Genomic DNA, 57,671 nt, shown 5'->3' on the forward strand with positions numbered 1-57,671 from the left:
TGTTTCATTTTTGTTTTTCAAACTTGGTCACTCCCCAGAAAAGCATTATTAAACAATTGTAACATTTCTAGTGTCCATTATAAGGGGGTCGACCACTGGCACCCAAACAACTAATCTATATGAATTTTGTAGACGACGGGTTTGTTGCTTTGGACTTTGGTTGTGGTGATTTCTAGGCCGTGTTGGGTGCGTGTCCAGTTTAGTTGTTCTTCAAATCCTAATATTTCTACATCTTTAATAATTCCATGGAAGTGAGGAAGTCTAGATGCATCCTGTTCGGCAAGTGAGCGGATTACTACTTTCCCGTCTTCTGGTAATTTCAATACGGTTGCATATAAGTAGGAGCCGTTTACGGTAAAGCGAATGTCCTCCGATGTGAATACTTTGGAAGCACCATCCGTAAATTGCCCTTCTTGAACTTCTGTCGGACCTTCGCCAAACTTGCGCCACACTTTACTTCCGTAAATAGCCTCCCCATTCACTTTTAACCATTCTCCGATTTCTAACAGAATAGCTCTATCCTCTTCTGGAATGGTTCCATCTGCTTTCGGCCCAACATTCAATAGTAAACTACCATTTTTACTCACAATATCAACAAGATCACAAATGATCTCATTCGCTGTTTTATAATCATTATTCTCTGTATAACACCAAGAATTTTTCGCAACGGAAGTATCTGTTTGCCAAAAATAAGGCTTCTGTTCCGCAAATTGACCTCTTTCAATATCCACTACAGCAGTCCCAAACATAAAAGCATCATGCTTATAATTAATGGCTACTTCGATTCCCCACTCATCTGCTCGGTTATAGTAATATGCTGCGAATTTCTTTAAATATGGCTTTACTGCATGGTGTTGAATCCACCAATCAAAATACATGATTTTCGGACGATAGCGATCGACAATTTCACACGTACGAATCAACCAGTCCTCTAAAAACTCGCTAGAAGGAGCTGGACTGAACAAGTCATGGTGATCTGGTTCTGACATGGCAGGCCAGTAAAAATCACCTCTCTTAAGAGGTTCTTTTATATCACTATCAAACTCTTTTCCATGTCCCATAAAAAACCAGTGTTCCATGCGGTGTGAAGATGTACATAACGCTATATCTCTACTCTCCAAAGCTTCACCTAGTTCACCGATAACATCGCGCTTGGGCCCCATTTCATAAGCATTAAATGGAGAAAAATCGCTTTTATACATTTGAAACCCATCATGATGTTCGGCGACAGGCATGACATACTTTGCTCCTGCTGCTTTGAAAAGTTCTGCCCATTCATCAGCATCAAACTTTTCCGCTGTAAACATTGGAATAAAGTCCTTATAGCCAAATTCCTTATGATTACCATAAGTTTTTACGTGATGCTCAAATTCCCTTGAGCCCTGAATATACATATTTCTCGAGTACCACTCATTTCCAAATGCAGGAACAGAATACACTCCCCAGTGAATAAATATTCCGAACTTCGCCTTCCTATACCACTTTGCAAGTTCATAATTCGCAAGTGAATCCCAACTATCCTTAAATCTCCCCTTCTCTATTACACGCTCAATCTCTTTTAAGTATTCAGATACTTTTAGTTCAATCATGCATTTCCCTCCATTACCGTAATGTCAAGACTCCCTTTGTAAGGGGTTACATCTTTAGAAATATTGATTCTATACATCTCCTTCTCTGCTAAAGTCGATTACAGTATACATTCTTCTTTGGAGGTAAAAACTCCCCCTTTTTCTTTCATTTGCTTGTAAAATTTATCGGATTTCGTCACATATCGTAACCGAACAAATTTATCCATTATGATCCATTGCGAATGCAATTTCGGAATACAACATGTGTTCATATCGAATCAAATAGCAACATAGGATTTGAGACATAGGACATATCCCCTCTTATTTAGCAAAATTTTTCGTAAATTATGTTAAAATAATATCGTATTAATCAAACATAGGGGGAATCATCATGCCAAGTCCAAGAGAAACGAAAGGACCAATTGTAAAAACAGGACCAACTGCAGGGCAAAACCGCGCTAAAAACAAAGATGGTAGATGGCGCGCTAAACGTAGTGATGCCGGGAAACCACGCACTCAAAATACTACTTCGAAATAACATTCGCAATGGGAGATGGAGATAATAAAGAACGTAGATTTTGTCATTTACACGATTATCAAACGAGCATCTGCTTTTATTAATTTAGACTGGGTAGATCAGCCCTTCATGATTTATCCGGACGTATACAAAAAGGATAAGAGATTGCTAGCAGAAGCGATGAAGGAAATTATAGAAAATGAAATGATCGTAGATTTTGATATCGTTGAATTTAATGACAGCGGAATGGAACTCGACCTAAAACATGCATCGCTTAGTCCATACGCGAAAGATTTAGCGAAAAAGAGTGCAACTTCTATTAGACTGAAAGGTTTATTTGGAAAAATAACCGATACATATTACGAACTACAAGACCAATTGGATGATAATTATAACAAGTTTAATAATTATCCTGATCAAAAGCTTATCCAAATGGTAAAACTCAACAACTTCCGGTCTCCTTCTGAACGAGCCATTGTCGCTCGAATATTGCAGGAAAGAGGATACGGAAAACAATAATTGGGACATGGGGTCAGCTTCCTTGTCCCAACTGCCGTCATTTCAAAAACAAAAAAAAGCACAAGAACCCAAGATTCTTGTGCTTTGTTTATTGCTTTTTCATTCGATTTATCTCTAACTCGTGCTGAGCTGTTTTATGAAAGGTAAAAGTAATATCAGATTCGAGATGACTTAATACTTGCTTTACTTCGCTAAAACGCTGTATCATTTCTTCGCGAGTGCCACGCTGTCCAGATTGAATAATCTGCAGAGTAGTTTTAGTTTCCTCCCTAAAAGCATGGAGTTCTTTTTCTAGGTTGTCTACTTTCTTATCTATTTGATCCACATTTGCATCGATTGCATTTACTTTTCCTGACATTTCTTGCTGAGAAGAATCAATCTTCTCCACTTTTTTTGTCAGTTCACTTTGTGATATTTCCATATTTCCTAATCTACTTGAAATTTCACCTTGTGATGCTTTCATATTCCCTAATCTACCAGGAATTTCACCTTGTGATGCTTCCATATTCCCTAATCTACCTGAAATTTCACCTTGTGATGCTTCCATATTCCCTAATCTTCTAGCAAATTCACTTTGTGATGTTTCCATATTCCCTAATCTACCAGAAATTTCACTTTGTGATGTTTCAAGATTACCGACTCTTCTAGTTAGTTCATGTTGAGAAGTTTCAATGTTGTTTAGTTTTTCTAAAATCAAATCTAATTTTTGATTCACATGAAATCCCCCCAATCATCGATAATATTCTATCTATTATCTCAAATAATGACACGGTGAATCAACCCATTTAAGGTGCACTTTGAAAGAAAAAAGCACAAGAACGAAAAGCGGTTCTTGTGCTTTGTAGAGTTATTTTCACATGTTTCCTATTAGCTATAATTCATCCCGTTTCATTACTCTGTGACTACACCTTTTTTCAGAATAATATTAGCGTATAGAGCTTTCTCGCTGGTAGCGACAACCGCATATGCATTTTTAGCTCTTTCATAAAACTCATAGCGTTCGATATATCCAAATTCAACTGAATTGTCGATTTCCTGTTCCAGTATGGAGCGATATTCCTCCCAGATTGGTGGGAGTTCACGAGCATTATCAGTATCCACTGCCATCAATGTCGCTGTAAAATCTTCCTCTTCTTCCACTGGAAAGAATTTTAACATAGCCTCCAGTAGTTCTGGAACATGATGACCATCACAGCGAATTAATCGTTGAGCACAGCTAGCAGCTGGAAAGTTTCCGTCACTTATGACGATTTCATCGCCATGGCCCATCTCTAACATAATCTTAAATAATTCTGGTGATAAAATTGCTGGAATACCTTTTAACATGAATTCATCCCTTTTCTTTTAATAGAATACTATTCTTTTTCTTTTATTTATATAAGTATAGGAATGAGTGTGCAAGATATTTCCACCTGCCCCTATTTCCTTCACTTCATGCAAATCGATTTCGTCCGCTCTCCTATCAATACTTTTCGAACAGAAAGCACTTTTAGCTTCATTTGTACCTTGTTCTCGCTTCTCGATTTTACATGTTCCCCAAGCACTGACATTAGACCAGAACATTTTTTTTAGATTACCATTAAACATCATCGTTTTGTCGATTGCAGAGTATTGAAATCCCGTTAGCGCAATAACAGACCCCCAGCTTGCCATCGACCTTACATAGTGATGACCACACTCCTGCTCATTAATTGGATTTCGTTTCCATCTTCATCATCACCACACCATCATTTATTTCGGATGAAAGGATTCATCCCAACTAGGACATCCATTCGGGGTATCACTCCTAAGAACCCCATGTCACACATTACTTTAATAGTACCTTGTTATCGCATATTTGTAATCCCTTTCATCTGTTTTTTCGAACCTTTTCACAGTTTTCATACATTAAAAGGAAAGTTCAATCTCAATAATTTAAAAGGGAAAGTTCAATCGCAATAATTAAAAAGGACAAGGAGGCAATTTATAATTTTTTCACTTCCTCTTTCTCATTTCGTTACATAGTGCTTATGTGCTATACTCGTCTACCAATAAGTCGTTATAACTACGAAGCTAGGAATTTACTAACAGAAAGCCCATTTTTGCTCTACCCTTTTTCCTGTATTAAGTTGAATTGCTTTTATTTCTCCTTCGGAATAGTTATAATTGTCATGATATTTAGAGGGGATATAAATTTGAAAGGAATTGGGGACAGCATGAAAAAACTTTTAGCTTTATTATTGATGTCAGCTCTTTTGGTATTAACTGGATGTGGAAACTCAGACGACGCTAACAGTTCCGCAGACAAGGATACGAATAAATCTGACAAAACGGTTGAACAGAACGACAAAGATGGTGCAGATGAAGATAATTCTGAAGATGGTGCGAAGGAAGAAGATAAATCAGATGATACAGCAGAAAAACCTGATAATTCTGGTGAAAATGAGCTAACTGCTGCATTCAATGATTATGTGAATAGTGTTAGAACTTTAGCACCTGAAGAAGAAAGATTAATAGGTATTTATGACAGTGTAACAGGTGACAATTATTCTGATGATGAAACTCTATACGCTGCGTTAACGAATGAAATCATTCCGGGATACCTTGCCTTCATCGATGAAGTAGAAGCGGTAATGCCAAAAAACAGTGCAATTAGAGAAGTCCACGAAATATACATTGAAGCAATTAATGTTCAAAACGGTGCATTTACGTTGATGCTGTCCGCTTTAGAACAACAAGATTATGCGATTATTACGGAAGCAAATGAAAAATTGACAACTGCTCGTGGATTAATGAGAGACTATATGTATGCTGTTGAAGACTTAGCTGCAGAAGCTGGCGTAAGTTTACAATAGTTATTTTAAAATCCGACTTGTATTGGGATCTCCCTTACTAGTCGGATTTTTTTAGTTTTAAATGAACTGTATCTTGAAGTTCCTTCACTTCTTCTACACTCTTCTGTTTCACTCAAACTATTTCCGATTCAAATCAACTGAATATTTAAAGCACAGTATTACAATAAACGGGAAATAGAGGCTATGATATCTTTCAAAATATGATATAGCCTAATGATTTCTACAAAACTTGCAAGCAAATATTTCCCGAGAAATACCGAAGCATGTCATATGAGCAAAATGGTATTTTTATAAAGTGTGTAATTTGTAGAAAATTGCTTAGGTATTGTTATGAAAAAGGTTGGAAAATAATAACAAAGTTACTTATTGGATATCGCATTCATTGTACATCTCCCTACCATCTTATATACAATAGTACATATAACAAACAAGCAAGGAGTATCGTATGCTATTTAATATTTTTAAGAAGAAGAAGGAAGTACCGGCTGTTGAGCCAAAGATGAACAGAGAAAAAGAGAGAATTGCTGCTAGAAAAGGTGAATTAGGTGAATATAAGATTGATATACAATTAGATCAGTTACCAAAGGATTGTCGTTATTTAAGTGATTTGCTGGTAAAAAATCCAAAGGCTACGTCTGGTTACTCCCAAATAGACCATGTTGTGTTGACACCATTTGGTATCTTCTGTATCGAAACGAAGAATTATCAAGGTACAATTTACGGTGGAAAGGACCGGAAAACTTGGTTAGTGAACGGAAAATTTAAGATGATGAATCCCTTTGTGCAAAATTATGGGCACATACAGGCATTATCTTCATTCTTGGACAAAAAGTATCATACATTGTTTATTTCAATTGTTTCGTTTACAAAACGGTGCACTTTTAAAGTTGGCATGGATTATCGAAAAATAGCTTCTAATGAACTCATTGTATATGACATTGAATTGTCCGAGTTCATACATCGCAAGTTGTCTGTTTTACAAATACAACATAAACAACCGCTACTTGATGAAAGTGATATTGCATCGATATATACTACTTTTTCAAATGCCAATATTACAGATACCGAGATACGAAGAGAACATGAAAATGCATTAAAACAAGCAAGGCCGGCAACTAGCAAACAAGCTACATGTGTAATCTGTCAAAAGCCTGTTTCTGATAAAGTGAAATCATACTGCTTATCCAATGAAAAGTTTAATAGGAAAATCTATTGTTTTGAACACCAAAAAACAATTTAGACAGTATCAAAAACGCTTGAAGTTCAAAAATAAACTCCAAGCGTTTCCTTTTATCCCTCAATGTTCGTTGCAAGGTATGGAATATCATAATAAACTACTTGCACAGTTGAATGATTTCATCCACGACGTGCTCAATTGGTGCAGTGGCATCAATGATAATCCCGTTCTTCGGAATGTCTTCATTCGTTTGATGCAAGCGTAAAATGAGATCCCGTTCTGATTTCTTCGCTCCCCAATCATCTTCCGAACGCATGTCAATCCGCCGTTTCAATGTTTCTCTGTCCACATCGAGGATAAACACACCGTCGAATAGATCAATAAACTTCGAAAAATTTCTAGAACCACCGCAGAAAAATGTGAACGGCTCATCCTCGTTGGAAACCAATACTTTAACTTTTTCTACATCCCAAATGTGATTCTCGTGCGTACGGCCATCTGTCGGTTGACCTGTTTCCGGGTCACCTTGATAAGCTAATTCACGGTCACCATGAATGGCATGGTATCCGCGCCGTTGTAATTCATTACAAACTGATGTTTTCCCAGTACAGGAAACACCTTCGATTAAATAATTTTTCATTCCCATTGCAATTTCTCCAATCCAATAAAGCACCGTGAGTTTAGCATGTCAGAGTTGCAATATTTATCCTTCTTTTTCACCTACTTAAAGTTGCATTACGTTAGAGAGGAACTTTCTCTAGAATCTCCTCTTTAAATCTTGCCAACGCGGAGTCCGTGTCGACGGTATAGCCACATTCGAGGCCAACATAACCATCATACCCTGTATCTTTTATCGCTTTTAATATATTAATATAGTTTAACTCACCTGTACCTGGTTGCTTTCGTCCAGGGTTATCTGCAATATGATAGTGACTGATTCTGTCGCGATAATTGATTGCATTGCGAATCACATTCCCCTCTGTCACTTGCTGGTGATATACATCAAATACGAGTTTGATAGAAGGGCTGTCAACTCGATCGATAATTTCGACCGCTTCATCGGAGCGCTGTAAAAAATGGCCTGGATGATCGACTAAACCATTCAGAGGCTCCACTTCTAACGTTACATCTGCCTGCTCACACAAAATCGCACACTGTTTTAATGTTTCTACCATCGCATTGCGCTGTTCCTCTCGACTGATTCCTTCTATTACATTACCAGTCTGGGTAATAATTTTTTTGGTTCCAAGAATGTGACATGCATCGATTGTAGCTTGTAGGTGGTGAATATACTCATTTCTATAATTTGAATCTACTAGATTGAAAAAACGAGTACAAGTTGCAATGATCCCAACACCAATTCTATCTTGCTCCTGTGCAACCTTTATCAAATCTAGGTCCCACCAATTATAGTATTCTAAACCATGAAAGCCATGCTCTTTAATCTTCTCCAAATGATAGATAACATCTTTATCAGGATAAGCACCGATACAGAGGGAAAATTTCATATCGCAACTCCTTTGTTTTTTAAAAAATGGGTTGGGGTTTCTGACCCATGTCCCTTTGACCCCATGTCCCTTTTGAGAATATGGGACGAGGTTTCTGACTCGATGTCCCTTTGAAAATGGGACGAGGTTCCTGACCCCATGTCCCTTTATGAAATTGGGACGAGGTTCCTGACCCCATGTCCCTAAAACTTATCTACTTTATACCAATATGCTGGTAGTGGGAACCAACCATGGGGTGCGTCGATTTCCAAGTAGCGGCCATGTGGTGTGAGGAGAAGGGTTTGTGCTTCTTGCTTATTCAGCTCCAATGCTCCTTGTTGCGCGGATCTTTCCACTGTTACTCCATTCTCATCCACTCTTGCCGTAACTGGTTGGCCGTCCAAAATGGCGGAAAATTCCCCTTGTGCAAGCCCTGTCGTTTTATATTTTATTGTCAAATATGCCTCTAGCACGTTTGCAAAGTTTAATATATTGTACATATCGCATGTTTCAATCACGTAATTCTCTGCAAATCTTCCGAGACTGGCGTTCAAATCTAGATCATACTCTGGTGTAGTAATATGAACCCACTCCACATCGGCATATTGTATATAAGCCTTCACTACTTTGAGGATGTCTTCTTTATTCACACAAGCAAATTCTGATATTTCATTTCCTTTTTTATTCGTAAGTACGTAACCAATTAGTTTGTCTTCTTTCATAACTCCAAGTGCTACTTCATGAAAAGTTGCTAATATACGCTGCAAATTATCCTGATCCCGCACCACATATGCAGCACGTTCACTGTTTACTTTTACCACAAAGGAAGGAGCTCCCTCCACCTCAAATAATGGCTTGAATGTAATCCCATCAATTGGAATTTCCTTTAATGCATGACGTACATTGGAATTATTCACGCTGTACTTCACTTTTACCCCGCCAATCGTGAAACCAAAGTACTCGTAACGTTGGCGCTGACCACTTAACACAATCAAGTCATGTGTTCCTTGCAGTTCTTCCAGCCACATTTGCATGAGCGTCTTCATATGTCCTTCTCCCCGTGAACGAGGATGGACAGAAACAGTACCTAAATAACCGGCTTGAAGCGTAAAATCCAACACATTTAACTCCTGTGATAAAACAGCAACCTGTGCACGAATTCTATTTTTCTCATCTACCGCTACCTTCGTAATTGCTGTAGAATCAAACTCCTCCCCATACACCTTGGACATCACCGGCTCAAAATCAAACCCAAACGCAATATTCGCCAAATCCAAAAGATCCTCGCGCTCATCACGACGCGCTCCCCTATATTCCACCATACACATTACTCCTTAAAGGGGTATGCCCCCTACTCGATTCTTATTTTTTAAGATAATACTGTTACAACCTGTTTATGCCTCGCTCAATCCGTTGTAGAACCGCATCCGCTGAAGCTAGTTTTCCGTCTAGTTCATCGCTACCAACCATTCCACTGTTCCCTGATAAAATGGATCCGAGTACAGGTGCACCCAATGCGTGCGCAGGTCTTAGACAGAAAGCAAGCTCATAGCCAGCTTTTATCTCTTCATATTCAATCATTAACCCAAAGTCTTCTCGTAACCCACTCCAGAGTTCCTGTAGCAATACTTCGTCATCTAAATTGGCATCCCACATTTGCAATAATAAACCCACCGTTTGACTGAGATCTGCCCCTGGAGTTCCTTGTCCAACATATGACCAATCAATCAAGACAGTTTTCTCGTTGAACTTTCCTAAGTTAGGTGGCCAAATATCATGGTGTAATAATGTTTGTGGTAAAGCTTCCAATTTTGGATAAATCATATCTGCAGCTTTACTTAACCGCATCAACAGCTTTTTTCTCTCTGGAGTAAAAATTTTTCCTATTAAACTTGCTTGTGGATGGGTTTCAATGGCGTGACAGTTTTGTGCAATTCTGTCCACCCATAAACCATCATACATTGCTTGTGCTCTATGCTTGAGAAATGGCATATTGCGAATCTCATCAACCCTTTCCCACCAGATGGCATGGAATTCTGAAATGTCTCGAATCATTCTGCCCATCTCTTCCAATGACCATGTGACATTGAAAGTATGATTACCTAGGTCCTCCATCCAAATCCAATACTTACCTACTTCCGGCTGTATGGAAACGCGAAAACCCTTAGGTATATAGAGCCTCTTGTTAATGTCCTTAAACAAATGATGTGTATAGCACTCTGCTTCCCTGCGAGCATAGCCTTGATCCAAAGCTTGACTATCAATCTCTCGTGATTCTTTTAGAATAAGAGAATGTGGAACAGTTTCAAATGGCGGTTCAGAGAAAGTCAGCTTAAATCTGTGTATCGAGCCCCCACCATATGACTTTCCATCCACAGGCTCACACGTAAAATCAATTACCCGTACTCCTTCATATCCATGTTGCTGTAATAAGCTAGTCAGGTAATCACTATTAATCTCCTCGATTGTGGAGATATTCTCTAACACAGAGTCATACATGAATACTCCTCCTATACTTTTCTTAAAGCTTCCTAGTTGGAAAATCACGGTGACAACGCTTACACGTATTGTAGCAATAATTAACTATTTTTGTTAGTACCAATTTTAGTTTGTTTAGTGGGTCGTCGTTCCTGACCCCTTGTCCCTCACCCTACATCCCTCCTGCGTCTATTTTCCTATACTTCGACGGGTATTAAATATATTGTTTATCAGGTATATTTGGGATGGCGCCCTATTTTGGATGCTGTTTCATGGTGGAAGGCATAAAGTTGGATTTCACCACAGACTTTCACGATTGTCTTAGAGAAAGGAGGGCCGTTTTTAATTTACGTTGTCAACTTTTTGGATAGGGGGAATTGTGAGTGGGAAAAAAGTTTAGTCTCTTTATTGTTGCACTACTAGCACTAAATTTATTAATTTCACCTGTAAGTGCGGAAGACCTACTTAAAACGGATGCAATTTTCGGTACTCCTGAGATTGACGCAGAAAAAGATGATATTTGGGATGGTGCCAATGTCATCAAAACAGAAAGATATGTGGAAGGCTCTGATGCAGCATGGGCAGAAGTACGAACAATGTGGGATGAAGAGAATCTATATGTCTATGCAGAAGTACATGACGGTTCCTTAAGTGTAAAAAGCGAAAATGACTGGGAGCAAGATTCGGTCGAAGTATTTTTAGATCAAAACAATGCGAAAACAGCTGCGTTTGAGGATGATGATGGTCAATACCGTGTCAATTATGAAAATAAACAAAGCTATGGCGGAGTTGCTTCAGCAGATAATTTTACAACAGCTACGAAGACAACTGATTTTGGTTATGTCGTAGAAGCTGCTATAAAACTAGCGTCTGCAGCAAGTGAAGGAACAGTCTTCGGCTTTGATTTCCAAATTAATGATGATAAAGATGACGACGGCGTACGAGATGCTGTTATCATTTGGAATGACTCCTCTGGCCAATCTTTCCAAAATACATCTGGCTTTGGTGAGTTAACATTAGTGAAGGAAGCTGCTGGTGATGAAACACCTGCTGCTGGAGAAGAAGGCGAAAAACTTCCAAACACTTCAACAGCAATGTACAACATCCTTGCACTTGGACTAGTATCCATCACATTAGGTGGATTTGTCCTATTTAAAATGAAGAAAAGAACTGCATAAACATATGGTGGACATGGAATCAAATAAATTCCATGTCCTTTTTATGTGCTCGGGTCTTGGGGTCAGGTCCCTCGTCCCAGATTTCTCGGGACATGGGGTCAGCTTCCTGGGACATGGGGTCTGGGACATGGGGTCAGCTTCCTTGTCCCAAATTTCTTAAATGGGACAAGGTTCCTGACCCCATGTCCCTTGACCCCATGTCCCTTGCTTCATTCGGGAGTTTGGTGGAGAATAGGAGCAGTTATTTCTTTTATTAGGGGTGGGAGTATGAACGATGTTTGGATTTTAGTTGCAGATGATGAGAAGGAAATTGCTGATTTAATAGCGATTCATTTAGAAAAGGAAGGCTATTCTGTCGTTCAAGCTGTTAATGGTGAGGAAGCTATCCAAATTATTAATAACCAACGCATTGATTTGGTTATTTTAGATATTATGATGCCTAAGATGGATGGCTATGAAGTAACTCAGCATATTCGCCAGCATCACAATATGCCGATTATCTTTTTAAGTGCCAAAACATCTGATTTTGATAAGGTTCATGGATTAGCCATTGGTGCGGATGATTACATGACAAAGCCATTTGCGCCCATTGAATTAGTAGCACGGGTAAATGCCCAATTACGCCGTTCGCTAAAATGGTCACAACCAAAAGCAGATAACAAAGCAGCGTTAGAATTTGGCGGCCTTACGATTTTACCAGAGCAAAGAAGTGTCACACTTTATGGTGAAAACATTGACCTTACTCCGAAAGAATTTGATATTTTATTGTTGTTAGCTCGTAATCCGAAAAAAGTTTTTAGTGTGGAAAATATACACGAGCATGTATGGGGAGAAACTTTTTTTGAAAGTGCGAATACCGTGATGGTCCATATTCGTACACTGAGAAAGAAACTGAAAGAAGATAAACGCAAAAACAAATGGATTAAAACCGTTTGGGGAGTCGGCTATGCATTCCAAGACTAATCTATTTCAAAGTTTCCGTTTCAAGATGCTATTGCTTTTTGCATTAAGCTTGGCTATTGCTGGAACAATCACATTTATCATATTTTCTGTTTTACGCTATTATTATCGTTCCACTGTTCAATTAGGTGATCCTTTAGCATATGTCCGATATTACATAGGGATATTTGGGGATGTAAACGCATTTCTGATTATATTTATTCCACTGGCCATTTTTATTTTCTTTATGTTAACAAAGCCCTATTCTATTTATTTTCGGAAGATATCAGAGGGTATTCAACATCTAGCTAGCGGCAACTTTTCACATGAAGTGCAAATATCAGCAAAAGATGAGTTTGCTCATATTGCCCATGATATTAACTTAGCCAGTCAAAAATTAGAAGAAGCAGTTCAAAGAGGAGATTTTTCCGAAAGCAGTAAAGATCAATTGGTTGTAAACTTAGCACATGATTTACGAACTCCACTTACCTCCATTTTAGGTTATTTAGATTTGATACTGAAAGATGGAGATTTAACAAAAGAACAAGTTCGGCATTATTTATCCATTTCTTATACAAAGTCGCAACGCTTGGAAAAACTGATTGATGAACTTTTTGAAATCACTCGGATGAATTATGGCATGCTACCATTAAGAAAAAGGAACATTCAACTAACGGATTTACTTCATCAACTAATAGAAGAACTTTACCCTATTTTTGAGAAAAACAATTTACAAGTTCGCACTAATTTATCAAGTTCACTTCCGATAAATGCAGATGGTGAATTGCTAGCTCGTGTTTTTGAGAATCTTTTATCAAATGCGAGTCGCTATGGATCTGATGGTGAATTCATTGATATTAATGGTTTTATGGATGAAGGAGATATTGTAATCCAAATCATAAATTATGGAAGTCACATTCCCAGTGAAGAACTTCCACATCTGTTTGATATGTTTTTTACAGGGGATAAATCACGAACACAGCAAGGTAATAGCACTGGACTCGGTTTATTTATTGCCAAAAATATTATAGAACAGCATAATGGAACAATTTTTGTTGAAAGTGATGTTATCCATACGATGTTTACAGTAAGTTTACCGCAAGAATAAAAGATTTAAGAAAAATTTAAACTTTACCCCACTCTTAATTTAAGTTTTCTTGGCTATCCTTGAATCATGTTCTCAAGGAGGAGTAAACAAATGAAGAAGTGGGGCTTTTTATTTGTCATTGTAGCTTGTGTGGTAATCGCCTTGTCCAATATCACACCAAAATTTAAAGAAGACTTAAATATAAAAATAATTGAAGATAAAGTTGCTTTTGAACAAACAAAAGTAATTGAAGTTCATAAAGAACAGATTTATCAAGGTAACTTAGTACTCGTTAATCCAGAACACCCTGTTCATGAAGATAGTATGAAAACCGATATTGTAAATGTATATGAACAACCTCATTTATATAGCGGATTTGGGTTAATTGATTCGAGTATTTTGATGTCAGAGGAGCTTATTCAATCATTTTCACAAATGATAATGGGGGCAAAAGAAGATGGAGTTTCCAATTTTATCATAAACAGTGGATTTCGTGGATTTGCAGAACAAGACCAACTGTACCAGCAAATGGGTGCTGATTTTGCGCTTCCAGCTGGCTACAGCGAGCATAACTTAGGTCTTTCCTTAGATGTTGGCTCTACAACCACAAAGATGGAATGGGCTGAAGAAGGAAAGTGGATAGAGAAAAACGCTTGGAAATACGGCTTCATCTTACGTTATCCAAAGAATAAAACACATATAACTGGTATTGAATACGAACCTTGGCATATTCGCTATGTTGGTCTACCTCACAGCGCCATTATGCAGAACGAAGACATGGTATTAGAAGAATATCTCGAATATCTGAAAGATAAAAAACAACTAACTGTTACCGTGAACGGAACGAAATACAATATACGGTACTATCCAATAACAAAAAGTACGACCATCCAAGTTCCTATAAACGATGAATATCAAATCTCAGGCAACAACATCGACGGAATCATCGTTACTAGCAATTAAACGGGACATGGGGTCACGGGACATGGGGTCAGGTTCCTTGTCCCAGAGGATCATGGGGTCTTAAAAGTGGGACATGTTTCCTGACCCCTTGTCCCAAAATTCTAACAATATGGGACATGTTTCCTGACCCCTCGTCCCCTTTCTGATATAATATACCTATTCATCTATTATTATATTATTTTCAGGAGTATAGAATATGAAGAAAGTTACATACGGGATTGTTATTTTAGTTGTTTTAGCTGTTGCTGGCTATTTCGTTTATTCTCACTTATCCTTTAAGAAAAATGTTGCAGATTATATTCGCCATACAGTGGCAGATACATTAGTGGAGTATCCAGAAGACATTGAGGTGAAAATTACTTCCCTTCAATATAAAAGTAAAAATAAAGCGTCCGGAATTAAGAACTATTCAGTGGATGCTACTATCTCTTGGGATGGTGACACTACAGGCGAACTTGACACAACTTGGGAAGCAAAAAAAGGCGACATCTTTAACCTTATCGTTAGTTGTGATGGGTGTGTCCCTGAAACGCCACTCGATACAGAGGAAAGAATGGCGAAGTGGACATATATTTACTCGCTTACCGAACCTGAGCGAATGTATCTGTATGGCACTATTTCAAGAGACGAAGCAGATAAAAGGATAGCTCAAGCTAAAAAAGATAAACAGCAGTTTTGGGATCTTGCCAGTGATGCTTTTAAGAAAGATGACGAGGATAAACCCTCAAAAGAGCACGAGCCGAACAACGATGAGGAAGAGCAAAACAATAAGCCAGAGAAAAACAATACCGATCAACCAACTACAGAATTACCTTTTAAAAATTTTACCGAGAGAGAATTTTTCAACCCAATCATTTCTTTTTATATGGAAGGAACGTCCGATCGTTATCGTGTGCAGCTTTTTTCCGATAATGAGAATGTGACTGTAACAGAATTCCCATGGGCTGGTGCAAACGAAGGCGATATTGTGCGCGAAGGAAACTTCAAACTAGTCGTTGAAAACGTGGCTGGGAAGAAGCGTGAATATACATTAAACTCTGAGCCGATGACTATTAATGAAAATAAGAACCATGTATTTATAACAGCTGGTACTCCGTCCATTTTAGTAGTGTCGGAAACAATGTCCTCTAACTCTGTTGGTGCTAGCCTATATTATATTCACGATGGAAAGTTGATGCAGGTAAAAGACGCTGATGGCAATGCAGGATATGGCTTTTTAGAAGGGGCATTTAAACAGGTCGGAAGTAGTACCTATCAAATGGTGAACTACTACAACTTTGAAGGCATCTGGCACTTCCAAGACATACAAATCGACTTCGAAACCGGAATTGCGAGAGAAACAAAAAGCGAAGAACTAGATTTCGAAACGGGCCAAGCTAAATATAATGAATGGAAAAACGATATGTGAAAAATGGGACATGGGGTCAGGAACCATGTCCCGTTTTGCTTTTTGGGACAAGGAGACTGACCCCGTGTCCCACGTGTCCCTCTTATATTTTGGGACAAGGAAACTGACCCCATGTCCCGGAATTTATTTAATTTTCAACACTACGGCACTTTCTTCCTCAAGACCTTCAAACAATATCCCTGTATCCATTAATACGGATCCCAAGATAAATTCCTGATCCCTATTTTCTGTAAGCCATGTGACTGTGTACTGTTTGTCCCGCTCCAAGTTCGTTAACTTGATAATTCGTTCATTACTAGAGTTATCCATACGAAATACAAACAACAGGTGCTCATCTTCAGTAGGTAGGCTATATTGAAACGCTGGCCACCTCTCCCCTTTCCCTTCACGTAGTGGTTGCTCCGTTAGTCGGTACAAGTCCGCTCCTTGAACAAACTTTTTCACATGCCGATTGTAAAAAGCAGTGTGTTCCGCAAAACGTTTTTCTACCCACTCTGGTAGCTCCGGAAACCTTTGTGAGAAACCAAAACCACCGAGCATGGAAATGCGACTATAGTAATCTAGTTGATGTTCCTGTAGATTTGGATCCCTCGGGTTAAAATTCTGTTTTTCGTGACGTGGCTCTTCAAACCATTCGGAATAACCCCAATGGAGACAAACATTTGGTGCCAGCATCGTTGTCGCACCCCAGAAAATTTGCAAATCATGTTCTGGCCAATCAGGGTCACTTAAAAATGTCGTATGTGTTTCCTTTAACATACCTACATCAATGCGCAGTCCACCGGAGCTACAACTTTCTAAAATGACCTGAGGATGTTTGTCTCTTATTTTACGCAAAACATGATAATAACCGATGTAATGCTCGTACAAACCATCCCCACAATCATGTCCATGGTCACTACGATTACATCCCGCACCTGGATCGAGGTTAAAATCTAGTTTTATCCAATCACAATTGTAATCGGTAATTAAGGAATCAAGGGTGGAAAATGCCCATTCTTGAGCATCTGGATTTCCAAAACATACATACCCTAACGATTCATTATCACGAGTGGCGACAAATTCAGGATTGGTTTTTGCTAGATTTGCTTTTTTACCAAGTCCTTCAATTTCACACCACAATCCGAACTTAAGTCCTTTTTCATGTACATAATCAGATAGGTGGCGAATACCACTTGGAAATCGTTTTACATTAACCAAATCCCAGTCACCGCGATAATCATACCAATCAGCTTCATTTTCTGCCGGGCCAAACCAGCCTGCATCGAGTGTACACACATCAATCCCTAGTGAAGCCGCAACATCGACATTGTGTTTAAAAGACGTCTCATCAACAAACTTATCACTATAACTCCACCAGTGGTTCCACTCTATCGGGAGCTGATTAGAAAATTCATTGTTCGGATACCAGTGCTTTCTACCAACCTGTGCAAATTGAACAGAAGTAGTATTGATATCATTGTTCTCTCCTAATGCTAGAACTACACGCACACTTTCTATTGTTTCGTTTAGCTTAAGTTGCTTAGAAAACTCCCAATCATGTAAACCGCCACTTATTGCAAAACTTCCAGAATCCATTCGTTCGAACCGGAATGCCCAATTCCCAGACCACATCACGGTTGCCGTTAATAACTGACCATCCTCACGAAGTAACGTAAACCACGGATGCATCCCTTTTGATGAACGTCCAGATTTAGTTTCCAAGACGGTACTCTCTTCCAGATCCTTTCTTACTGGTTCAAACTCCACTCCCCAATCACTTGTAAAATACATTAGTTCATATTTGGCGGCAGGAACAACGAGCGACAAGCTGTCCATACGCGTGATGGTAGCAACATTATCGCTATTATTCTGGACTGTCATCCATCTTTCTATTAAACTCGTATTTTCATAAAAAATCGTATGAACTTCCAATCGTAAATTCTTTTCAATATGTTCAAGTACAATCGTTACCTGTTCTGCATCCGGTTCTATCTTTGTTTTCAAGACATCCTGTACAACCATTCCTTCTGTGCTTCCATCTATTACTTCTCCATCTATATGTATGGCAAACTCATTGCTAATACGATACGGGTCGTTCCATGGTAGTTCCTTACTATGCCTAATGTTCTTTAACTTCAATCCTGACTCTGTTTCTATCTCATACTGTAAATCCCCATATGCAAAAACGTGCCTCATTATATGCTCTCCTTCCCTAAATAGAAAACGCTTACTACATTATATCATAGCGGGAAATAGGATTATGAAAACACACTTTCACTGCGAGGAAAAAATTACTTTTCTAACATTTTCTTCCTAATTTACAAGTGATTTTTTTGCTAGTATAATAGTCATGATGAATATTCACAATATTTACACTTAACTTCTTATGCCATTCATACAAAAATATGGAAAGGGAGAGTTAGTTGGAAAGAATGTTGAAACGTTCGAAGGCCTTACTTGTACTTGTGGTGTTTTTACTAGTTTTCGCACCACTATCTGCACTGGCAGATACCGAAAAATCGAAAACGGTTAATTATGTTGCTTTAGGAGATTCCTTAGCAGCAGGCGTTTTGTCTGATAATAAGCTAGGAACGGGCTATGTCGACATCATTACAGAAGAGTTGAAAGCTCTTGGCTACGAGGTAAATCTGAAAAATGCTGGAGTACCTGGAGCGCAGTCGCCTGATGTACTTCAAGCATTAGGTGAGATCGAAGAACTTGCGAATGCAGACATTATTACGATTAGTGTTGGTGCTAATGATGCACTAGCAGGACTAGATGCGTCATTACTAGTAGGACTTGATCCGAAATACTTAGATCCTGCTAATGTAGCGATTTTGCAAGGTGAATTAGAAAGTCAATTTGCTACAGCACAACAGCTTTTAGAGAATGTAGGCACAGCAGCAGAAAATACTTCAATAACTATTCTCGATTCTCAAAGTAAACTTGAATTAATTAAGGATAATTTAAAAATCGTTTTATCAGAAGATGATTATACTAGTTTAGTAGATACTTGGCACCAAGTAGTAGTGCATACTTTAACTGCAAAAAATATTGTTGCAGATCTAGGTGCTCTCCCAAGCCTTGAAAAATTAGAACAAGCTTTATCAGAATTGGAAAATGCAATCGGAAAACTAATTGTAATACAGACACTCCTCGAGAGTTCAGAGCTATTAGATACCGAATTACATGAAGCGTTATCTTCAGTAGATAATTCCATTGCTGAAACGCTAGAAGCAGTAAATAATTTCATCATGGCACAAGCCAAGGCGACTGAAACTAAAAATAAATTTGAAGATACAATTGCAAAATTAACGCAACTCAACGAAATGAAGCTAGAAATTGAAGATAATATTAAAAATGTAGGATTAAACATGGGTGCAATCCTAACTACATTAGTAACAGTAAATCCAAATGCTGAAATTTATGTAATGGGCTACTATAATGCATTGCCCGGTTTACCTGAGGCAGTGATTATTCCTTTACTAACTGGGCTAAATACTGCAATCGAGACAGCTACATCGGCAGTAGGTGCTACTTTTATCCCAACATTCGCAGCTTTTGATGGTAAGTATGCTGAATATCTACCAAACCCAGCAAACATTCATCCTAGTGAAGCTGGTTACGAGGCAATTGCTGGAGAATTTATGAAAGTAATAAGTGAAGTTTTCCCTGGAGTGGAAGATGGTCCTCAGCCAATTGAATTAGGAGCAGAAATCACTGTCGAAAAGGGACAAGTTCTTCAAATTACAGGAACAACTGCAAATGTAGTGTTACCTGAAGACCTTCCGGAAGGAACAACTCTGACAGTTTCTGCAGATGAAGAAGCTCTCGCAAAAGCAGATGGTTTAAAGGCAATTGGAGATGTACTTAACTTTACATTCTCATTCCCTGCTGGCTTAGAAGATTACGAAGGTGAATTCCAGCTTGTCATGGGTTACAGCGGTAATGCTTCTGATGATGTTAATATTTATTACTTTAATGAAGAAACAGGCACTTGGGAGATTCAAAATGGCCAAGTAAATACAGAGTTGAGGCTGATTAGTTTAACTGTTTCTCATTTCTCTACTTATGGTGTTTTCGAAGCAGTAGTTGAAGAACCTGAGGAAGAAACACCGATTGAACCGGAGGAACCTGAAGAAGGGGAGAATCCTGGAGAAAACGAAGAGGAACAGCCTGCAACAACTGATCCTGACAACAACGAAAACGATGATGATTCGAACAAGCAACCAACAAATGACGGTGAAACATTACCGAATACTGCAACAAGCAATTACAACATGCTAGTTCTAGGAGGAATACTTCTCCTAATAGGACTAAGCGCGCTAATCATACAAAAGAAAAGAGTTAAATTGCATATGTAGTTTCTAATTGTTAGGGGTCTTACCCCCTAACAATTTTTTATATCTAAATGGTGTAAGGTTTGACCTCGATTCTTTTTCCTGTTTGGAAGGATTGGATAGCGGCATGAGCAATTTGTAGTGCACGATAGCCGGCACTAGCATGGATAGGCGGGGCTTCACCTGATTTAAATGCTTCTATTAACTCGTCAATGTGTAGGTCAAATGTTTTATGAAATTCGCGATAGTAATCATTAAAATAACCTGCTTCCCACACTTCTCCTATTTCATTACCACTCTCGTGAAATGTATATTTTTTTACAGTGTCGTAAATAACAGCTCGTGCTTTTGTTCCATTGATTTCGACACGATGTGTTTCCGGATATGCGTAAGATGATTCATATGTACCAATTAAACTACCTACCGCTCCATTCATAAACTTCAATGATATCGCCATCGTTTGAAACCCACCACCGGTAATGTCGGTCATTTCAGCCATAACGGATTCAATTGGTCCACATAAATATTCCAACATATCAAAGCCATGACACTGTGTTTCGATTAAGTTCGCATACGGATGATTACTCGTTCCTTCTCCACCGAACCGCCAAGAAACGAAAGAAATATTTCCGAATTCCTGATTATTCATGGCTTGATGTGCTAATTGAACTGGTTTTGCATAACGATGGTTAAAATTAATCGCAAAAAATACATTTCGCTTCGCTGCTTCTTCTAGTAAAATTTCAGCCTCCTTTAATTCGAAAGTGATTGGTTTTTCCACTAGTAGTGGTACACCTGCTTCAATGACTTGTAATGCTGGCGCAAAATGCTCTTGATTAGGTAGACAAATACTCACTAAATCTGGCTTTTCTTCTTCCAGCATGAACTCGATATTTGTATAACTTCTCGCTCCGAATTCCACTGCTCGCCTTTCTGCTTTTTCCGGATTCCTTCCAACAATCGCACATAGATCCACATCATCCCTATCTCGGAAGACTCGCGCATGTTGATAACCCCAGCCACCAGTCCCGATTACTGCAACCTTTAACCGTTTATCCTTCATGTTCAATGACAACCTTCCCTGTATCGCCTTTGAAAAATAATTCAAATGCTGCTTGTATTTCCTCTAAGTGAAAACGATGTGTGATTATTTGTTGTAAATATGCCAGATTGTTTTGGAGTAGTTTTAGATTTTCTGCTAGCTCTTCAAACTGAAAATACTCACTCCCTAACACCGCTCGTTCATTTGCAATTAAATCCGAAGAAACATTGAGTTTGAGTTCTTCCCCATGACCTACACAAACGAGAACACCGCGTTGCTTTAAAATACTCAATAAAGATTGTCGGGCACTCGTCTTCCCACTTGTATCAAATGCAGCATCAACACCTATAAAATTATCAGATTGGATTGCATTCGGTAAGCTAGATTCATGGAGATTTACAGCGATGCCTCCTAGTTTTGCTGCCAATTGCAATCTGTACGCCGAATAATCCGCGATAAAAACAGGAATATCCTTTCCTAAAAGCAATTTGCTCATCGCTAATACTCCAAGACCAATCGGCCCTGCACCAGTTATCGCAACAGAACGAATCGTTTGATGAACAAGTTGAGCCCGTTTAATCGCATGCCCACCAGTTCCCATAATATCTAGTAATAGTGTAGCATCTGTTAAAGGGATGTTAGGATTTATCTGAAAGAAGACATTTTCATTTACTACAATATAAGGACTATAACCTCCATCGCGATTAAACCCATAATCTCCTCTTTTGTTCGAACATTGATTGGTAAATCCTAACTGGCAGTTTTCACATTCACTACAATAATCCATTAGAAACACAACACCTGGAGTTCCAACTTCCGTACTTGTATTATTCCCCACCGCAACAACATTGCCAGCAACTTCATGCCCAGGAACTACATGACTTCCATGATAAAACTGACCACGTTCCGACCCACACAATACATTCGCTTTTACTTCTAGCAATAATTGTCCGGATGCAGGTTGTGGAATCTCTTTTTTTGTAAACTGAATTTGTCCGTTTCCATTAAAAACTGGAACTTTCATTTTCTTTATTGCTGTATCCAAATAGACACCTCCCATAACTTTTCTTAGGAGTATATGCTCCTAGTTCCGTAGCTTGTTCTTATTTATAGAATGATAATCCCTAAGGAAGGCGTTAACATTGTTTCTAACTTTAATATACCAGTGACAAATCCTAAATAGAATATCCTTTTAAATAAAGATAACCCATCCAATAAAGAATGGGTTATTTCATGATCTTGCAATTTATCGATCAAAGTGTACATCGGTCCTACATACCCTTTACCGCAAATTTTTCATAATGGGTATGACTACCATTCCTATTGGCAAAACCAATTTGGCCTGTCATATATGGTTGATCGCGGTCGGTGTATTGTAAAAGCTGTTGTCCATTCACAGAAACTGTATACGAATTCCCAATCGCATCCACTTTCATATTGTATTTCTGCTCATATTCCCATGTAAAATCACACGATACTAGTGCATGATATCCATTGTTATTTTTATATAAAGTAACTTTATGGTCGCCTGAAAGTCCAACAGCATAAGAACGAATTCCGCCCTGTACTCTAAATAGTACGAGATGTTCATCACCTAATTTTGGAATGAGCGCTGCTTCGTAAGTATAATCACGCCAATTCAGATCACCAGTATATATTTCAGCTGGCTCTCCGTAATAGCTGCCACTTAATTGGCCATCTTCCAACGTCCAAAGTCCTCGTAAATACGTAAACTGGCTAACTTCTTTATGAAGTCCATGCCACACTTCCATTCGTTCATGTTGAAAATCGATTTGATAATGAGGTTTTCCACCAAACTCTAGATAATCGATATAACAGATGAGGTCATGTGCCCAGCCTTCTTGCGGAATCAGCTCCACACCTACTTGTTCCAGGCAAACATTTTCGAGATATGGAATATCATAAGTTAATTCAGTCCATGTAGCTTTTTGCACTACCTTTTTCTCCCCGTAGTGGCGTTTGTTTTGATTTCTGTCTTTTACATACAGCCTTGCTTGAATTGGAAATGGCATTGATGCTGGAATGTAAATCCTCGTTTCCACACTTTGACCAGGATATATTAATGGTGAAAAACTAGGGTCGTACCTACTATCATTAAAATCAGCGGGTGAATAATACGTCTGATGATACATTCTGTAACTATTCCCGGGATGCGCAACATCGAACACGGCTTTTAGCGAACGTTCACCACTCGAACTTACTTCCGTTGAATTCTGTACAAATCCAGTGACATGTTGTTCATCCGTTGCAACTCGAAATGCATGCGTCGATCCTGGATATTCAAAGTGAAAATAACTTCCTTTTGAAGCTAAAATTTTCTTCCATTCCGCTGGCGCTTCTACACCAGCAATTTTTAGCCCTAAATTGGCAATGTACGAAGCGCACCAAGGAATATCGAGAATATTTAACGTACCGATAACGGTGGAACAGCACAGGAAATCATTAATAGGCTTCCTCCATTTTTCATCAATACCTTCGATTCCATTTAAAACACCCATTATTGTCCCGACATTTGCAACATTACAATCCGTGTCCCAACCACACATATTACATATATTAATGGCTTTCGAGAAATCACCTTCGCTATATAGTAGGGAAAGGATGATGACAGCAGAGTTCGGGATAATGTGGCAGACTCCTGGATAGCGATCATATCCATAATTTTCATACACAAACTGAAAGCAATCCCGCCAATTATCAGGATTCTCATGATAAAAATGAATGACATCTCTTGCCATGCGCGTGTATTCACAGTTTTTCGGTATGACTGACAAGCCGGATTCGATGATTTTTCCGATGTCTTTTTCTACAAAGGCGGATGCAATACACGCAGCAATAAACATTCCACCATACTTCCCATTGCGATCATGTGACACACTGGCTACTTTTGCTGCATATTCAGCTGCCAGTTGAGGGTTCCCAGGTGCAATCAAGCCCCAGACATCGATGAAAATTTGTCCACCGATTTGTTCAGCAACAGCTTTCCCATTTTGGGTGATTGAACCAGACCTAGGTGCCATAATGCCATTTTTCAAATTTAAATAAGCAGTATGCTCACTCGATTTCCCGTAGCCGCCCCACCAAAAGAAACCATGTCCATCAGGAGCATAATTGAGCCATGTTAAGCCTATTTGTTCAGCAGTAATCTCGCTCGTATGTGTATAATCTTCGAGTGCCCTTAGAAAAACCATTGGTCCATTCGTATCATCATCAGCCGCAAAATTTTTAAAAGCATGAGGGTATTCCGTTATTTCTCCGAAAGTCCGCGCAATCTTTTCGTACGTCCATCCTTCCACATTCGCCCCGTGCCTAACCCCAATTACCTTGCCAAGCCAACCAGCATACACTTTGTACAAATAGTCGATTCGGTTATTTACTACATAGAGAACATTCGATTCAGTAGGTACTACTTCCATTCGGGCTCCTCACTTTCGTGGGACACGGGGTCAGCAACCATGTCCCACCTTCTTAATGTTCTTACTGGGACGAGGTTCCTGACCCCATGTCCCTTTACTTTCCTTCTTCAGCTTTTAGTTCTTCTATTTCTGTCGCAAGTTCTTTTAATACATTTGATTCAATTTGGCTCAGTGCCGTTTTGGAATCAATGTTATTTTCAATGGCTTTATTTAAGCCATCAATATATATATTCCAGGCAGGTCCATCCAATGCCGTATAACGTCTAACTGGAATCGTTTCTGCTAAGCTACTATACAGTTTAAATTCCTGCTGTCCACCCAAGTATTCATTTGTAAATTCTTCATACCAAGGAAGTGATGTGATATGAGTAAATGTTGGTTGAACTGCGTGCTCGAGTAAGATTTTCCATGATTCTTCAGACAGCGTCATCCATTGCATAAATGCCCATGCCGCATCCTTCTGCTGGCTTTGAGCAGGAATAACAAACGACGTTCCTCCACCATTTGTGTAACCGAGTGGGCGTTTCGTAACACGCCACTTGCCTTCCTGTTCTGGTAAAACAATTTTAATATCGCGAGCACCCCAACTATCCAGCGATAACGATGCTATTTTCCCTTGTTTCATGAGCGCTTTTCCTTCATCAGACCAGAGACCAGACAATTGTGGAGCCCAACCAACTTGGATTCCTTGCTTTACTACATCTAGGAGTTCCGCCATTTTGTCATCATTTCTAACCCAGTTGTAATCTGTATCAAAATAACCAACAGAGTCCCCATACTGTACAGCCGGTAGATCCCGCCAATCATACATATAAATATCATTGGCAGCTAATGTTTTGGCAGCATTCATGAAGTTTTCCGTATCTTGTAGATATTCTCCTAACTCCTCTGGTTCACTCGGCAGCCCCATTTGTTCATAAATATCTTGACGATAATAAAATACACCTGTTGTAACATCCCATGGTAATGCTAATTGTCTCTTTCCATCTAATGACTTCCAACGATTCCAATCATAATCTGTTACATATTGCTGGAATCTCCCAGCATCATATGGAGGCTGAAGCAAATCCTCTAATAAACCTTCTGTCGTAAAACGATGAAGGGAATTCACTCCAACCTGTGCTAAATCGGGTGCTCCAGATCCAGCTGCAAGTGTTGTTTGCAATTTATCCTCTAATTCTCCACCTCCAAGCACAACAACATTTACTTTAATATTCGGATATTCTTTATTAAATTCCTCTACTAATTCTTCAAAAATATTGGCGCTCCTTGTCCAATACACAATTTCTCCTTCTATATTAGGATTAATTTCAAATATGGCGTTATCATTTTCTTTTTCGCTGTTTTTTCCTTTTTGATTGTCTGTTTCTTTCTTCGAGCAGCCTGCGAAAACTAAAAATGAAATAAATAAAATCAATAAAATTCCAATTTTCCTATTCAAAGATCATACCCCCGGATTGCTTGTTTTTTATTCTCGCGGCTACTGTTTCGGAAAAATCGTATTTAACTATTTTTGTTCATCCACCATCCAATATCATTACGGTCATATTGGAACACCACCTCAACATTGCATAACTAGTTAACTTCATGGCCATGAGCAACCGCTACCTAATATATTCAAAAAAATCATATTAATTAGTTGAAACATGGGGTTTTCCACAAATTAGGAGAAAAGGGGTGAATAGCTGTAGGGAAGATTAGCCCAGTTTGACAGTCATTATTACAAACCATGCGTTTTTTTTAGCTTGATTCCTCCAATAGTTAGAAAAAATAGGATTATTTATCTACATTTGAACATCGCATCTCATTTAAGAATTATTTAAGAATTGGTTTAGATTTTAGAAATGAATGGTTTTTATACTTTAAAAAGTAGAGAACACACGAAAAGGAGACGAAATAAATATGACAAACACTTCATTATTTAAACAATATAAATTTCTTATTATTGGATTAGGGTTATTAGCACTTATTAGACCAATCATGAAAATGACTGGGTTAATTGATATATTTGGAAGTGAGCAAATAGGAAGTATTGCGATGACGATTTTGATTTCATTAACATGGTTGCTGATTGTTGTGAAGCAAAAAGTAGAAAAACCTATTACTGTCCTTATATTTTCTGGGATTAGTTATGCCATCTTCGCGATTATATTAAGTGGTATCCTGTCACCAATATTAGACGGACAACTGCAAGGTCCACTTACAAATCCATTTGCGTTCATAAGCGTAATAGTAACGAACATCATTTGGGGCCTACTAATTGGTCTGATTGCATCCAGGGTCATGGGGTCAGGTTCCTCGTCCCAAGGGTCACGGGGTCAGGTCCCTCGTCCCAATAATGTACTCATGGGTCACGGGGTCAGGTTCCTCGTCCCAATAATGTACTCGAACCGAAAATTATATTGAATGGAATGTTCATCTCCAATATAAAAAAGCTCCTATTGTAGAAGTTTGTTATACAAAAAAACAAACTTTCTACATAGGAGGTCTTTTGAGTTTCCATTATTAAATTGTATATTCTAATCGAACTAAAAAGGCGATTTTATATTGTCCGCATGTAACTGGGACAGCTTTCCTGACCCCTTGTCCCACTATTGAATTCGCTGTATGACGCTTTTAGAGATGCCTGTAATTCTGGATAGTTGTCTTATAGTGGTTCCATTAAGGTTCTTTAGTTTGAGGATAATATCGTTTCTATCTTTCTTTTCCATTTGTTGAAGTGCATTTCGGCTGTGGATTCCTATTTTACTGAGATACTCTCTAACTTCATCATCTGTTATTTTAGGTAGTACATAATCATCTAAACATTCATCATCGTTGGGTTGTTGCATGTAATGATAAAATAACTCGAAGGCTTTTTTTCTATTGAGGGAAAATAAGTTAAGACCTAAATCAATATCAACCATAACAACAGTACTAGTATATTCATTCATACTCGTCCATTTACAGTCGAAAACATTGGAAGAAATCCCTGCTTTTATAGGGTTTTGGTGGATGTATCTGAGGACAGTCTTAAAATAAGAGGCAGTTTCAACAATTTCGCTTTTATATCTTCCTTGAAACAAGTGGCCGATACTATCATATTTTTGATTGTACCAGTACACATAGCTAGCGCTAATTCTTTGCATTGTTTTAGAGATAGATTCATCTGTTTCTTTTATTAAAAGATGGATATGATTTTCCATCAAGCAATAACAATATAACTTAAAATTACATTTAGCTTTAAACCTTTTCACAGTGTCTAAGAACCGCAACTTATCTTCATCATCCTCAAATATTGTTTGTCGATTCACTCCCCTTAACATAACATGATAAATTCCAACTCTACTCTTCCTCCTCGGTCCTCTCGCCATAATAAATCACCTCCCCTCTGGGACGTGGGGTCAGTTTTTGGGACGTGGGGTCAGTTTTGACGTCCCACTTTAATGGGACATAGGGTCAGTTTTAACGTCCCACATAAAATGTTAATATGACTTATCAAAAGAAGCAAGAACGTACGTTTTGATCGAAATCCAATTTTCACTATATTAATAGCTACAAAATTTATATTTATATCAAGGGAAAATTGATAATTGCATTAAATTCTAATCATGCTATTTTAAATTTAATTTCATAAAAAAATACCCTCAAAAAATTCTAGAGGGTACAAGAAATATAAATTATTTAATTTTGTCTATCAAAACCCATCGGCAATTCGGGACAGGTATCCTGACCCCATGTCCCACTGCCAATTTGGGACGAGTTTCCTGACCCCATGTCCCACTTAAGCATTAAAGTCATATATGCGACCTTTGATTAGGTATGCTGCGCTTTCTGCAATGTTTGTGATGTGGTCGGCTACGCGTTCTAAGTATCGGTTGATAAAGAGTAGTTGTACAAGTTGGGTTGTATCTTCTGGATGACCCTTTAAATAGTCGGTAATTGCCATATAATTTTTTTCATATAATTCATCTACTTTGTCATCCAGTTGACTGACTTCTTTTGCAAGTCCCATGTTCTCAGATATGAATGACTTGAATGACTTATTAAGCATATCGATAGAAAGTTCTTTCATGCTTTCTAAGTCCGTTAAATGAAGCAATGAATTTGCCGTTCCAATTCGAATGGTTGACTTCGCAATGTTTACAGAAAAGTCAGCGATACGCTCAATATCAGAAGCAATCTTCAAAATACCAATCACTTGGCGTAAATCGCGGGCAACTGGCTGCTCTTTCACCATTAGCCAAATAATGAATTGATTAATATCATTTTCAATTTCATCAATTTCCTCATCTTCTTCAATCACTTTTAATGCTAAGGCATTATCTTGTTCCTTGAAGGCAGAAAAAGCTTTTTCTAGTGATTCGACAGTGAGATCCACCATCTCCGTCATTTTAGACTGCAGTTCTTGTAAGTTCTTTTCATAACTTTCACGAATGACCATGATATTCCTCCATTATCCGAAGCGACCTGTTACATAATCTTCTGTTCTTTGATCCTTAGGCATTGAAAAAATGACATTTGTTTCATCATATTCAATTACTTCTCCATTTAAGAAGAAAGCAGTTTTATCAGATACACGAGCAGCTTGCTGCATATTATGTGTCACAATAACGATTGTATATTCATTTTTCATTTTTGTAATCCATTCTTCTACTTTCAATGTAGAAATTGGATCTAATGCAGAAGTCGGCTCGTCCATTAATATAACATCTGGTTTCATCGCGATTGCACGAGCAATACAAACACGTTGTTGCTGACCACCAGATAGTCCAAGTGCGGAGGTTTTCAGGCGATCTTTTACTTCGTCCCAAATAGCTGCACTTTTTAAGCTTTCTTCCACAATTTGATTGAGTTCTTTTTTATTTTTGATTCCTTGCATGCGTGGACCATATGCGACGTTGTCAAAAATACTCATCGGGAATAAATTCGGCTTTTGGAATACCATTCCTACCTTTGTGCGCAGCTTAATGACGTCATTAGATCTATATATATTTTCTTTATCTATTTCAATATCTCCAGTAATTTTCACTCCATCAATTAAATCATTCATACGGTTTAATGTTCGTAAGAAAGTAGATTTCCCACAACCAGAAGGACCAATTAAGGCAGTAACTTCTTTTTCATTAATATCTAGTGATACTTTATATAAAGCTTGTTTTTCCCCATAAAATAAATCAAGATTTCTTACACTAATTTTGGCAGTTTCTCCTGTTGATTGCTTAATTTCGCTTCCATTAATTGTTGTTTTCATCTATTGCACCTCAATACATTATCTACTTTTGTTAAATTTTTTCGAGATAAACGTTGCGGAGAAGTTAAGAAACAAGATGATGACAATTAAGACGATTCCAACTGCCGATGCAAGTTCTATGTCTCCAGCCTCCTGTGTCACCAAATACGAATGAACCGATAATGTTCTAGCCGACGAGAAAATACTTTCTGGCATCGCCGCAACGGTTCCTGCTGTTAAAAATATCGCTGCAGACTCACCCACGATTCGGCCAATCGATAGAATGATTCCAGATAAAATACCAGGTATCGCACTTGGCAAAATTACTTTATATAACGTTTGTAGTTTCGTCGTTCCTAGCGCTAAAGAACCCTCGCGATATGATTTCGGTACCGTCTTTAAAGCTTCTTCCGTCGTACGAATAACAACTGGTAAAACAATGATTGTTAACGTTAAGGAAGCGGCAATAATGGACATACCGAATTTTAACGTAGTGACAAAAAATACTGCCCCGAACAATCCATAAATAATCGATGGAATTCCGGTTAAACTTTCAGTTGCAAAGCGAATGATTCGGACCATACGTCCTTGTTTCGCATACTCCTGCAAATATACAGCTGCCAATATACCAATTGGCGTTGCGATTAACAAGGAAATGAAAATGGTATAAAGTGTTGTCACTACCATCGGCCATATTCCTCCGCCACCAATTGGAGAATAATCACCGAATATAAAATCAAAGCTAATTAACCGATAGCCTTTATATATAATGTAACCTACAATGATAACGAGTATAGCAACGGTTAATAAAGCGGAAAACCAAAGAAGGCCATATAAGAAATTGTCCTTAAATTTCCTCATCTTATTTATCCCCCTTCGAACTTATTCTCGCTAACACAAAGTTTAAAATTAAAATAAAGGAGAATAATACGATACCCGTTGCAAATAGCATTTCTTGATGTGTTCCGAAAGCATATCCCATCTCTAGGGCAATATTCGTTGTTAATGGACGAATACTATCCGTTAAACTTGTAGGTAATGTGAGACTGTTTCCTGCTACTAGTATAACTGCCATCGTTTCTCCAATCGCTCGTCCTAAACCAAGTACGACAGCAGCCATAATTCCTGATTTCGCAGCAGGAACTACGACTTTAAATATCGTACCGACAGGAGAAGCCCCAAGTGCAAGGGAACCTTCGCGATACGATTTTGGAACAGCGCGAATAGCTGTCTCTGCCACTGTCACAATCGTTGGTAACATCATAATGGCTAGAACTAGAATTACCGCCAATAAACTATGCCCTTTCGCTAAATTCAGGTTGTTTTGCAAGAAAGGAATGATAATTGCTAAACCGAATACACCATATAACACGGATGGGATCCCAGCAAGTAACTGTACAGCTGGTGAAATGACCTTTGCCACGCTTTTTGGGGCAATTTCTGCTAAAAAGATGGCTGTCCATAAACCGATAGGAACACCGATAATTAATGCTCCAATCGTTGCAAAAATGGATGCAACGATCATCGGGAAGATCCCAAACTTATCCTCACTAGGTACCCAATCCATCCCAAAGATGAAATCAATAAAACTATAACCACCAGCAATAAATGGATGAGACCCTTTGTAAAATACGAATCCAACGATTAACAATAAACTAAAAACCGAAAGGAGAGCGCAAAATAGAAATAGTTTGGATGAAAGGTGCTCCATCATATATTTGCTTCTATTTTTTCTCTCAATTACTTCTGGTTGTTTTTTATTAACTGAACTTGGCATCATTTTTCCTCCAAGGTTGTTTAACAGATGATGGTACTAATTTTTCATCATAATTGTTAATTATTTTATTGGGATAGCACCAGTCTCTGATACTAACTTCTGTCCTTCGTCACTTAAGATATAATCAATGAACTGCTGACCTGCTTCTGTCAGATTTTCTTCTTTATGAACAAATAAAAATGGTCGTGATATACCGTATGTTTTGTTTAAAACATTTTCCACAGTTGCTTCCACACCATTAATACTTAACGTAGAAACAGAGTCATCGACATATTCAAAAGAAATAAAACCTACTGCATGTTTATTCATCGCAACGGTTGTTTTAATATTCCCATTTCCGCTCGCAACAATCGCGCTTTTTACTAATTGACCAGATGAGTAGTCTACAATCTCTTGAAAGGCATCACGAGAACCCGAACCATCCTCACGAGAAACAACGACAATTTCCATGTCCTTTCCTCCAAGTTCCTTCCAATTCGTGATTTTCCCTGTAAAAATATCTTTTACTTGTTCGATGGTCACATTTTTCACTTTATTAGTAGGATGAGTAACGACTACAATCCCGTCATAAGCAATGATTGTTTCTTGCAAACCATTTGCTACTTCTTCTTCTTTCAAATCCCGTGAAGACATGCCAATTTCCGACACTCCACTCGTAGCATTGGTAATGCCCGCTGAAGAACCAATTTGATTAATTTCTATCTTCATATTTGGATTCTTCTCTGTATATTTAAGGGCTAATTTTTCTGCTAAAGGTCCAACTGATGTCGAGCCTGAAATAGACACTGTGGTAGTACCACCTGATGCTGCTCCCGATGCGTTATCATTTCCACATCCCCATAAAATTAGAGGTATAAGCAACAGTAATAACCCTATCTTTCCTTTTTTCAAGAACCTCATTAGCAAACCTCCATGATCGTCTTCTAGCCACATTCTTATTTAATAGCTTAACTAAAAACAAGAATATCATGCTCCGTAAATTATTGATGATGATTGTGTAAAGGTAATGTTAAGATTGTGTAAATTTATCGAAAGCGGTTAACTTTTAACACCAAAAAATCTAGAAATAGTAAGCATTAAATAGACTACAACCTATTGATATCAGGATTTCCTACTATTAATTTAATATTAAGATATTATGAAGACGGTATATTTGCGTGGGTCATGGGGTCAGGTTCATCGTCCCAAATTGGTCCAAATGGGTCATAGGGTCAGATTCATTGTCCCTGGGACATGGGGTCAGGTTCATTGTCCCAATTTTAAATTGGACCGAGGTTGCTGACCCCAAATGGGACATAGGGTCAGGATCATCGTCCCAACTTTAAAATGGTCCGAATGGGACATGGTTGCTGACCCCATGTACCTCTGACCCCATGTCCCTTTTTCTAATATAGGCATTTTCTCAGATTTGGAATTACGTTCATCGCCCACTTGTTAACAAAATAAAAATAAGTCGGCGTTCGTTACTATTGTGCTATAATGTCTACGTTGTTTTAGAGGGGGAAAGTAAATGAAGATTAGAACAAAGCTCGGATTAGTCGTTGGGATTTTTGTCATTGCATTACTTATTTCTGGAGGCTTGGCAATTTATCTATTCAAAGAAACAGAGAAAGCATTTAGTGAAATGGAAAAGTACCGCACCGTACAATTAACGATGAAGACAATACAATATCGTTTTACTGGAATTTCAAATGATGAAAGAGGATTTCTCCTTACCGGGGATAAAGAATTTGCAACAGGGCTACAAGAGAAAATTACCGATATTGAGCAACACTTAACTGAATTGAAAAACGTACAGCTTGATAATTCAAGTAAAAACTCTATACATAACATTAGTGAGAGTCTGCAAACGTATTTTAATAAGAATAAACAAATGCTAAAAGCTGATAAAACTGAACAAGCCTTACATATACACATGGAAGAACAAAGAGATATTCGTAAAGAATTAGTAGATCCTACTATACATACATTCATTGATGAGGTCTCGAAAACGATCGAGGAAAAGGAAATTTCCCTACAAGAGACAGAGAAATTTAGTACTGCAATCCTCTATTTAGTGATTGCTATTTCGATTATCCTCGGTGTCACATTCTCTCTCCTTATCATACGTTCGATTAATAGACCAATCGCTATGATGAATACACGCTTGAAGGAGATTGCTGAAGGCGAAAGTGACCTTACCCAGTCCATTACAATTAAAACGAAAGATGAATTGGGAGAAATCGCGGCTTCTTTTAACGCGATGCTTGCAAAGCTACGTTCGTTGATTCAACATATCGTTGTACATGGCGAGCACGTTGCGGCTGCTTCGGAACAGTTAGCCGCTAGTTCAGAAGAAACGACAAAAGCTACCGAACAAATTGTAGCAAATGTGCAGGAAGTTGCGGCAGGAAGCGATCAACAAGTGATGAGTATTCAAAATACACATCAAACAATTAAAGAATTGTCGACACTTGTGAATAAAATCGCAGCTAGTTCCGAAATAGTGTCCCAATCATCTGTTCATGCTGCAAACAAAGCAGTTGATGGTACTATATCCATCCACCATATTACAAATTACATGGATGACATAAATAACACCGTGCAGAATCTCTCTGGAAAAATTCAATCTTTAGGAGAGAAATCGAATCAAATCCAAGATATTATTACGGTTATTACTGGGATAGCGGAGCAGACAAACCTATTAGCCTTAAATGCAGCCATTGAAGCAGCAAGGGCCGGTGAGCATGGGCAAGGATTTGCGGTCGTAGCAGAGCAAGTGCGCAAACTAGCGGAGCAATCCTCTGTGTCGGCAAAACAAATTACGTCCCTTATTAGTAACATTACTACTGAAACAGAGGGAACAGTTCAATCGATGCATGATACGACAAGTAAGGTGGCCAACGGCATTCATTTTATACAAGAGACAGGGGAATCTTTCGAACAGATTGAACATGGAATCCAGGGAGTAACGAGTCAAATTCAAGAAGTTGCTGGAGCTGTTCAACAGCTAACAGAACATGCGAACGAAATGATAAACAATATGAACACACTAGCTGACATATCGGAGGTAACCGCTACTAGTACACAAAGCATGTCCGCCTCCACCGAAGAACAATTAGCAACAATGGAGGAAATCACCTCCTCCTCTTATGCGCTAACACAACAAGCCGAAGAACTACAAGACCTAATGAGAAAATTTAAAGTGTAGTGGGACATGGGGTCAGGTTCAATGTCCCACTTTCGGGATGGGACACGGGGTCAGGTTCACTGTCCCACTTTCGGGATGGGACACGGGGTCAGGTTCACTGTCCTAGTTACACATCGACCTAGGGAGCTGACCCTACTATGTCCCTAATCGACCGAAGTTGCTGCCCCCGTATCCCCTACCCCTTCTTTTTAAAAGAAGGGGTTTTCCCTTTCGAGAGCGAATTCTTTTTAAAGGAAGTATTTTTAAGGAGGAATGCGAATGTCTTATTTGTCTGTCAGTACATGGAGCTTACATCGAAATCTAGGTCCTCTGCGTTGGACGGAGTGGGATAATCAGGAAAAACAGCATGTTACGAATATAGAAGAACAAGCGGAAACAACCACACTGTTGGAGTTACCAGCAGTTCTCGCTGCAAAAGGATTTCAAACAGTAGAAATCTGCCATTTTCACTTTCCACATACTAATGCAAATTACTTACAACAATTACGAACCGCACTAAAGGAAGCAAGCATCACCCTACATACTCTTTTATTAGATTATAGTGATATTTCATCCACAGATGAGGATCGAACTCAAGCTGATATTCAATTTATAAAAGAGTGGATTGATATCGCTAGTACCGTTGGGGCGAAGCAAATTAGAATCATTGCTGGTGATGCGTCACCTGATGACACAAGTGCATTAGTACGAGTATCCGAGCATTTTAATTCACTTGCGCAGTATGCGGAAGAACGAAATGTCCGTGTAGTGACTGAAAACTTCCGATCACTTGCATCCACAGCCGAAAATTGCCTTCACATCGTGGAAAATAGTAATCAAAAAGTAGCACTTATCGCGGACTTTGGTAATTTTACTGGAAGTACAAAATATGAAGAACTCGCCAAGATTCTTCCTTATAGTACATCTGTCCATGCAAAACCTAATTATGATGGGGATGGAATGCCAGAGGAAGCAGAGTTCCGCAAATGTCTCGACCTTCTACAAGCTGTCAACTATGATGGACCGATTAATATAATTTATGACGGACCGGGTGATATGTGGGCAGGAATTGAGCGGGTGAAAAGGATTGTGGAGGAATACTTATAGGAGAAACCAGGGCAGGCATGTAGGATCCTGCCCTGGTTTGTTTTTGGATTGGGGTTACTGATACCGTCTTTGGGACGAGGTTCCTGACCCCTTGTCCCTAATCCTTAATCGCAACTATTCGGATTCGTTTATAGTCCACTTCCCATTTTCCGTTTTTAAACAGGTGAGGTTGGATTTTATGTTTAACTTTTGCATACATAGAGTGTTTTTCTTCTGGAGAAAACCCTTGGAAGAAGTCCCCGGTAAAGCTTTCTAAAAAGTGGATTATTCCATTTTCTCCATCAGGTAATTGGGTAGGCCGTTCAAAATGGTGGGCATATATAACGTGAAACCCATGATTTTCTAATAGCATGCTATATTCACCTATACTTGGGAAATACCAAGGATTTCTTTCTTCTGCATGGATCTCATAGTCTTCCCATAGCACCTCAGAAATTCCATTAATCAAAGTTTGAACATTTCCCCTTCCCCCAAATTCAGCAACGAATCTACCACCAGATCGTAATGTTACATTAATAGATTCGACTACCTTCTCAGCATTTTTCATCCAATGAAGAGCTGCATTTGAAAAAATAGCATCATATTTCGTATCCGTTCTAAACAACTCCGCATCTCCAATAAGAAATTGAATACCTGGATATTTTTTCTTCGCCTGTTCAATCATGTCCTTTGAAAAATCCATTCCTGTAACATTGGCACCAGACTTAGAAATTTCATATGTAAGGTCCCCTGTACCACAACCAATATCTAAAATCTTCTCACCCTTAGTTGGTTGAAGCAATTCCACAACACCCTTACCAAAGCTAGAAACATACCCCATCTTGTCATCATACAAATCAGGATTCCATTCATTTACAGAACTCATAATAATATCCCTCTCCTTTGTGGGACACAGGGTCAGGTTCCTCGTCCCAACGTTCATTAAAATAGTGGGACGAGGTTCCTGACCCCATGTCCCAATTGAAAAGATGGGACAAGGTTCCTGACCCCTTGTCCCTATAATTTACCCAATTCATCGATGAATGCTGGTTTTCGGTTATAGAGGGTTTTAAATTCTTCTTTTAGTGCTTCTTGTTTTTCTTTTCCGGCGATATATAGATAGTCTTTTAATTTTTTACAAACTAATTTATAATCTTTTCGATTGGTAGCGGAACTAGCTAACCCTTGTACGAACTTCGTATATATTTCAATAACCTCAACCCTGTATTCCTCTATTAATTTATCTTTATATCGTTCAATATTATCTGGTTTTTCCATCACATAATCGAGCATTGCTTCCAAATCTTTTTCTGCTTCTATCACTAGCAAATATGTAGACTCCACGTGCCAGCTGCTTATATTTTTCTTCATTTCCCGCTTTAAATCCTCGTAAAAATTAGGGTCATCCTTAGCACATAATTCTTTCAACTCTACATAATAGTCAAATTTACCAGCAAACAATAGTTCTTTTGCCAACTTCACCTGGTCTTCTTTATATCCGAGTCCTTTATAGGCTTTATACCGATACGCTTTCCATTGCAGTACTAGCCCCCGTAACTTTTCATCTTGTGATTCACCTTCGACCGCAAGCTCTAATGCCTTTTGATAATTCCCCTCTCTAAGTTGCTGTTGGATAAACTTTTCTCTAAACGAAGAATATTGTAGATTCTCTTTCAAAAAAGCTTCCACTTCTTCCGATGTACCATTTTCATTCAATATATCAAATAGAATCTCAAGTAATTGTTCCTTATGATAGCGATTATCCGCAGCTGTAAGAAGGAGTGTATTCACTTTATCCTGCAGTCTTGCTCTAAGTGTTGGTACGTCGGCAAATTCTATACAAACTGAAAGCAATTCAATAGAAAATTCTTCCCACCCTTTGAAAATAGGACGATCACATTGACGTAAAATCGCATCAAAAATCTCTGCTCTTTGCTCTAGTTCATAATCCTCTGCATATATGGCGATTTCACTTAGCTCTTTTATTGCTCCACGGACTAAAAAGCCAATTGAACCGGAGGAATCATCTGCATACTGGAAAGCTTTAATCGCTTCTTCTAGTACTAATAATGGTATGGCAACGGCTACATTATGATTAGACGTCTTACTCGCTTTCTCCAATATCGCTTCCATATCACGTACATAATCAAACACATCACGATAATGAATAAAACCTTGTCTTCCTTTATGGGCACGTACTACTTCCTTTATCGCTTTTTTACAGTGCTTTATTTCGTCCTCATAGTCATGTTTGGAATATTTATAAACAAGATTACTTTCCAATACCTCATCTTTTTCAGCTAGTTCGAGGATAACTGTAATTAATTCTTCTTTTGATAGTTCTCGTAACACATCTATTAATTCAATCTTCTTTTCAATCTTCTTTCCACTTTTCTTTCCAATCTTCTTCACCTCTTGCTTAATCCCGTGGATATCTTCAAGTAATTCATAAAATGCTGCCACCTGGTGCTTACAAATAGGACCATAATCATATGGACAATCACAATTCGAAGAAATAATTTCCCCATTCTCTCCCAGCTTCACGACAACCTCATAGCGATCACTACCATTTACAACTAATAAATACTCATCTGCACCTACATATTTCTCCACAATACTACCCGAAGCATAATAATCATAGCCTCTCTCTTTTACCTTCTCGCTTACAAATTCTTCGAAATTAAGAATGTTCATTTGCTTCACCTCTCCTGGGACAAGGGGTCAGGAACACTGTCCCAAATTCTTCCGTCTCTTGACATTTAAAACAATTTTAACATCAATACGTAACTACATGCTGGTGAATTTGGAAATTTACTTGGAAATCACTTTAAAAAGTTTAATAGAACAAAGTGCATTCTAGTAATTATTGAAATTGGGTGGGACGAGGGTGTCTGACTCCATGTCCCTCTGAAATTGCCGGGACAAGGTTCCTGACCCCATGTCCCCTTGACCCCATGTCCCCTAAATATCCCATTTCAACCGTACTTTCCCACGCTGTTCCTTGTTTTACTCTCGTTTCGTTATGAGGTATAATTATGTGAAGTACTTCACTATGTGTTGAAGGGAGTGTTGAGGTGCTATGAGTTTGAAAGAGTTAGCTTTTGAACAGAGAGGAAAGGTAATCCTGCTCATTATGATGGCAGTTCTTTCTGGTGCAGTTATTGTAGCTCAAGGTTACTTAATTGTTTCCATAGTCGACCAAGTTTTTCTACAAGAAGCAACGTTTACGGATATAGCCCCGTTTTTATATACATTGCTTGCCATTCTATTTGCTCGTGCTGCTTTTCATTTTTTAAGCGGGAGAACAGGAGTCAAAATGGCGGCGAAAGTAAAAGGTGATTTACGAAAAAGCTTGTTACAGCGATACTCCAGAAATCCACTACAAGCATCTCTTCGTGGTCAATCTGGACAAAAAGTGAGTGTGTTAATGGATACGGTTGATGAAATCGATAGTTATTTCAGCAGTTATATGCCACAGCTCATACAAGCCACCATTATTCCAATCATTCTATTAATCGTCATTTCTACTCAACATATTGCAACGGCGATCATTATTTTAATAACTGCTCCATTTATTCCTATTTACATGATTGTCATTGGTTTTAAAACGAAGGACAAATCAGAGGAACAATTGGATAAAATGGCTGCTTTTTCAGGTACGTTCTTAGATACATTACAAGGAATTACAACACTAAAATTATTCGGACGCGCTCGTCAGCAAAAAGAAGCGATAAAGAAAAGTAGTTTAGAATTTCGCGAAGCAACGATGCAAGTATTGAAAATCGCGTTCAATAATTCTTTAGCGTTAGAGTTTATTTCCATGTTAAGTATGGGATTAATCGCGATGGAATTAGCGATTCGTTTAATCATTTACCAAAACATCGACTTCTTCACCGCTTTCTTCATGTTAGTGCTCGCACCTGAATTTTATACAAAATTAAAGGATCTCGGTAGTGCCTTCCACACAGGTCGAGGCAGTATGGGCGCAGCGAAGAAGTTGGAAAAAGAGCTTTCGGAAGAAGAAACGAAGGTGGATTGGGGAGAAACAAATTTAGAGAAAAACACTCCACCAAGTATCGAGTTAAAAGCAGCAAGTTTTAGTTATGGAAGTTCAAAATTTACTTTGAAAAATATCAATATTAATATGCAGCCGTATGAACAAATTGCCATTGTTGGGAAAACCGGGGCTGGGAAGTCGACTTTATTACTCATGCTCGCTGGCCTTGTCCCTTTATCAGAAGGTCAAATGTTGATTAACGGACGTGAGCGTTCCACTATTCGCGAACAAGCTTGGTTTGATCAATTAAGTTATATTTCGCAACACCCGTACCTTTTTTCCGGAATAATGGCGGAAAATATAGCGATTGGACGCACGGAAAAAGCGACACGCTCAGAAATCGAGCAAGCAGCGGAAAAAGCGGGACTTTTACCATTGATTGCTACACTTGAACATGGGTTGGATACTCCTATTGGAGAAGCAGGAAGAGGAATTTCTGGCGGGGAAAAACAACGTATTGCACTTGCAAGAGCATTCCTGAAAAACCCATCCGTTATTCTATTCGACGAGCCAACAACTGGGCTCGACCTCGAAACGGAGCAGATTTTGCAAGCAGCCATGATGGAATTAGCGAAAACAGCAACAGTCATTACGGTTGCACATCGCCTCCACACCATCAAAAATGCGGATAAAATCTTATTTTTAGAGCAAGGAGAACTGTTAGCTACAGGCACACATGATGAATTAATTGCATCTGTACCAGCCTATCGTGAAATGGTGTCTATCCAGCAAGGGAGGGACGAATAATGAAGTCTATCATTAAGGTGCTTTTACAAGAAAAAAAGGATATTTACCTTTCGATTCTTTGTGGATTTATTGCCGGAATTACGGCTGTCGCGCTCTTCTCTGCAAGTGGTTATCTCATTTCCAAAGCAGCACTCGTACCTCCTATTTATACGCTGATGATTATAGTAGCATCTGTAAAGCTATTAGGGATTATTTCCGCTCTAAGTAGGTACGGAGAACGCTTATATTCGCATCGCGCTACATTCACGATGTTAAGTAATTTGCGTGTTTCTTTTTATGAAAAATTAGAACCACGCTCACCGAGAATTTTTCAGAAGTTCCGTAGTGGCGACCTCCTTTCACGGATTGTAGGGGATGTCGAAACATTACAGAATTTCTTCTTACGCGTATTTTATCCACCAATCGTATTAATGTTGGTGTTATTAAGTACGATTCTATTTACAATCATATTTTCGATGGAAATTGCCGTCGTGTTATTTATTGGTTTAATGCTAACGATCATCGTCGTACCGGCATGTTTCGCAATAGGGCAACGTAAAATTGATTCCCATGTACGCGAAAGTCGGGGTGCCTTATCAACGGATGCAACAGAGTTTTTATATGGATTCCGTGATTTAAAAATCTATCAGCAACTAGATGCAAAAGAAACGGAGCTCCATCAATCCGTGGATACGTATAATCGTGACCACGAACGCAATGGTATCCACCTTTTATTCGGGGAATCTGTGAACACATTTGTCTCCCTGCTCGTGTCATGGGCAGTGTTAGCGATTGGCGCTTACTTAGTTACGGACGGCAAGCTGGATGGTCTTTTCTTGGCGATGCTGTTAATGGTTTCGTTAACTGCGTTTGAAAATACGAAAACAATGGCTGTTTTTCCAAGTCATTTAGAAGATAGTCGCCAAGCTGCGGCTAGGCTCCAAGGGGTAGTTGATTCAGTTCCGTTGCAGAAGGAAAAGCCTTTAGAAAAACTATCTGGACTGGATTCTGGTCCAGCAATTCAGTTCAAGGATGTTTCGTTTACTTATCCAGACGAAACTCGTCTCACGCTTGAAAATATTAATGTGACGTTAGAAAAAGGTACAAAAACAGCGATTGTTGGCCCTAGTGGTTCTGGAAAATCAACTCTCTTGCAGTTATTGTTAAAAATGTACAGTGTAGATCATGGTGAGATAACAATCAACGGTCATTCGATTGATTCGCTAACGGACGAAAGTATTTGGGAAAACACGAATGTGGTGCTACAAGCAAATCATTTCTTCTATGGCACAATTCGCGATAATTTATTGCTTGCTAATGAACAAGTAAGCGATGAGGAAATGGAAGCAGTATTAGCAAATGTACAACTTAGCCATTTTTCATTATCTGACCAAGTGTTAGAAAAAGGCGAAAACCTCTCTGGTGGGGAAAAACAAAGACTAGCAATTGCTCGTACAATGTTGAAAAAAGCTAAGCTATGGCTATTAGATGAACCAACATCATCCCTAGACGCCATCACAGAAAAAAAGATTTATGAACAGTTATTTGAGTTAGCAAAAGACGACACCCTCGTCCTCGTTAGCCATCGTCTCACTGGCATAGAAAAAATGGACCAAATCATCGTCATCGACCATGGAAAAATCATCGAAGCAGGTACATTCAATGAACTCATGCAACAACAAGGCTACTTCTATAAAATGAAGCAAATTGAACAGAGCGTGTTTATGTAGTGAGAGTTTGATGTGAAATGGTGATAGAGCGGTTCTATTAGACATTTCGGATGGAATTTTGTGATGAAAGGTCTTATAGTACTGCTCTATTGGACATTTCGGATGGGATCTTGTGGTGAAATGTCCATTAGCACCGTTCTATTAGACGTTTGAACGGCAAGACTCATTTGAAATGTCCAATAGATTTGAGCAGCCCTATTCATCAACTAAACCGATAAACATTCGAAATCCTGATGATATATATAGGTCTGTTTAAGATGAATACTTTTCCTAGTCACTTAACATTAACCATCATTTGATGGAAATAGGGAGAAAATTACTTATGTCTGAATTTGAAAGCTATTCTTTCAGTCGTTTATTTTCAAATAAATATATTGAATTCTTTTTTATTCAAGGGATAAATAATTCGGATAACTTCGATGAATATTGGGATGGTAGATCTATCGAAGTAATAGGATATGTTGTTATTTATAATAATCCCGAAAAAATGGAGAAAAGAAATTTAATATATGTAATTAATAAGTGTAATAGAAATTTTGACAACATAATTAAATACACCAAAAAATTTGTGGAGCAAATGGATATATCTGAAGATTATTTTGAAAGTGATAGTTTTGAGATTAACAAAACTGATATAAAGGGTAGTTTAGTATTAAAGCCATATACTGAGTTCATTAAAAGCGTTATAGAAAATGACATTCCTACGTCTGTTTTAGATGTGCTATGAAGATACAAGTCTAGCTTCACATGACACTAAATACTTCTTGAAAGCTCATTGTTCCCATCTTTGAACATCGATAGCACTACCTAGCAGACATTCTATTTGAATATAAACATATGAATATTAATGAAAAATCAAATCAAAGATCCATCGCCTTTATTGACACAACAATTTTCAATAAATATAATCATTATTATGATTGTTCATATAATTTAACTGAGGTGGTGTTAACAAAGATTAATTATTGAACTTCTTATTTTATAAATAGTAATAATTAACCCCACTATACTCTACATATTAATATCACCCATTTATTACCTGAAATTCAGGTAATACACCTAGATTCCTAATAAACTCCTAGTAAATACCTACCTAACCCAAAACCAGCAAAAATTGAAGTAATAAATATAGACTCGGTGGAAACTGCTTTTGTTCCATTAAGTTTTTTCCAAAAGGGAGGAACAGTATGTTAAAAGATAAAAAATTAACTTTTTTGACGGTTTTATATTTAATAGTTGTAGTACTTTTGATTCCTTTAATCTATACAATTCCAAATAAAAAGTTCTTGAACATCCTCAATACTTCTGATTTTCACACTGCTAGTAGTGTTGCTATCATCCTTTGTATGGTAGTTATATTTTTATTGTTAAAAATAAGTAAAATTAAAAAGTTGATTCTCATCTTCATAGCATCCCTTATTATTTATAGCGTGTTTGGCATCTACTATTATTTAAATCTCCCAGAATATACATATGATGAAGCAATTGCAAAAGTTGAACAATCTGACGCTCTATTAGGTAAGTCTGTAGAAGTGCTTCAACCACCGTATAGAGAGGATAAAGTAGGGATAGGGAAAGAATCATTTTTAAAAACTACAAATCACCTTTATTACATTTACTTAACTGTTGACGATCAGCCCGTTGTGTATAAATTCAATCCATTAAATGGGGAATTTGAACTGAGTGAAAGGGTAAGAGATTTTTAATAGTATTTCGTTTGATGTCCTTCAGAACAGTTTGATAGATAATTGGAAGTCAATGCAAAAAAGCCTGTGACATGGGTACTCACAGACTTTTTTGCGGGCCGAATTGCTGAAGGCAGTCTTCATCCGTATTTTTGATTTGACTACTCACCTTTTAATTCCCTTTAGCAAATCACATGAAATAATGATCAAGAATTAGGCGAATTTATCAGCTCAAAAAACTCGGGTTCTGGTTTCATTAATTTAATCCCATTTGCTGATTGGAAATAAACTTCTTTATCATTTTCATAATAAACTTTTATATCTATATTACCAAAATCAATCATGCTAATTTTTTCTCGTTTTGGTATCTTTTTTATGTTCGCATCAATTGCCTTATTAATGATTGTTTTGATCTGTGTAATCTTAGGGTCGTCTTTTATAATAATACATTCTTCCTCGTTTAAGCTCTTATAAATACATATGTTTTCTGGTACCCCTTCGATCCATACTGTAGATGTATGAATAGGAATCTTATCAAAAATCACTTCTGTTTTTTTATCAAATTGATTATAATTTCCTGAAATCCATAACTCACCGTTAAAGTCTTCTTTTCTCCATTGTGAATTAAATCCAGTCCACTCGTTATCATTCAACTCTGTCTGCTCATCTTCCAATTTCCACCCTAGGGTTGGAAGTGTATGCTTATAAAATGTATAGATATTCTCTGATTGATTTCCAGCTATCAGATATTCATGGTTAGTTGGCTTTAACCCCTCAAATAAAGGAATATCCTTCTGTTTCTCGGGAATAATCGACATTCCCTCATAAGTATCATCGGTGGTTTTTTCATAAGCAAACCAACCTGTCGCAATAATGATTGTCATAAACGCATATAATAACAATCTCTTTTTATTCATCAAATCCCCCTTTGCGGTAGTCTATTCCTTTATTTTATTACAATTCTTTTTGTCTGTTATTCATTAATAGCATATTTAAAATTATTTCTATTAATAAGTTTATACTGTCCTTTTTGAGTTGTAAGTGCAGTGCTTTATGCCCGTTTTCATTTTCAGCATTTATGGTATTGTGTATACGTGTAGTTTTACTAGACTAGTTTTCTCTCAAGAGGTATAGGTAGATGTTCTTTAGACGCAAGCCAAAAATAGATGAACAAGTAATTCAGAAATTAGTGCAGAAGCTGGAAACAACCTATATGGAGAAGGATATCGACAAGTTGACGGAGATGTTTCATCCCGACCATCGTCATATTTCCTTTCTTAACCACTTTGTTTTGATGATGAATTTTCAAATCTACGATATTTCCTCAGAGATTCTTTATTTTGACATATTACTTATGAGTGAGACAGAAGCAACCTTTACATATACACGAAAGCATATGTATACATGTGTGAATGAAGAGGATGAAAATGGTACAAACCCAAACAATATTTCTAGCTACTATGTGCAGTTGAAGGTAGAAGATAAAAAGATTTGGATTATGAAATACAACAGATATAGTGAATTGTTTTTAGATATAGCAGGGAATATTTTGCCTGGTGAAAAAGCAGTTGTACCAAAAGACGCCATGTACTATGAAAATATGAAACGGTTTATCGATGTCATTCAATTAAATCATTTTAAGCCTGCTACCTACCTTACATACAGCGACAGTGAATTTATTGGCTTTTATCCGGAACAGGAACTTTATGCATATCGAACTTCTGCCAAATTAACCTTTGATTATTTTCAAGAAATGGCCGCCGATTCGATTGCAGATCATACACAAGAATTTATTCATGGGAACGATGTGGAATATAGTAATGTTCTGGTGCAGGAGCAACATTATTCAATCATTGAAATGAAATTCGAAGTGAATTCTGAATTACAACACGAATTAATTTTAAGTATGCTTGCGTCAGATGGATTCTTTATGATTCGTTATTTACAAAGCCAAAACACCCCTATTGAGGGAGACTTACGTGAACACATACTGGATATGATGAAGACTGCTACTAGTAAAATAGACATTTCCAGTTAAAAGTAAAGGAGTTAACATGGAGCTACTCGGGTTTATCATCGTATTTTCGCTTATATTTATTTTACATAAAAAGGGAATTATCCACTTTAGAGTGCAGACAAAAATAATGAGACGACCTATGTACTTTCGCATCATCTGCCCCCCTTTCGAAAAGGCATTTTGCTATTACCATACATTATACATATTTTACCAACATTATGCGAAAAAAAAATGCAAGTATTCACTTGCATTTCGGTCCTACACTATAAGCTTTCTGCTAGTTGTTTTATCACTTGTTTGGAATCAGAAGCAAATTCTACGGACGCATCGTAGTAGTCTTGTCCTTTTTCAAGGAGTGAAAAATCACCTATCTCGATTTTCAATACTGTTCCACCATTAACTTCCTCTAACACATAGCGGTAAGCTACATCCCCTACATTCGGTTGCACTTTCCAGTTCGATAAATATAATGCAATTACTAATTCTTTCATTTCTTCTGCTTTTATGATAGTAGTAATTGTTTCTCCTCCGTTAGGATTCTCCCAAACGACTTTACTTCCCTCACGCATATTTTCACTAGGATAATCTTCCGGTAGTTCATCCCACTGGGCAACATATTTAGGGTTGATTAACACCTCCCAAACTTTGGACGGTGCTGCTTCGATTAGAATTTCATCTTTTACAATTAGTTGAGTAGTCATGTTACCCTCCGTATTATTTCCGTAAAATTTTCTCCATCGCTTTTCCTCTTGCTAATTCGTCAATTAGCTTGTCCATATAGCGAATTTCACGCATTAGTGGTTCTTCAATCTCTTCCACACGAACGCCACAAATGACACCTTTAATTAAGGAGCGTGCACTGTTCAGTTGAGGAGCTTCCCCAAAGAAAGTCTCAAAGTTCGTCTTATTTTCTATTATTGCTTCCAATTCCTCTTGGCTATAGCCTGTCAGCCAGCGGATAATTTCATCCACCTCTTCTTTTGTACGCCCCTTTTTCTCTGCCTTCGTCACATAATGAGGATAGACTCCTGCGAAACTCATCTTATAAACTCGTTGATTATTTTTATTCAAGATAATTCTCCCTTTTACATTGTAACTCCAAGCCCTTAAGCTATAATAACATTTCCTCCATTTTCAAACTAAAGTAATTGCCTTAGCTCCTCTGACATTTCTTCCACTAATTCAGGCCTTCCATGAAACTGTGCAGGAGTATTTTGAAAAAGTTCAATTTGTAAAATGTTATCTTTTTTTAATCCGACTAGTGTTTGGTGTGCATTTACTTTTGGTTCAATATCTGACTTTCCTGGTGGAATCATTCCTGCAATCGCATGTAGTATTGCTGTATCTGTTCCTAAAAGTCGTATTGATTTAACCTTTGTAACAAATGGAGCAGTAGGATGATCTGCAAAGATTGGTTTTAGATGCGCTAAAATCTCCGCTTTTCCAACGACAATACTTCCATCAAAACCAATTTGTACTCCTTTATCCGAAAATAATGCCGCCATCCCCTCTGCATCACGTTCATTCCATGCGTTTATTAATGTTTTATATAGGTCTTGCATTTCTTCCTGAATCGTAACCGACATGTCTATTCTCCTTTGTAAAGCGAGCGAGTTTAAAAACTTTCAATTATGTATCATCTATCATTCTACATATCTAATATGACCAAGAACGAGCCCTTTCATAAGTACTGAACCCTTATAATGCAGAGAACTTATGCTATGATTTCTACTTACATTTTTCCCATAACTCGATTAATCGACCATCTGGATCTTCAATCCAAATAAACTGTCCAAACTCACTAACTTCTTTTTCCTTCACAAGAGGTACGCCAACTTGTTCAAGGTGCTCGATGGTCTCTTCTAAATGATGTACTTGAAAATTTAACATTACTTGTTGGTCTATTGGAAAATAATTGTCATTTTCGGTAAAGAATGAAAAAATAGTTTCATTTTCTGAGTGGGGTTTTATGATAGTTCCATTCCAATCGTCTATTTCAAGCTTTAACACTTCACTGTACCATTTTTTGGTCACATCCAGATTTTTCGTTTTCCAAAATATACCTCCTATTCCTTTGATCATCTTCACTCACACCTTCTTCTTAAATTTTATAAAAAAGCTTATATATCGCGTTTATACCTTAAGGTAATATAATGCTCGCCATCATTCGTACTGTATCCTTCTTGTTCATATTGGAATAGGAAACCTCTCGCTTCATAAAATGGAATTCCTTTGTGATTTCCTTTTTGAACAGAAACCCATTGTTCTGTAGCGCCATATTCTTTTTGTTGAATGGTTATCGCATGAAGTAGTTGAGTGCCTATTCCCTCGTTCCTTCTATCAGGATCGATATAAAGTACAAACAGTTCACCGGAGGCATCACTTATCATCCCACCTCCAGCAGCACCGACTACCGCATCATTGTCCAAGGCAACAAAATAACCTCCCCATTCCTTGGAAGAATGTGAAACCTCTTTTAATATTCTTTCCTTCGTGTAATATTCCTTTATTACATTCTCGATATATTCTTTAGAGTAAATTTCACTGTACGTAGCCCAATTTGCTTCTGTACAAACTTTTGCAATTCCTTCCACATGATCAGGAGTGGCTTTACAAATTTTTCTCATAGAAAAAACCTCCAATCGTTGTTGTAGTTTATTTAAGCTCTTCTGCAGTTGGCGGCTCAAAGATTTGTATCCACTCTTTGAGTTTAGCTTCCGGAATATAAAATGTCGTGTCGGTTTTCTGTTTATTTCTCGTCTGAAGACGTTCCAACAATTCCGCTTCAGAAACATCGAGAAAATGAATTTTAAATTCAGCTCCTAGTTCCTTTGCTCTTGCACGGAATTCGTCTCTTTGACTACGCACCCAACAGCCAAAATCGAGAATAACATCGACATTGAGAACTAAAACTCTCGCTGCAAGGTCCCACATAAGAGATTCAACTGTATCATGCCTCGCATCGTGTTTTGCTTCAGTTGATTCCGTCATGTTCTCACCATAATCCTGACCGAATAAACGGATATGCCATTCATCAGGAGTTAGACGCAGCGCCGAATATTTTCTTTCAAGTTCACGTGCAAGGGTTGTTTTACCACTGCAAGGAAGACCAACCATTAAATGAAGGGTAGCTATTTGGACCATCTCCAATCTTTCGAAAACATAACTCTTCATTGAATATTCACGAATATAATTAACTCATTTCACCGTGTACGTTTAGTAAAAAAGCAACTGCTCTACTGGAGCAATTGCAACCGTTTATTGAAAATTTATTTAACCTTTTTTCCAATATACATGATGTGTTCAGCCATACTAAGTAGATCTTCATGTTCACACACCTGCTCGGCCAAATCTAACCAGGCATTTATTACTTCTGGTTCCTGCCTAAGTAATTCTGGTTCACGCAGGTATAAGAAGCTTTCACTATTTAGTAAGTGAAGTTTTTCAAGCTTAAATTGTTCGAAAAACGGAAGTACATTTTTAGGAGCTATGTAAAAGTTATCCGAAAACCCCTTGCCTGCAAAGTTTGTTCCTTCCACAATTTTATTTAGCTCAGGCTTCCTTTCACTATCCATAATGAATTGTGGGTTCCGAATCAGATAATCCCATACAAATGAATACGAAGAAATAAAAGCTACGAAAATAATACCATTTGGCTTTAATTTTTTCAGACATTCTATTATCGTTTTAGCCCTATCTTCTTCACTTTTCAGGTGATACATTGGTCCCATACAAAGAATGTAATCAAAGCTATTATCTTCAATAATAGATAAATCACGCGCATCCACTTGAAATCCTTTAAGATCAAGTCCTAGTTCACTTGCTTTATTCAATGCAAATTCAACATTTCTTTCAGATAAGTCTGCTAACGTTACATCACAACCAAGTTCAGCAAGGTATAAAGAATACCTTCCAGGTCCACCGCCAAGATCTAACACTTTATCTCCGGGTTTTATATACCGATTCAAATAGCGTTTGGTTATCTCAAATTCTACTTTGTGGCGTTCGAGTCGCTCCCATTCATACGCAACTGTTTCATCATAAAACTTTCTTACAATTTCTAAACTCTCCAAATCTAACCCCCCTCTTAATGCTTTAATCACATGTTCCCCTAATCCTGCTTCACTAGTTGAATAAGAATCAATGTTATTTTTAAAAATTGTATCACATATTTTTGAATTTTTTATTAATTCTTCATAGAAAAAAAGACCAAACCATGATCGATTTGGTCTTTTCCTCTATTTATTTTTTATCGGATACATCTTTATCATCTGACGCCATGAAGAATGCTGCTGCAGTCGCGAGAATCAATACGATAAAAGGTGCACCTGTTATTAGAAAGTTATTCATATTGCTAAATCCCCCTTATAATTTCTCTGTTTTACCTTTTATATAATTTTTATCAAAGAGGATTAGTTTCAGTAATAGATAAATCGATGGAACAAGCAAGACGAAGCCGAGAATAAAGACGACGACAAGTGCTTGTGCCATTGCAGGGTTAGTAAACCCTTCGTGAATCGTTAAATATGGATAGAGCAAATACGGGTAGTGCGAGATTCCGTATGCATAGAATGCAAATGCGAACTGACCGACTAATAACCATACCGCAAGTCCGTATTTTTTTCGGTTCCAAATGAGCCAAACGGTTCCGACCCATAGTAACGCGGAGATTCCAAACATCCACCATAAATCTAGAATTTGATCAAACAACTTCTCATTGTGGAAGCTTAATTCGTAGATGATTCCTCCTGCAGCAATAATAAGTGGCAGTGCCCATACTAACGCATATTTTCGCATCAATTCGGATGCTGCATTGTCCCCTGCTTTATTTGCGTACCAAGTAAGGAATACGGCAGATATATAAAGAACAGCGACAATTGCTAAGACGACGACGCTCCACGGTAACGGATTAGTGAACAGCTCCCAATAATCTAGCACAGGTTTACCATCGACCATGGAAACAAAGCCACCTTGGGCAATCGCAAGCACGATCGCCAGGGAAGCGGGAATCAATATACCTGAGATCCCATACATAAATGCATAGCCTTTATGTCCCTTTGTTCCATATGCTTCAAAAGCGTAGTATGAACCACGAATAACCATTAAGATAATCGCGATACTCGCTGGCACAAGCAGAATCGTTCCATAGTAGAACGCGCTTTTCGGGAAAAATCCAACGATACCAACAAAGAAGAAGACGAAAAACACATTCGTCACTTCCCAAACAGGCGACAGGTAACGCTGAATTACTTTTGATAAAATACGTTGTTTACCCGTCAAAATACCGTACGCATTGAAAAATCCTGCTCCAAAGTCAATGGCACCAAGCAGAACGTAACCGAACAGGAACGTCCAAAGTACTGAAATTCCTAGAATCTCTAAATTCATTGTCGCTCACCACCTTGTGATGATAATTGTTCCAGTTCACGTTCTACTGGACTATTTTTAAAGATACGGCGGAGCACAACGACAGTTCCTATACCTAAAATTAAGTAGAGGATGGCAAATAGGACGAACATTAAGCCAACATGATCACTTGTTGTTGCCGCCTCTTCAACTGTCATAATGCCTCGTAAAATCCACGGCTGACGACCAACTTCGGCCATCCACCAACCAGCTTCAATGGCAAGAAACGATAGAGGTCCACTAAGCACAATTAACCAACGATACCATTTTGCTTTGACAAAATTCCAGCCTCGTTTTGTACCGATAACATAGGCTAGCGCTAGAAGTATCATTAAACCACCGATTGTCACCATCACATCGAAGAAGTAATGGATAATGAGTGGCGGAATTTCCTCTTTCGGGAATTGATCTAAACCAGTTACCTCCGCATTTGGTAAACCATGCGCTAAAATACTTAAGGCAAGCGGAATTTTAATTGCATATTGTGCCTCATTATTTTCATCTAAAATACCATATAAAAGCAAAGGTGCCCCTTCTTCTGTAACAAAATGCCATTCTGCAGCTGCTAATTTTTCTGGTTGATGCTCTGCTAAATATTTACCAGAGAAGTCACCAATTAACGCTGCAGCAATCGAGAATACAAGACCAATTTTCATTGTTAAATGAAGTGCCTTTTTATGGTACACATGGTTTGAGCCTTTGATTAATTTGAAAGCCGCGATAGATGCAAGCATAAATGCAGCTGTCATAAAGGCTGTTGCGATAACGTGTGACACTTTCGTCGGCATGGAAGCAGTAAACATCGCCGCAATTGGATTTGCATTCGCAAGCTGTCCATTGATGATGTCGAATCCTTCTGGTGAATTCATAAAGGAGTTGACGATCGTAATAAATAACGCGGAAGCAGCTGCACCTAATGCAACTGGTATTAATAATAAGAAGTGTTTACGCTGATCTTCGAATCGATCCCACGTGTAAACGTAAATTCCTAAGAAAATCGCTTCAAAGAAGAAAGCAAAGACTTCCATAAATAGTGGTAACGCAATAATGTTACCTGCAAGCTCCATGAAATTAGGCCATAGTAAGGACAGTTGTAGCCCCATTGCTGTTCCCGTTACAACCCCAACTGCAACAGTAACGACAAACCCACGTGCCCAACGGCGAGCCATCAATATATAATGATCATCATTTTTCTTTATTCCAATCCATTGCGCAATCATAATCATAAGCGGTACGCCGACCCCGATCGTCGCATAAATGATATGGAACGAAAGCGTAAGTAATGTTAATAGACGACTAGATAAAACCGGATCATCAAAAAACAAGCGAGATCCCTCCTCCTTTAAAACTACTAATTAGTGATTAGTGGTTAGTGGTTAGTGAAACATTGAACAAACTTTATGATACGAATCCCTTCAACAACATCACTTACTCACATTATACCTCCTAAAAGCCACAATGAATCATGTAACATATGACAATTTTTCAAATGTAGGTGGAGATGTGTTTGGAGTTGTGTGGGTGTTTTTGTGTGGGTGCCTTTGTGTGGGTGCCTGGCACCCACACAACTTCGGAACTATTCTGAATCGTGCCGGTGCCTGGCACCCAAACATCTCCGAAACTATTCTGAATTGTGTTGGTGCCTGGCACCAAAGAGAGGATAATTCCTTCTATACGTCGAATAGTTTATACAATTATCCTCACAAAGGGAGAGTTAGTATATGGTTTACGATGGAAGTATAGTTAAGCGGACCTTGTATTCTTTAAGAAAGAGATTGAATGAGAATAGTAATGTAATCAACGTTCAAACAGAGGAAGGACATGTATTCAATGCAACTTGTACTTTCCATCCACCTGCAAGTGATTTAGATATTTCAAATTTTGAAAAACAAACGGGTTTCCTATTACCTGATGATTATATAGAATTTCTAAAGATAAGCAATGGATGTCGACTATTTGATGATATAAATTATGGCGGCGAAATTGAACTTTATAGTTTAGATCAAATAATTGAATACAATCATAACCTATATGATGAATTTGAAGGATGCTATGATATTGCCTATATTTATCAAGATAATTTAGTGATTAATTCAAAACTAGTATCACAAAATAAGAAGAATTACCTCTTTTGGAAAGGTCATATTGAACAATTTGAAGACGCAAAGCCCTTAGAAATGAGTTTTGAATTATGGTTTGATAGATTCGTTACATGCCAAGGAGCAAAGTTCTGGTGGTGGCCCATATATACTGCCGAACTTTAATTGGGTGCCTGGCACCCACACAACTTCGAAACTATTCTGAATCGTGCCGGTGCCTGGCACTGTATTTTATGTAGTGGAACATTTGTTTTGCTGCGTGGGTTTTGCATTTGTTTTTTTTGGTATATGATTCCTAGTTTCCAGATGATGGCTGGGCTTTTGATAGGAATGGCTTTTATGTGTTGGTGATCCACTTTTTTTTGCGACGGAAAAAATAGAGATTCCGAGATTTTGTTCTACCATCCCATCCCTGAGATAAAGTCCCAATAGACACTTTGATAGGAAACTTTATGCTGCAGGATTTTCCTTTAAATATGATGCGGAAAGCAACTTGATTCCACTAATGACGGATAAGAAAGTAATTTTCTTAAATGCTCGTGGTGGTGTTTACTCAAATCCAGATGCATCTCGAATGGAAATGGCTGTTAACTATATGCACAATGTATGTGGAGGCATATTCGGGATGGAAATTATCGATGAAGTAATTATCGAAGGTAACAGTGCTATGCCTTATAAAGCGCAAGAAATTATCGCTACAGGATTGGACGATGTGAAAGTTGCGGCAAAACGCTTATTAGAGTTAACTGTTCCAGTATAAAAATTTTATTATTAAAAGGAAACCCACAAGGCGAAGGGAACATTGCCTTTCAGGGTTTCTTTTTTTATTAGCTATTGAAAAGTCTTCGTTTACTAAATTTATGAATCAAAAACCACCTATCATTCGTATGTGTACTATAGAGCGAAAAGCTGGTCGGTATGTTTGCCGAATTTCTTGCTAATTCCAACCACCAAAAGGAGGGAAATTCTATGAAAGTCAGAACATTTACTGCGATGACAGAGAAAAGTTTGGATAACAATGTGAACCATTTTATCAACAATGCATCGATTGAGGTGTTAGAAATTAAGTTTTCTGCAACCATTTTTTCCGTTGCTGCGATGGTCGTATATAAAGAAAAATAATGTTTTTCTCCCTTACCATTCCCACACATTTACCCACCTTTGCTGAATATAATATTTCGCTACATCTCTAATTTTTGACCTTGAAATGATTTCCAAATACATTTGTAAGGATGGGTGATTTCCTTGTGCTACGAACAATTAAATGCAGATTTAATAGAAGAAATTAATGACACACGACAAAAGATGGTTCGAGTTGGAACTGTTTACGGATTGACACACCCACTTACTGTCACAATCAGCCAGAAATTGGATGATTTATTGAATGATTTTTATAAACAAGATGGCTTGAAATTTATGTCACTTCCCCGAAAAAATTAAATTGGGGATAGCGCGGACTGCATGCAAGCTGAATTTCACGAAAAAGGAGACAGATATGAAAAAAATTGGATCGTACCTCATCATTGTGTTACTTTTGTTTTTGGCCGGCTGTGGAGTAAAAAATTCCTCTGAAGATAAATCAAATGAAGTGGATAAAAATACGGGAAACAAAGTAGAAGAATTAACAGGTGAGGAAAATACAAATGAAGATATAACTGATGAAGAAGACAAAGAAAAAAATCCATCTACTGATGAGATTTCAGAAGATGATTCCGAGTTTAATGAGTTGAAAAAGGCGTTTGCGGAATATGTAAATGCTATAAAACAACTAGCACCGGAAGAAGGAAGATTAATTTCACTTTATAGTAGTGTAACTGGAGAAAATTATGTCAATGACGAGACTTTGTATACAACATTAAAAAAAGAGGTAGTTCCAGGATACAATCAATTTGTGGACGATGTTGAAGAAATCCTTCCTAGAAACAAAGAAATTCGAGCCGCTCATGAACAATATATCGCAGCTGTAAATACCCAATATAGTGCATTTACTTTAATCCTCTCTGCAATCGATGCACAAGATCCCGATATTATCACAGAAGCAAACGGAAAATTAAGCATTGCTAAAACCATTATGGATGAATACTTAAATACAATAGAACAACTATCCGAAAAAACTGGGATCCCCCTAGATTCAAAAAACACGGACCCTTCACAACTTTAAAATTAACACGGCGTGGAGTCTTTCTCCACGCCGTGTTGCAGTGCCGGTACCAGGCACCCTGCTGTGGTGCCAGGCACCGGGACTATTCTGAATTGTTTGGGTGCCTGGCACATAGAAAAATCCTCACTCTTATTCTACAATCTTTGGAATTTTTACTTCTAGTATATCACCGTTACAGGAAGTTTCTACACCTATTTTAGAGACGGTAGCTGGTAAAGGTATTGCTCTGCGAAAGCTACTTGCATATCTTTGTTGTACAAACATATTCTCTTTCTTAACCTCAGTTAGTCTGTTGGAGGAACCACTAATGTGTAATACATTATTCTCTATATCAACTTTAACATCCGCTTTATTATCTAACCCAGGAATATGACAAGTTGCAATAACCTCACGATTCGTCTCTTGGATATCTATCCGTATACTTCCAAAATGATGCTGTTCATCTCCAAAGTCAAAAGGAAAACCTGTGAAAATCCTATCCAAATCCTTCCTCATATTAGATAAATCTCTAGAACGATCAAAAGGAATTAACCCCATATTACACACCCCTATATACATATCCTTACATACAAAATATGAAATAAAAGTTGCATGGGTGCCTCTTTTGTTTTGGTGCCTGGCACCGGAACTATTCTGAAAACGGGACAACGTTTCTGACCCCGCGTCCCATAATATGACAATATTTTCTAGAGTATGGAATGGAAGACGTGAAGAACGGGGAATATTGTCCTTTTATGTCGAATAAGTCATTGTTTTTATTTCAAAATAGTTTTAAAATTAGTTGGGAGCAATTTTTGTGAAAACACTGATTCCTTGTACATTATTCTAGGAATCTATCCCTTCTAATAGCTACAACCTCTATATAACACCAATTACGTTCTAAATTTTTATAAAGGAGAAAAGTATGACTACCATTTCACTAGAATCCTTCACAAAACTAGACGAGGATTTAATAAACGGAATAATTTTATCCCTTAATACGGTTGTACCAATCCAGAACAAGATAGATAACATACATATGACCGATTATCAGCATCTAGATTTCCCCTGTGCTGTGCTACTTAGTTTGACCGGAGATGTAAAAGGAAAAATGGTGCTCGCCGGCGATACTTCACTTTTTCAACACATTGCACAAACTATGTTCGGAATGCCACTAGAAGGTGAGATGCTTTCTTCTTTTCGTGGTGAACTAGCGAATATGATTGCAGGTGGTCTAGCAACTAATGTAGCCAATAAAGAAATCTACATCGATATCACATCCCCCACCATTATGGACGGGGAAACAATAAAAGCTGATTATCAAAGAGGATTGCAAATAACTACCGCATTCGACCAGATTGGAAATCTAGAAATATACATGTTACTTAATGATAGCAATTAGAAAAATATAAGCCTGAGGTATTACTACCCCCATTCAACGTAGGAACAAATGCTGCGAATATATGAAAACCTCATTTCTATTTTAAATTATATATTTGATCTTACATCGATGAACTTACTAACTAGAATATAAAGAAGGTGCCCCTGTTGAAAATTTTCACAATTTTTAAATCAAGTATAAAAGCGAAACTTGTAAGTGTTTCATTCTTA

General features: G+C 37.9%; 58 protein-coding genes and 1 pseudogene (1 of these 59 running past the window's edge). 25 read left to right on the plus strand and 34 right to left on the minus strand.

What is annotated here, in order from left to right; translation table 11 throughout:
• Window positions 1-110: 110 nt before the first annotated feature.
• Window positions 111-1,589, minus strand: coding sequence for an alpha-L-fucosidase (locus tag ACFPM4_RS19870; RefSeq protein ID WP_382355702.1), 1,479 nt, complete (start codon window positions 1,587-1,589; stop codon window positions 111-113).
• 370 nt (window positions 1,590-1,959) lie between these two features.
• Between ACFPM4_RS19870 and ACFPM4_RS19875 the strand changes: the two genes are divergently transcribed.
• Both ACFPM4_RS19875 and ACFPM4_RS19880 read left to right on the plus strand, forming a co-directional pair.
• Window positions 1,960-2,106 (plus strand): hypothetical protein, encoded by a 147-nt coding sequence (locus ACFPM4_RS19875; RefSeq protein WP_186324892.1) that lies wholly within the window; start codon window positions 1,960-1,962, stop codon window positions 2,104-2,106.
• A gap of 15 nt (window positions 2,107-2,121) precedes the next feature.
• Entirely contained in the window at window positions 2,122-2,604 is a 483-nt protein-coding gene (locus ACFPM4_RS19880; protein ID WP_382355705.1) for a hypothetical protein, read from the plus strand.
• Between the two features lie 88 nt (window positions 2,605-2,692).
• Here the strand turns inward: ACFPM4_RS19880 and ACFPM4_RS19885 are convergent, their stop codons facing one another.
• The 3 genes from ACFPM4_RS19885 to ACFPM4_RS19895 all read right to left on the minus strand — a co-directional run bounded on the left by ACFPM4_RS19885 (window position 2,693) and on the right by ACFPM4_RS19895 (window position 4,257).
• Window positions 2,693-3,319 (minus strand): hypothetical protein, encoded by a 627-nt coding sequence (locus ACFPM4_RS19885; protein ID WP_382355708.1) that lies wholly within the window; start codon window positions 3,317-3,319, stop codon window positions 2,693-2,695.
• A gap of 176 nt (window positions 3,320-3,495) precedes the next feature.
• Entirely contained in the window at window positions 3,496-3,930 is a 435-nt protein-coding gene (locus ACFPM4_RS19890) for an RbsD/FucU family protein (RefSeq protein ID WP_382355711.1), read from the minus strand.
• 18 nt (window positions 3,931-3,948) lie between these two features.
• Complete coding sequence (locus ACFPM4_RS19895) at window positions 3,949-4,257, minus strand: hypothetical protein (protein WP_382355716.1); 309 nt, start codon at window positions 4,255-4,257, stop codon at window positions 3,949-3,951.
• A 542-nt stretch (window positions 4,258-4,799) separates the two neighbouring features.
• Between ACFPM4_RS19895 and ACFPM4_RS19900 the strand changes: the two genes are divergently transcribed.
• Together ACFPM4_RS19900 and ACFPM4_RS19905 are read left to right on the plus strand one after the other, a co-directional pair.
• A complete protein-coding gene (locus ACFPM4_RS19900) occupies window positions 4,800-5,438 on the plus strand; it encodes a hypothetical protein (protein WP_382355719.1) in 639 nt (212 codons plus the stop codon).
• 445 nt (window positions 5,439-5,883) lie between these two features.
• Window positions 5,884-6,678 carry a nuclease-related domain-containing protein gene (locus ACFPM4_RS19905; RefSeq protein ID WP_382355722.1) on the plus strand — a complete coding sequence of 265 codons (795 nt, stop codon included), beginning with the start codon at window positions 5,884-5,886 and terminating at the stop codon, window positions 6,676-6,678.
• 94 nt (window positions 6,679-6,772) lie between these two features.
• On the opposite strand, the gene ACFPM4_RS19910 is transcribed toward ACFPM4_RS19905, so the two are convergent.
• The 4 genes from ACFPM4_RS19910 to ACFPM4_RS19925 form a co-directional block, all read right to left on the minus strand.
• The gene (locus tag ACFPM4_RS19910) at window positions 6,773-7,288 is read right to left on the minus strand and encodes an AAA family ATPase (RefSeq protein WP_382355725.1); all 516 of its coding nucleotides are present in this window, start codon (window positions 7,286-7,288) and stop codon (window positions 6,773-6,775) included.
• A 67-nt stretch (window positions 7,289-7,355) separates the two neighbouring features.
• Window positions 7,356-8,123: a TIM barrel protein gene (locus tag ACFPM4_RS19915; protein WP_382355728.1), complete on the minus strand. Its 768-nt coding sequence runs from the start codon at window positions 8,121-8,123 to the stop codon at window positions 7,356-7,358.
• Window positions 8,124-8,305: 182 nt separating this feature from the next.
• A complete protein-coding gene (locus ACFPM4_RS19920) occupies window positions 8,306-9,424 on the minus strand; it encodes a GNAT family N-acetyltransferase (RefSeq protein ID WP_382355731.1) in 1,119 nt (372 codons plus the stop codon).
• A 61-nt stretch (window positions 9,425-9,485) separates the two neighbouring features.
• Window positions 9,486-10,601, minus strand: coding sequence for a phosphotransferase (locus ACFPM4_RS19925; RefSeq protein ID WP_382355734.1), 1,116 nt, complete (start codon window positions 10,599-10,601; stop codon window positions 9,486-9,488).
• A gap of 362 nt (window positions 10,602-10,963) precedes the next feature.
• On the opposite strand from ACFPM4_RS19925, the gene ACFPM4_RS19930 reads away from it, so the two are divergent.
• The 5 genes from ACFPM4_RS19930 to ACFPM4_RS19950 all read left to right on the plus strand — a co-directional run bounded on the left by ACFPM4_RS19930 (window position 10,964) and on the right by ACFPM4_RS19950 (window position 16,155).
• Window positions 10,964-11,758, plus strand: coding sequence for a sugar-binding protein (locus ACFPM4_RS19930; protein WP_382355737.1), 795 nt, complete (start codon window positions 10,964-10,966; stop codon window positions 11,756-11,758).
• A 267-nt stretch (window positions 11,759-12,025) separates the two neighbouring features.
• Window positions 12,026-12,721 (plus strand): response regulator transcription factor, encoded by a 696-nt coding sequence (locus ACFPM4_RS19935; RefSeq protein ID WP_382355740.1) that lies wholly within the window; start codon window positions 12,026-12,028, stop codon window positions 12,719-12,721.
• Complete coding sequence (locus tag ACFPM4_RS19940; RefSeq protein ID WP_382355743.1) at window positions 12,705-13,805, plus strand: HAMP domain-containing sensor histidine kinase; 1,101 nt, start codon at window positions 12,705-12,707, stop codon at window positions 13,803-13,805. Before ACFPM4_RS19935 ends, ACFPM4_RS19940 begins: the two co-directional genes overlap by 17 nt.
• A 90-nt stretch (window positions 13,806-13,895) precedes the next feature.
• On the plus strand, window positions 13,896-14,747 hold the full coding sequence (locus ACFPM4_RS19945; RefSeq protein ID WP_382355746.1) for a M15 family metallopeptidase: 852 nt from the start codon (window positions 13,896-13,898) through the stop codon (window positions 14,745-14,747).
• A 196-nt stretch (window positions 14,748-14,943) separates the two neighbouring features.
• Window positions 14,944-16,155, plus strand: a complete 1,212-nt coding sequence (locus ACFPM4_RS19950; protein ID WP_382355749.1) for a hypothetical protein — start codon at window positions 14,944-14,946, stop codon at window positions 16,153-16,155.
• Between the two features lie 123 nt (window positions 16,156-16,278).
• Here ACFPM4_RS19950 and ACFPM4_RS19955 read toward each other — a convergent pair whose 3' ends face one another.
• Window positions 16,279-18,333: an alpha-galactosidase gene (locus tag ACFPM4_RS19955; RefSeq protein ID WP_382355752.1), complete on the minus strand. Its 2,055-nt coding sequence runs from the start codon at window positions 18,331-18,333 to the stop codon at window positions 16,279-16,281.
• A 239-nt stretch (window positions 18,334-18,572) separates the two neighbouring features.
• On the opposite strand from ACFPM4_RS19955, the gene ACFPM4_RS19960 reads away from it, so the two are divergent.
• Window positions 18,573-20,501 carry an SGNH/GDSL hydrolase family protein gene (locus ACFPM4_RS19960; RefSeq protein WP_382355755.1) on the plus strand — a complete coding sequence of 643 codons (1,929 nt, stop codon included), beginning with the start codon at window positions 18,573-18,575 and terminating at the stop codon, window positions 20,499-20,501.
• 43 nt (window positions 20,502-20,544) lie between these two features.
• Here ACFPM4_RS19960 and ACFPM4_RS19965 read toward each other — a convergent pair whose 3' ends face one another.
• From ACFPM4_RS19965 to ACFPM4_RS19985, 5 genes are all read right to left on the minus strand, one after another.
• Entirely contained in the window at window positions 20,545-21,540 is a 996-nt protein-coding gene (locus tag ACFPM4_RS19965) for a Gfo/Idh/MocA family protein (RefSeq protein ID WP_382355757.1), read from the minus strand.
• On the minus strand, window positions 21,530-22,564 hold the full coding sequence (locus ACFPM4_RS19970) for an alcohol dehydrogenase catalytic domain-containing protein (RefSeq protein ID WP_382355760.1): 1,035 nt from the start codon (window positions 22,562-22,564) through the stop codon (window positions 21,530-21,532). Before ACFPM4_RS19970 ends, ACFPM4_RS19965 begins: the two co-directional genes overlap by 11 nt.
• 62 nt (window positions 22,565-22,626) lie before the next feature.
• Window positions 22,627-22,764, minus strand: coding sequence for a hypothetical protein (locus tag ACFPM4_RS19975; protein WP_382355763.1), 138 nt, complete (start codon window positions 22,762-22,764; stop codon window positions 22,627-22,629).
• Window positions 22,765-22,790: 26 nt separating this feature from the next.
• Entirely contained in the window at window positions 22,791-24,956 is a 2,166-nt protein-coding gene (locus ACFPM4_RS19980; protein ID WP_382355766.1) for an ADP-ribosylglycohydrolase family protein, read from the minus strand.
• A gap of 94 nt (window positions 24,957-25,050) precedes the next feature.
• Window positions 25,051-26,397: an extracellular solute-binding protein gene (locus ACFPM4_RS19985; RefSeq protein ID WP_382355769.1), complete on the minus strand. Its 1,347-nt coding sequence runs from the start codon at window positions 26,395-26,397 to the stop codon at window positions 25,051-25,053.
• A gap of 461 nt (window positions 26,398-26,858) precedes the next feature.
• Here ACFPM4_RS19985 and ACFPM4_RS19990 point away from each other — a divergent pair, with 461 nt between their 5' ends.
• On the plus strand, window positions 26,859-27,362 hold the full coding sequence (locus ACFPM4_RS19990) for a hypothetical protein (protein WP_382355772.1): 504 nt from the start codon (window positions 26,859-26,861) through the stop codon (window positions 27,360-27,362).
• Between the two features lie 185 nt (window positions 27,363-27,547).
• Here the strand turns inward: ACFPM4_RS19990 and ACFPM4_RS19995 are convergent, their stop codons facing one another.
• The 6 genes from ACFPM4_RS19995 to ACFPM4_RS20020 form a co-directional block, all read right to left on the minus strand.
• Entirely contained in the window at window positions 27,548-28,309 is a 762-nt protein-coding gene (locus ACFPM4_RS19995) for a transposase (RefSeq protein WP_382355775.1), read from the minus strand.
• Window positions 28,310-28,719: 410 nt separating this feature from the next.
• Window positions 28,720-29,379 carry a phosphate signaling complex protein PhoU gene (gene phoU / locus ACFPM4_RS20000; RefSeq protein WP_382355778.1) on the minus strand — a complete coding sequence of 220 codons (660 nt, stop codon included), beginning with the start codon at window positions 29,377-29,379 and terminating at the stop codon, window positions 28,720-28,722.
• A gap of 12 nt (window positions 29,380-29,391) precedes the next feature.
• Window positions 29,392-30,189, minus strand: coding sequence for a phosphate ABC transporter ATP-binding protein PstB (gene pstB, locus ACFPM4_RS20005; protein ID WP_382355781.1), 798 nt, complete (start codon window positions 30,187-30,189; stop codon window positions 29,392-29,394).
• Between the two features lie 18 nt (window positions 30,190-30,207).
• Window positions 30,208-31,029, minus strand: a complete 822-nt coding sequence (gene pstA / locus ACFPM4_RS20010) for a phosphate ABC transporter permease PstA (RefSeq protein WP_382355784.1) — start codon at window positions 31,027-31,029, stop codon at window positions 30,208-30,210.
• 1 nt (window position 31,030) lies between these two features.
• On the minus strand, window positions 31,031-31,945 hold the full coding sequence (pstC, locus tag ACFPM4_RS20015; RefSeq protein ID WP_382355787.1) for a phosphate ABC transporter permease subunit PstC: 915 nt from the start codon (window positions 31,943-31,945) through the stop codon (window positions 31,031-31,033).
• A gap of 60 nt (window positions 31,946-32,005) precedes the next feature.
• Window positions 32,006-32,845: a phosphate ABC transporter substrate-binding protein gene (locus tag ACFPM4_RS20020; RefSeq protein ID WP_382355790.1), complete on the minus strand. Its 840-nt coding sequence runs from the start codon at window positions 32,843-32,845 to the stop codon at window positions 32,006-32,008.
• A gap of 610 nt (window positions 32,846-33,455) precedes the next feature.
• On the opposite strand from ACFPM4_RS20020, the gene ACFPM4_RS20025 reads away from it, so the two are divergent.
• Both ACFPM4_RS20025 and ACFPM4_RS20030 read left to right on the plus strand, forming a co-directional pair.
• Complete coding sequence (locus ACFPM4_RS20025) at window positions 33,456-35,135, plus strand: methyl-accepting chemotaxis protein (protein WP_382355793.1); 1,680 nt, start codon at window positions 33,456-33,458, stop codon at window positions 35,133-35,135.
• 258 nt (window positions 35,136-35,393) lie between these two features.
• Complete coding sequence (locus tag ACFPM4_RS20030) at window positions 35,394-36,221, plus strand: sugar phosphate isomerase/epimerase family protein (protein ID WP_382355796.1); 828 nt, start codon at window positions 35,394-35,396, stop codon at window positions 36,219-36,221.
• A 97-nt stretch (window positions 36,222-36,318) separates the two neighbouring features.
• On the opposite strand, the gene ACFPM4_RS20035 is transcribed toward ACFPM4_RS20030, so the two are convergent.
• Together ACFPM4_RS20035 and ACFPM4_RS20040 are read right to left on the minus strand one after the other, a co-directional pair.
• A complete protein-coding gene (locus ACFPM4_RS20035; RefSeq protein ID WP_382355799.1) occupies window positions 36,319-37,086 on the minus strand; it encodes a class I SAM-dependent methyltransferase in 768 nt (255 codons plus the stop codon).
• A 131-nt stretch (window positions 37,087-37,217) separates the two neighbouring features.
• Window positions 37,218-38,894, minus strand: coding sequence for an SWIM zinc finger family protein (locus ACFPM4_RS20040; RefSeq protein ID WP_382355802.1), 1,677 nt, complete (start codon window positions 38,892-38,894; stop codon window positions 37,218-37,220).
• A gap of 385 nt (window positions 38,895-39,279) precedes the next feature.
• On the opposite strand from ACFPM4_RS20040, the gene cydD reads away from it, so the two are divergent.
• The 4 genes from cydD to ACFPM4_RS20060 all read left to right on the plus strand — a co-directional run bounded on the left by cydD (window position 39,280) and on the right by ACFPM4_RS20060 (window position 44,419).
• Window positions 39,280-41,004: a thiol reductant ABC exporter subunit CydD gene (gene cydD / locus ACFPM4_RS20045; RefSeq protein WP_382355805.1), complete on the plus strand. Its 1,725-nt coding sequence runs from the start codon at window positions 39,280-39,282 to the stop codon at window positions 41,002-41,004.
• Complete coding sequence (cydC, locus tag ACFPM4_RS20050) at window positions 41,004-42,713, plus strand: thiol reductant ABC exporter subunit CydC (protein WP_382355808.1); 1,710 nt, start codon at window positions 41,004-41,006, stop codon at window positions 42,711-42,713. Before cydD ends, cydC begins: the two co-directional genes overlap by 1 nt.
• Before the next feature lie 322 nt (window positions 42,714-43,035).
• Window positions 43,036-43,440 (plus strand): hypothetical protein, encoded by a 405-nt coding sequence (locus tag ACFPM4_RS20055; RefSeq protein WP_382355811.1) that lies wholly within the window; start codon window positions 43,036-43,038, stop codon window positions 43,438-43,440.
• A gap of 460 nt (window positions 43,441-43,900) precedes the next feature.
• Window positions 43,901-44,419 (plus strand): hypothetical protein, encoded by a 519-nt coding sequence (locus ACFPM4_RS20060; protein WP_382355814.1) that lies wholly within the window; start codon window positions 43,901-43,903, stop codon window positions 44,417-44,419.
• A 185-nt stretch (window positions 44,420-44,604) separates the two neighbouring features.
• Here the strand turns inward: ACFPM4_RS20060 and ACFPM4_RS20065 are convergent, their stop codons facing one another.
• Window positions 44,605-45,315, minus strand: coding sequence for a hypothetical protein (locus ACFPM4_RS20065; RefSeq protein WP_382355817.1), 711 nt, complete (start codon window positions 45,313-45,315; stop codon window positions 44,605-44,607).
• Between the two features lie 221 nt (window positions 45,316-45,536).
• Here ACFPM4_RS20065 and ACFPM4_RS20070 point away from each other — a divergent pair, with 221 nt between their 5' ends.
• Window positions 45,537-46,436: a hypothetical protein gene (locus tag ACFPM4_RS20070; RefSeq protein ID WP_382355820.1), complete on the plus strand. Its 900-nt coding sequence runs from the start codon at window positions 45,537-45,539 to the stop codon at window positions 46,434-46,436.
• Window positions 46,437-46,678: 242 nt separating this feature from the next.
• Here the strand turns inward: ACFPM4_RS20070 and ACFPM4_RS20075 are convergent, their stop codons facing one another.
• From ACFPM4_RS20075 to ACFPM4_RS20120, 10 genes are all read right to left on the minus strand, one after another.
• Window positions 46,679-47,116: an SRPBCC family protein gene (locus ACFPM4_RS20075; RefSeq protein WP_382355823.1), complete on the minus strand. Its 438-nt coding sequence runs from the start codon at window positions 47,114-47,116 to the stop codon at window positions 46,679-46,681.
• Between the two features lie 13 nt (window positions 47,117-47,129).
• Entirely contained in the window at window positions 47,130-47,456 is a 327-nt protein-coding gene (locus ACFPM4_RS20080; protein WP_382355866.1) for a DUF2200 domain-containing protein, read from the minus strand.
• A 98-nt stretch (window positions 47,457-47,554) separates the two neighbouring features.
• A complete protein-coding gene (locus ACFPM4_RS20085) occupies window positions 47,555-48,001 on the minus strand; it encodes an SgcJ/EcaC family oxidoreductase (RefSeq protein ID WP_382355826.1) in 447 nt (148 codons plus the stop codon).
• A gap of 142 nt (window positions 48,002-48,143) precedes the next feature.
• Complete coding sequence (locus ACFPM4_RS20090; RefSeq protein WP_382355869.1) at window positions 48,144-48,497, minus strand: VOC family protein; 354 nt, start codon at window positions 48,495-48,497, stop codon at window positions 48,144-48,146.
• A gap of 38 nt (window positions 48,498-48,535) precedes the next feature.
• Window positions 48,536-49,042, minus strand: coding sequence for a GNAT family N-acetyltransferase (locus tag ACFPM4_RS20095; protein ID WP_382355829.1), 507 nt, complete (start codon window positions 49,040-49,042; stop codon window positions 48,536-48,538).
• A gap of 28 nt (window positions 49,043-49,070) precedes the next feature.
• A complete protein-coding gene (locus ACFPM4_RS20100) occupies window positions 49,071-49,589 on the minus strand; it encodes a P-loop nucleotide/nucleoside kinase family protein (RefSeq protein WP_382355832.1) in 519 nt (172 codons plus the stop codon).
• 95 nt (window positions 49,590-49,684) lie between these two features.
• A complete protein-coding gene (locus ACFPM4_RS20105) occupies window positions 49,685-50,488 on the minus strand; it encodes a class I SAM-dependent methyltransferase (RefSeq protein WP_382355835.1) in 804 nt (267 codons plus the stop codon).
• Between the two features lie 169 nt (window positions 50,489-50,657).
• On the minus strand, window positions 50,658-50,765 hold the full coding sequence (gene cydS, locus ACFPM4_RS20110; RefSeq protein WP_382355838.1) for a cytochrome bd oxidase small subunit CydS family protein: 108 nt from the start codon (window positions 50,763-50,765) through the stop codon (window positions 50,658-50,660).
• Between the two features lie 15 nt (window positions 50,766-50,780).
• Complete coding sequence (locus tag ACFPM4_RS20115) at window positions 50,781-51,803, minus strand: cytochrome d ubiquinol oxidase subunit II (RefSeq protein ID WP_382355841.1); 1,023 nt, start codon at window positions 51,801-51,803, stop codon at window positions 50,781-50,783.
• Window positions 51,800-53,146 carry a cytochrome ubiquinol oxidase subunit I gene (locus ACFPM4_RS20120; protein ID WP_144929142.1) on the minus strand — a complete coding sequence of 449 codons (1,347 nt, stop codon included), beginning with the start codon at window positions 53,144-53,146 and terminating at the stop codon, window positions 51,800-51,802. The genes ACFPM4_RS20115 and ACFPM4_RS20120 overlap by 4 nt, the downstream gene beginning before the upstream one ends.
• Window positions 53,147-53,575: 429 nt before the next feature.
• Between ACFPM4_RS20120 and ACFPM4_RS20125 the strand changes: the two genes are divergently transcribed.
• From ACFPM4_RS20125 to ACFPM4_RS20145, 5 genes and pseudogenes are all read left to right on the plus strand, one after another.
• Entirely contained in the window at window positions 53,576-54,085 is a 510-nt protein-coding gene (locus tag ACFPM4_RS20125; RefSeq protein ID WP_382355845.1) for an SMI1/KNR4 family protein, read from the plus strand.
• Between the two features lie 298 nt (window positions 54,086-54,383).
• A pseudogene (locus ACFPM4_RS20130) lies at window positions 54,384-54,680 on the plus strand (NAD(P)H-dependent oxidoreductase); the annotation flags it as partial.
• Between the two features lie 209 nt (window positions 54,681-54,889).
• Entirely contained in the window at window positions 54,890-55,042 is a 153-nt protein-coding gene (locus ACFPM4_RS20135) for a hypothetical protein (RefSeq protein ID WP_186324908.1), read from the plus strand.
• A gap of 123 nt (window positions 55,043-55,165) precedes the next feature.
• Window positions 55,166-55,360, plus strand: coding sequence for an aspartyl-phosphate phosphatase Spo0E family protein (locus ACFPM4_RS20140; protein ID WP_382355848.1), 195 nt, complete (start codon window positions 55,166-55,168; stop codon window positions 55,358-55,360).
• Between the two features lie 55 nt (window positions 55,361-55,415).
• Window positions 55,416-56,081, plus strand: coding sequence for a hypothetical protein (locus ACFPM4_RS20145; protein ID WP_382355851.1), 666 nt, complete (start codon window positions 55,416-55,418; stop codon window positions 56,079-56,081).
• A gap of 129 nt (window positions 56,082-56,210) precedes the next feature.
• On the opposite strand, the gene ACFPM4_RS20150 is transcribed toward ACFPM4_RS20145, so the two are convergent.
• The gene (locus ACFPM4_RS20150) at window positions 56,211-56,618 is read right to left on the minus strand and encodes an Hsp20/alpha crystallin family protein (RefSeq protein ID WP_382355854.1); all 408 of its coding nucleotides are present in this window, start codon (window positions 56,616-56,618) and stop codon (window positions 56,211-56,213) included.
• A gap of 367 nt (window positions 56,619-56,985) precedes the next feature.
• Here ACFPM4_RS20150 and ACFPM4_RS20155 point away from each other — a divergent pair, with 367 nt between their 5' ends.
• Together ACFPM4_RS20155 and ACFPM4_RS20160 are read left to right on the plus strand one after the other, a co-directional pair.
• Window positions 56,986-57,462 (plus strand): chemotaxis protein CheX, encoded by a 477-nt coding sequence (locus ACFPM4_RS20155; RefSeq protein WP_382355857.1) that lies wholly within the window; start codon window positions 56,986-56,988, stop codon window positions 57,460-57,462.
• A 137-nt stretch (window positions 57,463-57,599) separates the two neighbouring features.
• Window positions 57,600-57,671: the 5' end (the start) of a methyl-accepting chemotaxis protein gene (locus ACFPM4_RS20160; RefSeq protein WP_382355860.1), read on the plus strand. 1,692 nt of this gene lie beyond the right edge of the window; only the first 72 of its 1,764 coding nucleotides appear in the window; the start codon lies at window positions 57,600-57,602; its stop codon lies beyond the right edge, outside the window.

The sequence above is a fragment of the Lederbergia graminis genome (genome assembly GCF_042655485.1).
GTDB classification, from domain to species: Bacteria; Bacillota; Bacilli; order Bacillales; family Bacillaceae_C; genus Lederbergia; species Lederbergia graminis.

Bases quoted from the DNA above. Each gene is read 5' to 3' on its own strand.
- ACFPM4_RS19870 (WP_382355702.1), bottom strand. From the start codon at position 1,589: ATGATTGAACTAAAAGTATCTGAATACTTAAAAGAGATTGAGCGTGTA.
- ACFPM4_RS19875 (WP_186324892.1), top strand. From the start codon at position 1,960: ATGCCAAGTCCAAGAGAAACGAAAGGACCAATTGTAAAAACAGGACCA.
- ACFPM4_RS19880 (WP_382355705.1), top strand. From the start codon at position 2,122: ATGGAGATAATAAAGAACGTAGATTTTGTCATTTACACGATTATCAAA.
- ACFPM4_RS19890 (WP_382355711.1), bottom strand. From the start codon at position 3,930: ATGTTAAAAGGTATTCCAGCAATTTTATCACCAGAATTATTTAAGATT.
- ACFPM4_RS19895 (WP_382355716.1), bottom strand. From the start codon at position 4,257: ATGGCAAGCTGGGGGTCTGTTATTGCGCTAACGGGATTTCAATACTCT.
- ACFPM4_RS19900 (WP_382355719.1), top strand. From the start codon at position 4,800: ATGAAAAAACTTTTAGCTTTATTATTGATGTCAGCTCTTTTGGTATTA.
- ACFPM4_RS19905 (WP_382355722.1), top strand. From the start codon at position 5,884: ATGCTATTTAATATTTTTAAGAAGAAGAAGGAAGTACCGGCTGTTGAG.
- ACFPM4_RS19915 (WP_382355728.1), bottom strand. From the start codon at position 8,123: ATGAAATTTTCCCTCTGTATCGGTGCTTATCCTGATAAAGATGTTATC.
- ACFPM4_RS19920 (WP_382355731.1), bottom strand. From the start codon at position 9,424: ATGGTGGAATATAGGGGAGCGCGTCGTGATGAGCGCGAGGATCTTTTG.
- ACFPM4_RS19925 (WP_382355734.1), bottom strand. From the start codon at position 10,601: ATGTATGACTCTGTGTTAGAGAATATCTCCACAATCGAGGAGATTAAT.
- ACFPM4_RS19935 (WP_382355740.1), top strand. From the start codon at position 12,026: ATGAACGATGTTTGGATTTTAGTTGCAGATGATGAGAAGGAAATTGCT.
- ACFPM4_RS19940 (WP_382355743.1), top strand. From the start codon at position 12,705: ATGCATTCCAAGACTAATCTATTTCAAAGTTTCCGTTTCAAGATGCTA.
- ACFPM4_RS19945 (WP_382355746.1), top strand. From the start codon at position 13,896: ATGAAGAAGTGGGGCTTTTTATTTGTCATTGTAGCTTGTGTGGTAATC.
- ACFPM4_RS19950 (WP_382355749.1), top strand. From the start codon at position 14,944: ATGAAGAAAGTTACATACGGGATTGTTATTTTAGTTGTTTTAGCTGTT.
- ACFPM4_RS19955 (WP_382355752.1), bottom strand. From the start codon at position 18,333: ATGAGGCACGTTTTTGCATATGGGGATTTACAGTATGAGATAGAAACA.
- ACFPM4_RS19965 (WP_382355757.1), bottom strand. From the start codon at position 21,540: ATGAAGGATAAACGGTTAAAGGTTGCAGTAATCGGGACTGGTGGCTGG.
- ACFPM4_RS19980 (WP_382355766.1), bottom strand. From the start codon at position 24,956: ATGGAAGTAGTACCTACTGAATCGAATGTTCTCTATGTAGTAAATAAC.
- ACFPM4_RS19990 (WP_382355772.1), top strand. From the start codon at position 26,859: ATGACAAACACTTCATTATTTAAACAATATAAATTTCTTATTATTGGA.
- ACFPM4_RS19995 (WP_382355775.1), bottom strand. From the start codon at position 28,309: ATGGCGAGAGGACCGAGGAGGAAGAGTAGAGTTGGAATTTATCATGTT.
- phoU (WP_382355778.1), bottom strand. From the start codon at position 29,379: ATGGTCATTCGTGAAAGTTATGAAAAGAACTTACAAGAACTGCAGTCT.
- pstB (WP_382355781.1), bottom strand. From the start codon at position 30,189: ATGAAAACAACAATTAATGGAAGCGAAATTAAGCAATCAACAGGAGAA.
- pstA (WP_382355784.1), bottom strand. From the start codon at position 31,029: ATGAGGAAATTTAAGGACAATTTCTTATATGGCCTTCTTTGGTTTTCC.
- pstC (WP_382355787.1), bottom strand. From the start codon at position 31,945: ATGCCAAGTTCAGTTAATAAAAAACAACCAGAAGTAATTGAGAGAAAA.
- ACFPM4_RS20020 (WP_382355790.1), bottom strand. From the start codon at position 32,845: ATGAGGTTCTTGAAAAAAGGAAAGATAGGGTTATTACTGTTGCTTATA.
- ACFPM4_RS20025 (WP_382355793.1), top strand. From the start codon at position 33,456: ATGAAGATTAGAACAAAGCTCGGATTAGTCGTTGGGATTTTTGTCATT.
- ACFPM4_RS20030 (WP_382355796.1), top strand. From the start codon at position 35,394: ATGTCTTATTTGTCTGTCAGTACATGGAGCTTACATCGAAATCTAGGT.
- ACFPM4_RS20035 (WP_382355799.1), bottom strand. From the start codon at position 37,086: ATGAGTTCTGTAAATGAATGGAATCCTGATTTGTATGATGACAAGATG.
- ACFPM4_RS20040 (WP_382355802.1), bottom strand. From the start codon at position 38,894: ATGAACATTCTTAATTTCGAAGAATTTGTAAGCGAGAAGGTAAAAGAG.
- cydD (WP_382355805.1), top strand. From the start codon at position 39,280: ATGAGTTTGAAAGAGTTAGCTTTTGAACAGAGAGGAAAGGTAATCCTG.
- cydC (WP_382355808.1), top strand. From the start codon at position 41,004: ATGAAGTCTATCATTAAGGTGCTTTTACAAGAAAAAAAGGATATTTAC.
- ACFPM4_RS20055 (WP_382355811.1), top strand. From the start codon at position 43,036: ATGTCTGAATTTGAAAGCTATTCTTTCAGTCGTTTATTTTCAAATAAA.
- ACFPM4_RS20060 (WP_382355814.1), top strand. From the start codon at position 43,901: ATGTTAAAAGATAAAAAATTAACTTTTTTGACGGTTTTATATTTAATA.
- ACFPM4_RS20065 (WP_382355817.1), bottom strand. From the start codon at position 45,315: ATGAATAAAAAGAGATTGTTATTATATGCGTTTATGACAATCATTATT.
- ACFPM4_RS20070 (WP_382355820.1), top strand. From the start codon at position 45,537: ATGTTCTTTAGACGCAAGCCAAAAATAGATGAACAAGTAATTCAGAAA.
- ACFPM4_RS20075 (WP_382355823.1), bottom strand. From the start codon at position 47,116: ATGACTACTCAACTAATTGTAAAAGATGAAATTCTAATCGAAGCAGCA.
- ACFPM4_RS20080 (WP_382355866.1), bottom strand. From the start codon at position 47,456: ATGAGTTTCGCAGGAGTCTATCCTCATTATGTGACGAAGGCAGAGAAA.
- ACFPM4_RS20085 (WP_382355826.1), bottom strand. From the start codon at position 48,001: ATGTCGGTTACGATTCAGGAAGAAATGCAAGACCTATATAAAACATTA.
- ACFPM4_RS20090 (WP_382355869.1), bottom strand. From the start codon at position 48,497: ATGATCAAAGGAATAGGAGGTATATTTTGGAAAACGAAAAATCTGGAT.
- ACFPM4_RS20095 (WP_382355829.1), bottom strand. From the start codon at position 49,042: ATGAGAAAAATTTGTAAAGCCACTCCTGATCATGTGGAAGGAATTGCA.
- ACFPM4_RS20100 (WP_382355832.1), bottom strand. From the start codon at position 49,589: ATGAAGAGTTATGTTTTCGAAAGATTGGAGATGGTCCAAATAGCTACC.
- cydS (WP_382355838.1), bottom strand. From the start codon at position 50,765: ATGAATAACTTTCTAATAACAGGTGCACCTTTTATCGTATTGATTCTC.
- ACFPM4_RS20115 (WP_382355841.1), bottom strand. From the start codon at position 51,803: ATGAATTTAGAGATTCTAGGAATTTCAGTACTTTGGACGTTCCTGTTC.
- ACFPM4_RS20135 (WP_186324908.1), top strand. From the start codon at position 54,890: ATGAAAGTCAGAACATTTACTGCGATGACAGAGAAAAGTTTGGATAAC.
- ACFPM4_RS20145 (WP_382355851.1), top strand. From the start codon at position 55,416: ATGAAAAAAATTGGATCGTACCTCATCATTGTGTTACTTTTGTTTTTG.
- ACFPM4_RS20150 (WP_382355854.1), bottom strand. From the start codon at position 56,618: ATGGGGTTAATTCCTTTTGATCGTTCTAGAGATTTATCTAATATGAGG.
- ACFPM4_RS20155 (WP_382355857.1), top strand. From the start codon at position 56,986: ATGACTACCATTTCACTAGAATCCTTCACAAAACTAGACGAGGATTTA.